This is a genomic window from Vibrio sp. RC586, from assembly GCF_000176715.1.
Lineage (GTDB): Bacteria > Pseudomonadota > Gammaproteobacteria > Enterobacterales > Vibrionaceae > Vibrio.
The window spans coordinates 230,686-288,356 of the sequence record NZ_ADBD01000008.1 but is presented as its reverse complement, the minus strand read 5'-3'; the positions used below and the strand labels follow the sequence as shown (position 1 = coordinate 288,356).

Sequence of the window (57,671 nt, the reverse complement as noted above, 5' to 3'; positions counted from 1 at the left end):
CCGCTGGAATGAAATGGGTTATTGAAAAAGCTCGCGAAGATTTACATGCCCTGCAAGCAGGTGGTGTGGATTCCGTGATGTTTTCCAATGAATTTTCACTGCCTTATCTTACCAAAGTGAAAACGGAAACCGTGGCGGCGATGGCGCGCATCATTGGTGAATTGATGCCAGAAATTGAGGTGCCTTTTGGTGTCAACGTGTTGTGGGACCCTGTGGCTTCGATGGATTTGGCACAAGCCACTGGGGCGAAATTTGTACGCGAAATCTTTACCGGCGTTTATGCCAGTGATTTCGGCGTATGGGACACCAATTGTGGTGAGACGATTCGTCACCAATACCGGATTGGGGCGGATGAAGTAAAAACCCTATTCAACATTGTTCCTGAAGCTGCGCAGTACCTCGCGCATCGAGATATCGCCAGCATTGCAAAAACCACTGTCTTTAACTGTAAGCCAGATGCGGTTTGCGTTTCAGGTATGACAGCCGGTGCCGCAACGGATACCAACATGCTGACCCAAGTTAAACAAGCCATTCCGAATACATTAGTGTTTGCCAATACCGGCGTGCGCGTTAATACCGTACGTGAACAGCTATCGATCGCTGATGGTGCGGTTGTGGGAACAACGTTCAAACAAGAGGGGGACTTCAACAAATTCGTGGATGAACACCGAGTTAGAGAGTTTATGTCAGAAGTGAAGCGTGTACGTAACCAATAAACACAGGTCGATAAGTTCAGCTGAATGACTTAAACGAGAGTTTGTGCTGATTAACTGAAGGATTTACAGGGAGTAAGGGTATGAAACTGTCTACAACAAAAGTGGTAGTGGCGTCGTTGCTTGCAGGATGCTTATCCAGTGTAGCGAACGCTGCCGACAAAGAGTTTGCCACTGTACCTAAAGCGGTGGGGCTAAACTGGTTTAACCGTATGGAAGAAGGGGTTGTACGCTTTGGTGCGGATACACCGGGAATCGCTACCTTTCAACAAGGTCCGTCCAAGTTTGATGCAGCATTACAAGTGCAGGTGATTGAAGATCTGATTGCACGCAAAGTGGATGCGATCAACGTGGTGCCTTTTCAGGCGGAATCGCTTGAGCCTGTGCTGAAGAAAGCTCGTGCACAAGGCATTGTGGTGGTCGCGCATGAAGCATCTAACCTCACCAATATCGACTATGACGTAGAGGCGTTTGACAATCAGGCTTATGGCCGATTCTTGATGGATCAACTGGCGCAAGGCATGAATCAAGAAGGCCAATATGCGGTGTTTGTTGGCAGCCTCACTTCTACAACGCATATGACTTGGGTCAATGCGGCGATCGATTACCAAAAAGCGACCTACCCTAAAATGGAGTTGGTGGGTGGCATCAATGAAAGCAGTGACGACATCAAAAACTCCTACGCCAAAACGCGAGAGTTGTTAAGAACGTACCCGAACTTAAAAGGGATTCAAGGCTCCTCTGCGCTGGATGTGGTGGGAGCAGGCCAAGCGATTGAAGAAGCGGGATTGGAAGATAAAGTCACAGTCGTGGGAACCAGTATTGTTTCTTATGCTGGAGATCTGCTGAAAACTGGTGCCATCGATGTGATCACCGCTTGGGATCCGGCGGTTGCCGGTTATGCGATGAATAAAGTTGCCAGCATGGTGATTAATGGTCAACCGATCACGGATGGAATGGATCTCGGCGTTGAGGGTTACAACAAAATCACCTTGGATGGCAAAGTGATTTATGGCTCGGCTTGGATCCGTGTGACCAAAGACAATATGTCTGACTATAACTTCTAAGTTGGGAGGAAGCGTCAATGCAAGGCCTACCACTCGTTCAAGTGAAAAATGTCAGTAAAAGCTTTGCCGGTGTGCGGGCCTTAAATGACGTCTCATTCAGTATTTATCCAAGTGAGCGTCTGACTCTGGTCGGGGAAAATGGTTCAGGGAAGTCCACCATCATCAAAATCATCGCGGGAGTTCAACCGTGTGATGAGGGGGAAATTCTGATCGCGGGGCATGATTACCCCGCGTTATCCCCTAAAGAAGCGATCAGCGCAGGTATCCAAGTGATTTACCAAGATTTCTCCCTTTTTCCTAATCTCACCGTGGCAGAAAACCTCGCGTTTAATGCTCATGTGGCATCCGGTGATTGGCGGATGGATTGGAAACAAACGGAACAGATTGCCAAACAAGCGTTAGAGCGGATCGGGGTGGAAATCCCACTTGATGAGTTAGCGGGTAACCTTTCCGCAGCGGATCGTCAATTGATTGCGATAGCCAAAGCTCTGCTCAAAAACACGTCATTGATCATCATGGATGAACCCACTACAGCACTGACCAAAAAAGAAGTGAAAAACCTTTTGTGGATCATCGATGAGTTGAAAGCCCAAGGTATTTCTACCGTGTTTGTGAGCCACAAAATGGAAGAGGTGTTAACGGTATCGGATCGAGTTGTTGTTCTGCGTAACGGCGAATTGATTATGGAAAAATCGATCGATGAATTGGATCGTCAAGCCATTGTAGAAGCCATGTCCGGTGTTCGCCTCGAAGAGACCAAAGCGCAAGCGAAACCAAAAACCGGTGTGCCAGCACTCTCAGTGCAAGGTTTATCGCTGCCCCCAGCTTTAGTGGATGCTAGCTTTGATCTCTATCCTGGGCAGGTGTTGGGTATCACGGGCTTGCTTGGATCTGGGCGTGCTGAATTGGCTCGAGCCCTAATGGGAATTACTCCTGCCAGTGCGGGAACACTCCGCATCGAAGGCCTGCCGGTTAGCATTCGAAGCGTGGCAGAGGCTTTGCAGCACCGTATCGCGTTAGTACCGGAAGATCGCCTATCTGAAGGCTTATTCATCGATAGTTCGATTGGTTTCAACATGATGTGCCGAGTTTTGCAGGACTTTGAATCAGATCAGAAGTTACTGAATTGGGGGGCTCTGAAACAGAAAGCGCAAGAGTGGGTTGCGACATTAAAAGTCAAAACGACAGATTGCCAACTGCCCGTCAGTTCACTCTCTGGCGGTAATCAGCAAAAAGTGGTGTTAGCCAAATGGTTGGCTTTTAACCCCCGCATTTTGATTCTGGTCGGCCCAACGGTGGGAGTCGATATTCGCGCCAAAATGGAAATCATCGATAAGATTCATCAATTGGCCGAACAAGGGCTGAGTGTCATCGTGATTACGGATGATATTCCTGAGCTGCTGCAAGTTTCCAATGCCGTGATGGTCATGACCAAAGGCCACTCATCGGAAGTCGTATCGATTGATGATGTGGATGAACAGTGGGTTATCCGTCAGCTTGCTTTTGATGGAGAAGAAGCATGAAAGCATTTTTAAAATCACATGAGTTCATCATTCTGTCGGCCATTGTGCTGTACAGCGCTATGGTTGCAATGATTAATCCGGGAGCTTTTTTTACCTTCTCGACCCTATTTGACCTTTTGAAAGGTGCCTCCATTCACGGCATTTTGGCCTTGGGAGTGCTGCTTGTGATCTTGACGGGGGGCGTCGATCTCTCATTCCCTGCGGTGGGGGCTTTTTCGAGCTATGTAGCGATTTTGCTTTTTAAATCGATGGGTTGGTCATCTTTAGTGGGGATCTTTGCTGTCGCGATCGGCATTTTGCTCGGCATGCTCAATGGGCTGTTGGTACACAAGCTGCGCGCGCCAGCTATGATTGTGACGTTGGGCACTTCCAGTGTGATTTACGGTACGTTGCTGTTTGCTTTTGGCAGTACCGTGATCTTCTCTCTTCCCGCTGCGTTACGGAAATTCTCTAATGCGGCAGTCGTCTCTGCAGAATCGCTTGCGGGTACCACCTCGCTGCATCCCGTTGTGCTGATCTGGTTAACTCTAGCGGCGCTGTGCTTCTTCTTTCTCACTTACACTTTACGCGGGCGCTTTTTGTATGCAGCCGGCGGCAACTACAGCGTATGTGAACGAGCAGGCATCTCTATGCGTGGGCTGCAAATCATGGTGTTCTCCGCTGTCGGAGCATTATCCGCGATTGCGGCGGTGGCTTTTAGCGGTCTGTATCGAATGTCATCCCCAATTACCTTTCTGGGTGAAGAGTTAGACGTCATTGCAGCGGTTGTTCTCGGAGGTACTTCAATCATGGGTGGGCGCGGAACCGTATTGGGAACATTACTCGGGGTTTTACTGATCACGCTGATGAAAAACAGCTTAATTTTGATTGGTATCCCTTCTGAATGGCAGAAGTTTATGGTGGGTGTGCTCCTGTTGATCGGGGTGACTGGCCCAATACTCCACGAACGCTACAAACGAAACCGTGCGGTGAAAGCGGATGCGAAAAAAGCATCACTGACTTTGCACATGGAGGAAAGATAATGTTTGGACGATTTTTATCAGATCACGGCATGCTGAGTCGCCCTCAAGAACGCCTGCATGTGCGCATTCTTGCTATCGCGATTGCCATTGTGTTGGTGGTGTTACTGGCGGTGCAAGGTAGCCAATTTCTATCCGTCACCAACTTCCAGTCTATGGCATTTCAAAGCGCGGAGCTGGGTTTGCTTACCCTTGCCATGACCTTAGCCATTCTATTGGCAGGGATTGATCTCTCGATTCTTGCGATTGCCAATCTCTCCGCTATCGCGGTGGCCAGTTACTTGAAAAGTGTGGATGCCGCTGCGTTTGGGTTACTCGACTTCGGCATCGCCGCCATGATTGCGATTGTAGTTGGGGTCGTGTGTGGTGCAATCAACGGATTACTGATTGGATTTTTCTCCGTTCCGGCGATCTTAGCCACGCTAGCCACAATGACGCTCTATGGTGGATTCGCGATTGGTTTTACCGGCGGTTCCGCCATCTCAGCAATGCCCGAAGGGTTTGCTGTACTCGGTAATGGCACTCTTTTGGGGGTACCGGTGCCGCTGTTGATTTTCTTACTGTTTGGCTTTGTCTTATGGCTAATTTTGGAGAAAACCATCTTTGGCACAGAGATGTATTGTGTAGGCAGTAACCCAAAGGCTTCACTGTACAGCGGTATTGATATTCGTTGGGTCTATTTTAAAACCCACACGCTTATTGGCGTCATAGCAGCGATTGCCGGTTTAGTCATCTTATCTCGCACGAATTCTGCCAACCCTGATTATGGTTCGTCTTACATCCTGAGTACCATTTTGATTGTGGCCCTCGGTGGGATCTCCGTATTGGGAGGAAAAGGCAAAATTTCAGGGGTGATACTGGCCATAGCACTGCTGCAACTTTTCTCCACAGGCTTGAACATGATGCTGTACAAAACCAGTGGCAGTAATTTTCTTAAAGACGTGATTTGGGGGCTGTTATTGCTCTTTGTGATCAGTGTGATGCACTTTTTTCAACGACAAGGACGAAAATAATGAAAGATAAAAGAATCAATGAATTAGCAACATTACTGGTTCACCATTCTCTGGCCATTCAACCGGGTGAGAAAGTGATGATTGCGGCAATGGAAGAGTGCAGCATCCCTTTTGCAAAAGCGCTGAATCGCGAAATTGTGAAAGTGGGTGGCAATGTGCAAGTGCAATTTCTTAGTGAAGAGATGCGCCATGATTTGATGAAATACGGCTCGTCTGAGCAGATGGCGTGGATCCCTGAAATTGAGCGCTACGGCATGGAATGGGCGGATGTGTATATCGCTCTACGAGGTGCTTCAAACCTCTATATGCATTGGGATATAGCTCCAGAACATAAAGCGATTAGCCAGAAAACGCAGGGGATCATCTCAACCGATCGTTGGATGAAAACTCGCTGGTGCTTGCTACGTATTCCTAACCTGAATATGGCGCATCAAGCCAAGATGGATGAAGAAACGTTAACGGAACAGTTTTTTAACGCCTGTTTGCTCGATTGGGATAGCTATACTGCACATTGGCAGTGGTTGTGTGATCAGCTAGAGCAAGGTAGCGAAATTCGTATCGTTGCGAAAGGAACGGATTTGAGCTTCTCAACCAAGGGACGCAAATGGGTGGTGTTTGATGGACGAGCCAATATGCCGGATGGTGAAATTGCTACTGCTCCACTTACCGAAACCATCAACGGCTATATGTCGTTTGAAACTCCGGGCGTGTTAGGTGGACAGCTGATTGAAAACATCTACCTCGAATGGGCTGATGGCAAGTTGGTAAAAGCGGATGCCACATCGAACCTTGATTATTTGCAGAAGATCCTTGCCACCGATGAAGGTGCAGGGTTGATTGGGGAATTTGCTTTCGGACTTAATCCAGAAATGAAGTTTTTTACCAATGACATTTTGATCGATGAAAAAATTGGTGGCAGCTTACATATCGCCCTTGGCCGAGCCTATCCGCAATGCGGCGGAACCAATATGTCCTCGATTCACTGGGATATCATTAAAGATACTCGAGAAGAGGGAGAAGTGTATTTGGATGGCAACGTGGTCGTTTCCCATGACATTGCCCACTCACTGAGCATCCCACACGATGGATGGGCAGAGCACGATGCGAAGCAGGTTTGGTGGGGGGAGTTTGTTGAGATTTGCCAAGCCTTACTGCGCAAATCAGGCATCGCACCTGCGCAAATCAAAGCAGTAGGTCATAGTGCGATGTCTCCCTGCATCCTGTGCGCGGATGAGCAAGGCGAGCCCTTACACCCCGCGATTTTGTATGGCATAGATACCCGTGCGGTCGAGCAGCAGCACAGTATTGAGCTGCAGTTTGGTCAAGCGGCGATTTATCAACTCAGTGGTGTAACACTCTCCGCACAATCGGTCACACCGAAGCTGCGTTGGATTCAAGAGCACTTACCGAAGGTGTGGCAAAAGGCACACTTTCTCTTCTCAGCTTCTGGCTATCTAACTTATCAATTAACGGGGCAGTATTGCCTCAATTACTACGATGCAATTGGTTACCCCGGTCTGTATGACGTACAAAACCGCGCGTGGTCGGCACAATTTCGCCGTGATTTAATTGGAGATAAAGCGCTACCTCACTTGCTTTGGGCGAGTGAGTTTGCAGGGCAGATCACCGCGCAAGCGGCTCAGTTAACCGGCTTAAAAGAAGGTACGCCAGTATTACCTGGTTGCGCGGATGCCGCCTCTGAAGCATTGGCCGCTGGGGTGAAAGCGGTTGGTGACACCATGATGATGTATGGCAGTTCTACCTTTTTCATTAGCCGAACCGAGCGCTTACCGCACTCGCCCGTTTTTTGGGGAAACCACTTTTTGGAGCCAGAAACCTATGTGATTTCAGGCGGGACGGCGACCTGCGGCAGCTTGATTACATGGTATCTAAAACAATTTGGTACGGAGGCTTGTCGTATTGGCGTTGACACTCAGCAAAATCCATATGCCGTTTTAATGCAAGAGTTCTCGATGTCGGCACCGGGAGCGAACGGGCTTATTTGCCTACCATACTTTTCAGGTGAGCGAACGCCAGTATTGGATAACCGAGCACAAGGAATGTTGATGGGGCTATCGCTTCATCATACCCATGCCGATGTTTATCGCTCAGTGTTAGAAGGGATTGCGATGAGTTTGAGGCACAATTTGGATGCATTAGATCAGGAAGGGTTCACCATTGCGAAACTCTATGGGGTGGGAGGAGGAACGCACAATCCTTATTTAATGCAGGCGGTGAGTGATATTGCACAGAAAGAGCAGCAAGTACCACAAGTGGATTTCGGCGCGTGTTACGGAGACTGCTTGATGGCGGCAAAAGCGGCAGGTCAATTTGCTTCATTAGATGAAGCGGTGAGTACGTGGGTGACTCACGCACAGCACTACACACCGCAGGATCTGACGAAAATCTACGACCCGTTATATGCGCTATACCGAGATCTTTATACGCATACCAAACCCTTTATGCACCAACTTCACCAGTTAAAGGGGTGATCTATGCAGGCAACTCAGCGGCGGCAACAAATCCTGCGTTACGTTTGGCAGCACGGAGAAATTCTCACCAATCAAGCCATTGAACTCTTTGGCTTTTCCGCGCCAACCGTGCGGCGAGATTTTCTCAAATTAGTCCAATCGCACCCGTCTATTCACAGAACTCATGGCGGTATTCGATTTAATCAGCAAAAAACCGATTTGGAATTTGAATTCGACATTAAACAGCAGTTACAAACGACCGCGAAGCAGGAGATCGCGGCCAAAGCAATCTTGCAGATTGAACCCAATGATTGCCTGTTTCTTGATTCCGGTTCAACCTGTTATGAACTGGCTAAGTATTTGAAAGAAATGGAAGTAACCGTTATCACAACGGACTTAAATATCGCTCACTTGTTGGCGGGCACCTCGAAAGTAGAGGTTTATGTGGTGGGGGGGAAAGTGCGCAACGGCTTCTTTTCGATCGGTGACAGCATGGCGGTAGAGTCGCTACGCCAGTTCTCTGCCCCGAAGGCATTTATGTCTTGCGATGCCATTTCACTCGATGCTGGCATTACCAACTCTTCCATGTTTGAGGTTGGGGTGAAAAAGAACGTGATCCAACAGTGTCAGGCTGTATACATGTTGGCAGATGACAGCAAATTTGAACGGATAGAACCTTACGCTGTCGCAGCGCTATCGGTAATTTCATACCTTATCACCAACAGTGAGCTTGATAGCCGCTTAAAAAATCAATACCTAGCGCGTGGTATCCAGATGATCTGAGTGCTTTTTTTCCTCAAACCGCAGAGTGTATCGACAAATTCCATACTCACAGAGTGACATAAGCCTGAATTTGCAGGCCACAACATTCAGCAATTCGCTTTCTTCTTATACACTGAATTCATGGATATTCTGTACCGTAAAAGTTGAAGCGTTATGTGGAAAGAAATACTCGAATTCACGTCAGATAGGCAGCAAGTGATCGCGAAATTGGGAGCAAAAACCGCCCCAAAAGAGCTGAATCACAGTGAACTGCCTGCGGTGTTGGCACAAATTGGAGCCGCAAAACTGTTCATCTTGGAAGAGAATGTCACCCGTTTTATCAATAGTGTGAAAGAAGGTAAACGTGCAGCCTTTGACGGCGTCCCCATTGCTGAAGTGCGTAATGCAACAGTGACCATTGAGCTAGGCGAGAAAGAAATGCTCGCCAGTATGATTGTGACTGGGGCATACGGTGGCCGAGGTTTACGTGGTAATGAACTGGTTCATGCTTTAGCGCAAGCGAGTGTGCTAAAAGGCATCAACAAGTTGGCGTTAAAAAAAGTGCTACTGGTGAGCAATCAGTTAAAACCGGGCGAAGTGTTCACTCAGCCTGTAGCGCGAGGTAAAGATCCGATCCAAGGGAAAGACACCCATTTTGTACCCTTGGTTGACGATGTATCCAAACGCGTGTTGCGCCCGCAAAAAAAAGTGGGCGAGAACAAACTTGATATGCGCAATCTAGGAGAAACCATCACGGTCGGCGAAAATGATCCCGTGATGCGTCGTATCCCCGCGACCAAAGGCGAAATGGGCTATACCGTGCAAGGTAAACCCATTCCGCCTAAACCAGGTAAAGAATCTGCTCTCGTAGCGGGCAAAGGCACACATATCTCTCCGAATGATCCCAATTTATTGCTCGCCTCTCAGGCGGGTATGCCTCTGATAAAAAAGAACACTATTGAAGTCGATAGTGCGCTTTGTTTGAACCATGTCAGTGTGGCAACAGGGCACATTCGTTTTAAAGGAAATGTTGTGATCGCGGGAGATATAGAACCAGGGATGATTGTGCGCGCTACGGGGTCGATTACCGTTGGGGGGTTTATTGAATCGGCAAACGTACAAGCGCAGGGTGATATCGAGGTAGGTAAAGGGATCATCGGCTACACCGTTTCTGATAATGAAGAATTGGGTTGTGTGGTGAAGTCGGGGGGCAATATTCGTGCAAACTACGCTCAGAATGCTGAACTACAAGCGGCGGATTCCATTTACCTTGCGGTACATAGCATGGGAAATGCAATCCGTTGTGGGAATGATCTCTTGGTGCTTGATAGTAAGCAGACTCAAGGTACGCTCAGTGCTGGCACGGCCAAAGTCGGGGGAAAAATTATCTGCTTTAATCTCGGTGTAGAAGGTGATACTGCGACACACGTTGAGGCCTTTGCGCGCTACCAAAGTTACAAAGAGCGGATCAATAAACATAAAGATCTCTACAAGCAAGCGCAGGATACGATGATGGAACTGATCCGGCGCGAAATTGAATTTAAAAAACGCCCCAAAGCTGAGCGAAACGAAGAAGAATCCCAAGCGATCGATAAAGCTAAAGTTGAAGCCAATGAGCAGATGGAGAAAATCAAATTAGCGCTCGATATGCTAAGTGAAGAGTTTGAAGTGCAATTAGCGGAAAATACGGTGGAAGCGAAGAACAAAGTGTTTACCCATGTCACGATTCAATTTGGTGATGAACGGGTACTCACTAAGCGTGCTCACGGGGCTTCCATTTTTGCCTTCAACCAATATGAGATTCAATTATCCTCAATGTTGGAAGCCGAAGATATTGGGATTTGATCTCGTGGTTTAACCAGATCAACAAAGGGAACCCTAGGTTCCCTTTGTTTTATCGCTATCAGCTTTTTGGCCGCAGTTTGGCCGCAGTGCTATTGCACAGCGCGTACATTCCCCTGACGGAGGTCGTTTAACACTTCGTGTTTCGGACCATCTGCAATGACGCAGCCTTTTTCCATCACAATGACGCGATCCACCACATCCAACATAGAGGTCTTGTGGGTGATTAAAATCAGCGTTTCGCTAGGTTTGAGTTGGCTCAATTGCTGTTTAATGTGCATTTCTGAGCGGTTATCCATCGCGCTGGTTGGTTCATCCATCAACAATACGGGAGGACGTCCTAATAGAGCGCGCGCAATACTAACCGACTGGCGCTGACCACCAGAGAGCAGCATGCCGCCTTCACCGACCTGACGTTCCAATCCGGCTGGATCTTGCTGAGTAAAAGCGGTCACTCCTGCTCGGTTAGCGGCATCCATCACTTCACGATCATCGGCCAGTGGTCGGCCCAGTGTAATGTTGTCACGAATCGAGCCGTAAAATAGCACACTGTCTTGTGGCACACAGCCTATGTTGCGGCGAATATCAATATGGTGTAGTTGTGAGATGTCCGTATCGTCAATGCGCACGTAGCCTTCCGTGGGCTTATAAAGCCCCATGATCAGGCGTTCTAACGTGGTTTTCCCTGAGCCGATCCGACCGATGATTGCCACTTTTTCCCCAGGGTTAATCGTCAGGCTGAGGTCACGAACCGAGGCGATTGGAGAATTAGGGTAGTGGAAGGTCACGCGATCCAGTTCAATTTTGCCTTGAATAATAGGGCGGTGGATATAGCGCTTGCCTTCTTCCTGCTCATCGGGCATCGACATCACTTGCTCTATGATGGTCATAGAGGACTTCGCTTGGTTATAACGTGTGGAGAGCAGGGAGAGTTGTACTAAAGGTCCAATCGCGCGGCCACTGAGCATGGTGGCAGCAATCAATCCCCCCATGGTCAAATCCCCATTCGAAATCAAATACACACCGACGATGATCATGCCGATGTTGGCCGCTTGTTGAACGAATCCTGCGGTATTTTGAATGCTATCGGTAATTCGGCGGCTGGTGATGTTCCAGTTAGCCATATGGGCTACCGCTTCTTCCCAACGATATTGGAACTGCCCTTGGGCACCAAATAGCTTGACGGTTTCTAAGCCATATAAGCTTTCGATCAAATTCGCGTATTTCTGAGAGGCAAGCCTTGAACCTTCTTCGATGGCACGTCTGAGTCGGCCTTGGATCATGACTGAATAGATCACTAAGATCAGCACGCCGATAATGGGAACCCAAACTAGATGCCCAGCCATTAACCAGATCAACACTAAAAATAGCAGGGCAAATGGCAGATCAATCAGCGCAGAGATGGTAGCGGAAGTGAAAAATTCGCGAATGGATTCAAATTCTTGTAAGTGACGTGCAAAAGCACCCACAGAAGGTGGGCGAGCTTCCATCCGAATGCCCATGACTTTGCTAAACAGTTTTGAAGAGATCAGGATGTCCGATTTTTTGCCTGCCACATCGATAAAGTAGTTGCGCAGCATTTTGAACATGAAGTCGAACAAAAAGATCACCAAGATACCGCTTGAAAGCACCCATAAGGTTTCAAACGCGAGGTTAGGCACGACTTTGTCATACACAATTCGCGAAAACATCGGTGCGGCAATGGCAAACATGTTGATCAAAAGTGAAGCAATCAAGACATCTCGATAAATGTGTTTAGATTTAAAAATAGTGCCCCAAAACCAGTGGCCATCTTTTGGCTTAAGCACTTCAGGTGAGCGTTCATCGAAGCGAAACTGTTTTTTGACCATAAAGTAACGGCCAATGTACAGTGCTTCCAAATCATCGAGTGGGTAGGCAACAGGTACCATTCCCGATTCTGCCGTGACAATTTCTGCTTCTTTGGACTCTGCATTAATGCTGTTGAGTACGCAGGCTTCCCCCCCTTTGAGTAGCAATACCACCGGAAAGACCAAATGAGGGATTTTGTCTAATGGTGCGCGGTTTTCTTTGGCTACTAGTCCAGCTCTTTCTGCTGAACGAGGAAAAAGAAAAGGCGTCAGCTTGCCATCAGCTAAAGGTAAACCGCTGATCAGAGCTTCAGGAGAATTCGCTAAGCCGTAATAACGGCTTACGTACACCAGCGAATTAAGTAATGTATCTTGCATGCCTGTGGCCTTGGTTACTTATCAACAATGAAGCCTTGGAAAACTTCAATAAAATGTTCAGAGAGAAAATCGAGCTGAGTCTGTGTTTCAACTCGTGAGGCGATGGTCGTAATTCCCAAGTTGTGTGCCGTACGCGAGATAGAGGTCAGAGTAAACTTCTGGCGTTCATCATCCAAGTTATGGGTGAACAGATAATCCAATTTCACGTACTTAGGACGGAACTCGTTAATGTAATCGAGGGATTGGAAGTTACGTCCATAGTTGTCCACGCCAAAATCCGCCCCCGCATTACGCACAGCGTTACAAAAAAGCGCGGTGAAATGGGGTTCGTTGACAAAGCAGCCTTCTGGAATTTCAAAATGCAGCAGATGGGCGACGGAGAGGTGCTTACTTAAGGTTTGGCTGATCCAACGGATAAAGCTAGGTTGAGAAATGCTGTTTTGGGTAATGTTGATCGCCAGTGGTTCCGTTTGCGCACCACTTTCAAGTAGACCGATCACTTGCTCAATCACATACTGATCAAAGAGATGACTCGCATTGAGCTGTTCAAGAGCAAACAAGAATTGGTTTGCGCTATAGCGAACACCGTCTTTTTCAAACGCGGAGAAAACTTCGCGGTGGAAGGTTTTTCCCCAACTGCTATTGGCTGCTTGGAAGCGGAAAGTGAACCAATCGTTATGCATAGCTTCTTCAACCAAGGTTTTCCACTGCTGCTTACCTAAAATCACTTTATCAGTATCACTGCTGATAAAGCCGTAGTTGAGCTCTGGATTGGCTTTGGCTTTGGCGACAGCATTATCTAATATCGAAAGCAGTTGTGTTGTCGTGGATTGGCGTTTATTGCTCACCACACCCAGTGATAGGTTGGCTTTCGCCATACCAGTCGGGTCAGGGTTGATGTCTTCCACACACGTTATAATGCTATCAGCAACGATTTTGAGTTCGCTTTCATCGGTGTTTGGCATGATGATGCCAAACTCATAAGTGGAGATACGCGCAATCGAAATATCTTTTGTGGTAATCGAGTTTTTCAGGCGTTCAGCAAGCTCGCGGACCATGCCATCACCCGCTTCATAGCCTTTATCTTCGTACAGTTCTTTAATGAATTCTGCTTGTAGAATGGCTACACCGCCAATGCCACTTTCTGAAAGCCAGCCACTCAATTGACTCATGTAATACGCTCGATTACCCAGATGAGAAACAGGGTCAAGGTAGGCTCTTTCACGCAGCTGTTGTGCTTCTTTCGCCTGAGCTTTAAATGCTTTTTCTACCTGCTCAGACATTTTGTTGATGCCATCCACCACATAGATCAAATCCTGAGTGTTGGGGCGGGGCAGTGGTTCACCAAATTGATTGTTCGCGACTTGCTCCATTTTATTAACGATCAACTGCAATGGCTTGAGTGAGCGTTTCAGAATAAAGGCAACGGCAAACATACCAATCACTAAAATGGCTACGAAAGCACTACTGAGACGAATCAACGCTTCCCATAGTTGGGCGTAGGCAGGCCCTGGGTGGCTAACGATTTCAACTTCGGCTAATTGCATCCAACCACTGGTGACAACTCGTCGGTCATGAATCGGTTCAAAGAGGTTCAATTGGGTAAACCATTTTGGGACATCATTGGGTTGAATAGGGTAGGAGCGAAGAATTTCGGTACCGTCATCAAGGAAAATCAAACGAACAACCGAGTAGCTGCTGCCATCAAACAGAGCGTTGATCACAGATTCTACCGCGACGTTATCCTTTTTTTCCAAATAGGGCGCTAAAGCCAATCCCACCGTATTGATGGTGTTATTGACCTCAGAGCGTTGTTGTTGCTCAAGACTGTCGCGAGTGGTGTTGAATTGGATGGTAAAAACCGAACCCAACAACAAAATAAACACCGCAATCATCCCTGCGACCAGTTGTTTGTATAGCGTCATAGTGCTTGCCTACTCATCATAGCTAACTAGAGGTTTATTTAATTTTAGAGAGCGCTCTCTGGCTCTTAAATCGTTCCACAAACTCAATCTCGAAGAGTCCCCTGCCAATTGTCCGTTATTGGATTTCATTAGCCACAAATTCTTACCGTTAAAGCTGTAGATGGGTAGTAAGTCTTTGCGTGTTGATGCGGGTTTAATTTGTGGATTGATGTTATCCAAAATCACTGGCTCGGAACTCGGGGTGGAGTAATACGCCAAGACCATATGAAATTGGTTTAATTCAATTGCTTTAACATACACGAGACGGAGTTTTTTATCTGATACACCCAGCTCTAACAGCGAGAAATACTTCGCAATTGTGAAATCTTCACAGTCTCCCGCATTACTACCAAGAAACTCTAATGGGGTGGCCCAATAATCGTTGGAACCCCAAAGATAGATATCATTGACGAAATTGAGCTGGTTAAAAAACGCATTCACTTCTTGTAGCTTCACTTTCTCAGATACGGAAGCCAGCTGCGCCATCTTAAGCCGCCAAGTCTCTACGCGTTTGCCTGCTCGCGGGCCATAGGTTGCCTTTACCGCATTCACCCACTGTTGCTCCTTGGTATTGAGCGCCAGTGAAAGAGAGGAGGCACAAATCGCCAGTGAGAGAACGATCCAACGTTTCATAATCAGGATCATTCCCTGAGCGCATTACTTTGCGCACTCAAGATGGGTTTCAGCAGGTAGTCCAACACGGTTCTTTTGCCGGTGATGATATCGACAGATGTCGTCATCCCTGGAATGATCGGCAAGTTCTTGTCATGGCCTAACGTTGTCTCTTTGGTTCGTACCCTAACGAGATAAAAGCTGTTTCCTTCTTCATCTTGAGTGGTATCTGCGCTGATGTGTTCTAGAGTTCCTTCTAAGCCGCCATAGCGTGTGAAATCATAAGCTGTGAATTTGACAATCGCGGGTAAGTCTGGGCGTAGGAAAGCAATATCTTGTGGAGCAATTTGTGCCTCCACCAGTAACGTGTCCTCGGTTGGAACGATTTCGATGATGTTCATCCCAGGTTGAATAACCCCCCCCACCGTATTCACATAGAGGGTTTTTACTGTGCCTGTAACCGGTGAAACCACGACAGTTCGATTTACTTTGTCTTCTAAGCCAACCGCAGATTCGGTCATGGCTGAGAGTTTGTCTTGTGCTTGGTTTAGCTTATCTTGCTGCTCGGTACGAAACTTTTGCGCGGCGTTAATTCGGCTGAGCATCGCTTCACGCACGGCGGCTTTAAGTACCGGAATTTTTAGCTCTGTTGAAGTTAATTCTCGACGAGTATCGTTAAGTTGACGTTGTAATTTAAGCAGTTCAATTTTCGGGACGACACCTTCATTCGCGAGAGGCTCCGTGATATCTAACTCTTTTTTCGCAAAATCATAGCTTTGGCGTAGGTTAATCACCCTAGCTTCCGCTTCAACTCGATCTTGTTGCTTCTGTTTGATTTGTTGGGAAAGAACCGATAACTGGTTGCGTAGGTTGTCCAAATCTTGTCGATATTGGTCACGTTGTCGCTCAACCAATTCCGGTTGTGAGTCACTCAATACGGGAGGAAACGCAAGCTTGCTGTAATCCAAACGTACGCTGTTCGTCCAATTCTTCTCATCAAAATTTTCATCGATAATGACGCTAGAGATTGAGGCAGAAAGCTGCAGTACGTTGGCTGTTAAGTTCGCCACTTGCTGTTCACGTTCACGAAAATCGGAGCGAAAGCGGGTATCGTCAATCAGGATCAACTGTTGACCTTTTTGAACTTGTTCACCTTCGCGCACCAAAATCTGTTTTACTAGCCCACCTTCGAGGTTTTGGATCACTTGCACTTGAGAGGAAGGGACTACTTTACCTTGTCCGACCGTGACTTTATCTATTTCTGCCCAAGATGCCCAAGCAATGGCCAAAACGAAAAATAGCACCATAGCCCAGAGAATAATGCGTGCGCTATGAGGGGTATTCAGTAACAAAGCGGCGGTTTTATCGTCCACATAGTCCAATTCTTCGGCGGTGAGCTTGTTATAACTGCGATTGCTCATGTGTAATTCCTGTTTAACACCATCCCCATTCTCTTTGAAGTTGCTACGGTGTTAACTTAGCATTCCAAGTCGTTTGGGGTTTTTAGTCGGTTGATTTTATTATGCGAGCCAATAATTGTTAAGGATATGCTATCTAGGGCGAAAGGCCTATTCAGCAATTTAATAAATTACGCATTTTTTAGAAATTGTGATCTTATTTTGTCTGGCTGAACATTCCCTAGCTTGCTTGAGTTATCAGCGCGATAGGCGCACAATCGGTCAAAAATAAGTGAGGAGCAGAAATGGATCTTTCCGATATTCGCCGCGAGTACATTCACGGAGGCCTAAGAAGAAAAGACTTACAGGCCAACCCTATTGATCAGTTTAATTTGTGGCTACAGCAGGCGATTGATGCCAATTTGTCTGATCCGACCGCGATGACGGTAGCGACAGTTGATGAAAATGGGCAGCCTTTTCAAAGAATTGTATTACTGAAAAATGTCGATGATGCAGGGTTTGTGTTTTACACCAACCTAGGTAGCCGTAAAGCGCAGCATATTGCTCATAACAACAAAATTAGCCTGCATTTCCCTTGGCATCCACTTGAGCGCCAAGTGCACATTACTGGTGTGGCAGAAAAGCTCACCGCGATGGAAAACATGAAATATTTCATGTCTCGTCCTAAAGAGAGCCAAATTGCGGCTATTGCCAGTCACCAGAGTAGCCGAATTTCGGCTCGTGGTGTGTTGGAAGGAAAGTATCTTGAGCTGAAACAGAAGTTTGCGAATGGCGAAATCCCAGTACCGAGTTTTTGGGGGGGGTATCGTATCAAGCCGGAAAGCATCGAGTTTTGGCAAGGTGGTGAACACCGACTGCATGATCGCTTCCTTTATTCTCGCGAAGGAAACACTTGGCTAGTAGATCGTCTGGCTCCATAAGTTAAGAGATTGATCTTCTAAACTAAAGCTGCAGCAAGGAGTGCTTGCTGCACTTTAAGTGTCGATAACGCCCTCAGATTTAAGTCACGTGATCGCTTAACACGACTGAAAGCTGTTTCTTGAGTAAGGTTTTGGGTATGACCGAACCAAAACCGTGGTCAAGCGCTAAATCAATCAATTGATCTTTACTCAACGCGCCAAACTTACTGCGCAGCTTTGCTTCATATCCCTCAACCGTTTTTATTGAAATTCCCATCACTCGTGCAATGTGCTGTGGTTTTTTGCCATACAGCAGTAGAAACAGCACTTCTGATTCACGTGCCGTAAGTTTTAATGCCGCGCGATCAGCGGCCGACTTAAAGGGGGTGGTATTGGAGAGCCCTGTTGCACGGCATACCCAATGTCCGACTTCTAGGATGGCGGTATCGGTTAAGTCTTGTCCGAAGAAAATGGTACCTTGAATATTACCTTGCCTGTCCCGCCAAGGGGTTTTGGTAAAAATGTGAGCATGCCAGTGACCATCAGGGTAGGGGTGTATGTCTAATACTTTAACGGAATGCCCCGTTTCAATCACATATCGATCCTGTTGCTGAAAATCGGCAGCACAAGCAGCCGTTGGGCTTGGCATTTCAAAATCGGTACGGCCGATACACTCTTCTTCACTATCGACTCCGATCAGTTGACCATAGGCTTGATTGGCATACACAAATACGGAATTGAGGTCTTTACATCCCCAATAGCCGGGCAGTTGTTTAAATAATGAAATTTGCTCTGATGTCAGATGGTTAGGCACGCCATATCCTCCGCTGAGAATGCGGAAATATGATACCAAGGGCATTGCATCTTGTAAGCTAAACTTATCGACTTTACGACTGTTTGAATGAAAAAAAGCCAGCCTGAAGACGGGCTGGCATAAATACAAGAAACATATCTTGTCGACGTGTAGAAGAGGTTCCATGGATTCAGCGAGGGTCTGCCAAAAACACGGAGGTATCATGTTGATACCAGACATCAGTCATGCAACTCATGTCTTGTTAGCTACTTTACCGAATGGGATACAAACGAAAAAGGGGGGAAATCCCCCCCTTTCTGTATGATTTTTCAAGTGAAAATTATAATTCTCGCAACACTCGAAAACCGACATAGTTAGCCGCAGTGGTTGGTCCGACAAACATTTCGCTATGAGCTTTTGCCATTTCAGGGGAGAAGCTCCAAGCCCCACCTTTGGCTAAACCGCGTGAGTCACCAGTCCATTCCCAAACGTTACCCACCATGTCATAGAAACCGAGGGCATTTGGAGTAAAAGCTTTGACTGGAGAAGTGCTCTTGTTTGACCAAGTCGTACCGCCCCAACCGGTGTTGGCTTTACCTGCTCCAAATTTGCTTCCCCACCAATAGTCGGTCTTACTGCCTGCACGCGCGGCAATTTCCCACTCTTCTTTCGTTGGTAAACGGTATTTGAAACCTGTTTGTTTTGAAAGCCAACGCGCATAAGCTTTAGCATCATTTTGGCTTACACAAACGACCGGTGAATCTTTACCTTGTTTAAATCCTGGGTTGCGCCAATAACTGTCGGAAACAGGTGCCACTTCGGATTCATTGACCGAAATACACAGCTTTTTCAGCTCAGCATCGGTTTGGTAGTTTGAAAGATTGATGAATTTTTCGAATTGCTCAACGGTTACTGGCGTTGCGCTCAGTGCGAAAGCATGATCAAGGTTATACTGCTGTGAAGCATTTTCACTTAATAGATATTCCCCTGGCAAAATCGTAATGACTTCTGGTGCATTTACTTTGCCTTTCACCGAATCAGCAAATTTTTGCCCAGCACGAAGTGGGTTGGCTTTTTCGTGTAAATTGACACGTAACGTCTGATCTGACGTGATATTCACTTCTTGCTGGAATGGGCGAAATCCCTCTTTTTCTATCTGCACTAAGTGTTTACCCACGGGGAGCATGACTTCAACGGGAGTGCTGCCGTAGTTAACTCCATCAACCGTTACGCGATCACCGTGTTGATTCGAACGCAGTGATAGACTAATCCAAGCGATCTCTTGCTGCTGTTGATCTATTTGACCTTCACCTGGCGCAAAACAGTACTGTGAGTCGATGTTAAGCAGCTTACAAGGTGCATTTTCCGCAGGACGAGCTTCAAGTTGAGCATTGACAACGCTTCTAAAACGCATGCCATCATAGAAACCAGAATCCACAATCGCATGTTTTAGTACATGGATGTTCAAGGAGACATTGTTAAGCTGTGGTTTGATCGCATTCGACTCGCTGCTTTCATTGATCAACCAGACTTGGAACTGGTTAACTGCTTTTTGCAAAGCCAGATCGTTGGTCTGTTTGCTACATTGAGCAAAAGTCATATCCGCGTTACACACATTGGTGAAACTCACTTTTTGTTCGCCAGAGCGTTGCAACTCCTCGCGCAATCTGTCCACCCGAGCACGCATCTTATCTTGTTGGAGTAAAGTTATGCTCTGCTCTATGGTCTGCTGCTGAGCTTGGTACTGAGCTAAAACCGTTTGCATCTCTTGCAGCTTTTGTTCGGCATCCAAACGAGCGACTTGGTTCTGTTTCACTTCAGCCCATGCAGCTTGATAAGCATTCTGTGTGGGCTGAATATCCAGATCCGGCTCATCAATCATCTTTTGATAATCACGCTCAAGATTGGTTTTGGCATTTTTCAGCGCAGTATCCAAAGCTTTTGCTTGCTGAGTTAAACGATTTAACTCGGACTGTTGGTTATCAACAGCCGCTTTCTGAAGCTTGGCCGCATCCGTAGCGTTTTTCAGCTCGGTATGTTTGCCAAACAGCGCATCGTCAATGGCAAGAACAGAAGAAGCAATTTCTTCTGCTAGCACTGGTGCTGCCATCAAGCAAGGTGAAAGTGCTATTAATAAAGCGGGAATCCCTTGTCGCATGGTGGTCTACTTCAAGTTAGGAAATTAAGTCTAAGTTATGAGCATTCTAAACGAAAACGCCATTCCGTCAGAAGTCATCTTTCAATAACTTAGTGACAAAATGGCGTTTTATCTACAGCTTTGTGAATTCCAACAAAAAATCGTTGAATTTTTGCGCCGTTAACTGTCTTTGCTTGGTCTGAGTTTTACCCATACCGTATCGTGACCGTTGACGGTAATCACACGATTGTAGGTTTCATACCCTTCTTTCGATACGGTCACTTGATGACGACCTGCGGGTAACACCAGTTCAATCGGAGTACTACCATAGTTGATGCCATTAATGGTCACTGAATCATTGTATTGATCAGAACGTACTGTGACATTAGCCCATTGCTTATCTTGTTTTTTCGGTGCTGGCTGCTCCGCCTCACCTTTCAAGCAGTAACGAGTCTCTACATTCAAGAGTTTACAAGCTGCCACTGCTTCTGGTTTGGCTTGTAACTGAGCTTGTACTTGAGTGAAGTATTCGTTGTTACCTTCAAAACCAGAACGGAGCATCTGGCTCTCTTGAACGTGGATATTGAGCTCAACCCCTTTCAAGTTTTGTTTGGCAATCGCAGATTCGGTTAACTCATTGATCAGCTTTTCTCGAAACGCTTTCACCGCTTTTTGCTTGGTAAGATATTGACCTTGGTTAGCACATTCACCTAAAGTCATTGTCGTTGAACAGGTCGTTTTGAAACTGGTTTCAAGTACATCACTTTCGCGTAGTTCAGCCGCTAAGCGTTTCACCCGAGCATCAATTCTGGCTTCTTCCAAATTGGTCATCTCAGTGTTCAAACGAGCTTGCTTTTGTTTGATCTGCGATAGACGCATTTCAATTTCTGTTACCGCTTGCTCATTCTCTAACTTGAGTGATTGATTACCCTTCAGCGCATTCCACGCCTCTTGGTAACGCTTTTGGAAAGTAACTAGGTCAGTGTCAGGATCTTCAAGAAGACGAGTATACTGTTTGTCCAACTCTGACTTAGCACGATTACGCTTGGCATCTAACTCTTCACTTTCACGTTGTAGTCGGTTTTGCTCATTCTTGAGTTGTTGGAGTTTACCGCTTTCCACCTCGTAGTCGGTGAGAATAGCGTTGATTTCGTTCTGTTTGGTATTCATCTTCTCATCGATAGTCACAACGGGGTCAGCTTGTGTGACCTCCTCTGCGAACACCGATGCAGATATCCATAACGGGGATAGCGCAAGCAATAGCGCTGGGATGCGACGTTTAATCATAGGTCCCTGCAACACATTTACGTTTAGCCACAAAAAGTGGGAAAGACAAACTTTTGACAGCTTTGTAGATAGCTGAATTATTAATGCAAACTTTGTTCCGCTTAGTCAGAAATCATCACAAATCTGAACACTTAGGTGACTGATTTTTTGAACTTTAGATCTAAGCATTTTCATTGTGAGCAGATTCGAGAAATATGCAAGCTGAGTTTTCCGATCTACTTTAACGTTTTTTATATTGAGTACACATTGACCGTAATTTATGTGCACTTGATCATTGTTCCGAGATGAGAATCTAACCCAATTGCAGCCAAGTTTTTGCACCAATATGTGTGTAATTGGTTATTAACATTCGCTAAATGGGAGTGATTTCGTTTTGAGACGATTTGGTATACCATGGCCGCGCAAACACCACCTTGTGAGGTCGACATGGCTCAATCGTCTGCTTTTGATGTAGCCAAAGGTTCCCAAATAGCCAAAGTTTTGTCGCCTAAGCCGGCAGAGCTGATCACTCTACCTTCGCACATGGCTTGCCATGATCATAGTTACACGCAAATTGTGATTGGTTTAAAAGGCCAAGCGGAATTTGAAGTGCGTGGCATCGGCAATATTGTTGGCCCATGGCAGGGGTGTGTCGTGACTTCTGGCTCAGATCACGCGTTTGGTGGAGTAGTCGGACAATCGGATATTCTGGTGTTAAATATGCCTATGCCGAGTGACGATGATCCGCTACTGCTGCGCAAACTCAATGAACTCGCGGTTGGTGACGTTTATTTTCAACTGGATGGTCAGATCCAACGTTTGATTCAAATGCTGGTACAAGAGATGCAAGCCAGTCCTGACGATCTGCTGCTTGGTCGAGCTTGTAACGATACGGTCGTTGCGCTTTTGCAGCGCCACATCAGCGCGCTTGCCAGTGCCCACAAAGAATCCCGTTTTGATATGGAAGTGGTGGATCGTTATATCGAGCAGCACTTGGCGCATCGTATTTCCGTTGCGCAGCTGGCGGGCAGCGTGTTTTTAAGCGAAAGCCAATTCCACGCGCTGTTTAAAGAACAGATGGGGCTCACGCCACATCAATATGTATTGAATAAGCGCGTCGATATGGCGAAAAAGCTGATTGAACAAGGGCGACTCAATTTGGGCCAGATTGCGGAGCTGACGGGGTTCTCCAATCAAAGCACTTTCGCTCATACTTTCTCACGACTGCATGGCATTTCGCCTTCACACTATAAGCGGCGCATTTCTTCTTCGCCCTAATTTTGAGTGATCCTTGAATTTCTCATTTATTGAGTTCGCTTGCTAAGACTCAATTCTCCAACCTTTTTCCTCTTGGTGACGAAACCCTAGTAACTACACATCAGCCTGCTTATTGATGCAAGGTAGCTCATTTTTTTCGTTGTTGAGTTGCAATAATTGCAAAATAATTGGCGATGAAACTTGCTCGAATTGGTGTGATCTTGTTTTTGTTTTGTTAAAACTCAGAGTTATTGACAAAATACTAGGACTTTTTGACAAGTTTTCTTCTCACGCTCAAAATACACTGCCAGCCATTGCAGGAAACCTGACTCAATCTGTCAGGTATGAGATGAAGGAAACCACATGTTTACAGCAACCGATGTGTTGAACGCAGAGTTTATCGAGCAGCCGCTGGATAAACTATGGTCGCTGATCTCGCCACTGTATATGGTGGACGAATCCCAATGGCTGACCCAATTATTGCCTCTCGCGACCCCAAGTGACGCTGAAAAAGCGGCGATGGCGGAGAAAACCACACGCTTAATTGAAGCGATCCGCAGCGATAAAAAAGCGGTGCAGATGATTGATGCACTGCTTTTGGAATACAGCTTGGATACCCAAGAAGGTATTTTGCTGATGTGTTTGGCTGAAGCGTTAATGCGCATCCCCGATGCGGAAACGGCAGACGCGTTTATTAAAGACCGCTTGGGTGTTGCGGATTGGAAATCCCACCTGAAAAATTCAGATTCTGTGTTCGTGAACGCTTCAACTTGGGGCTTGATGCTGACAGGTAAAGTGATTGGCCTGGCAGATGGAGATACCGCAAGCCCAGTGCAAGCGGTGAATCGTTTAGTCAATAAGTTGACTGAACCTGTGATCCGCAAAGCCATGCATCAAGCCATGAAAATCATGGGCCATCAATTTGTGCTTGGTCGCACCATTGAAGAAGCGCAGAAAAATGGTCGCCCAATGCGCGACAAAGGTTATACCTATTCGTTTGATATGTTGGGTGAAGCGGCGCTGACTTCTGCCGATGCGCACAAGTATTTCAAAGATTACTTGATGGCGATTGAAGCGGTAGGCCGCGATAAATATGGTCTGGAGACCAGTCCTGCGCCGTCGGTCTCGATCAAGCTTTCTGCTTTGCATCCTCGCTACCAAGTGGCGAATGCCGATCGCGTGATGACCGAGCTGTACAGCACACTTATTCAACTGCTTGAGCGCGCGAAAGAGCTGGATGTGGCGATCACGATTGATGCTGAAGAGGCGGATCGTTTAGAGCTGTCACTGCATCTGTTTGAAAAGCTCTACCGCAGCGACACGCTGCGTGGTTGGGGCAAGTTTGGTTTGGTGGTTCAAGCCTACTCCAAACGTGCGTTACCGGTATTGGTATGGCTGACCGCATTGGCGAAACAGCAGGGCGATTTAATCCCTGTACGTTTAGTCAAAGGTGCGTATTGGGATAGCGAAATCAAGATGTCGCAGCAACGCGGCTTTACTGGCTATCCGGTTTATACGCGCAAAGAAGCGACCGATGTTTCTTACCTAGCTTGTGCTCGTTTCCTACTGAGCGAATCGGTACGCAGCAATTTATTCCCACAATTTGCAAGCCATAACGCGCAAACCGTTACAGCGATTGCGGTGATGGCGCAGCACAAAGATTTTGAATTCCAGCGCCTGCATGGCATGGGGGATGCGCTTTATCACCATGCGAAAGCCGCTTATCAGCAGTCAGTACGGATTTATGCACCCGTGGGTAGCCATAAAGATCTGCTGCCTTATCTGGTACGTCGATTACTGGAAAATGGTGCAAACAGTTCGTTCGTACATCGCTTGGTGGACTCGCGCTGCCCAGTGGGTGCGTTGACTCAGCATCCAGTCGATATGCTGCTTGCGTTTGAAACCTTAAATAACCGTAAGATCCCACTGCCAACGGAGATTTTTACCGAGCGCAAAAACTCATTGGGGATCAATATCGATATTGAGAGTGAAGCGAAGCCGTTTGAAGCTAAGATCCACGCTTGGTTAGATAAGAAGTGGCAAGCAGCGCCGATCATTGGCGGACACTCTTATTACGAAAGCATGATCAAGGTGGATCACAGTGCAGAGCTCGTCACTGCGCCTTATGATCGCCGTATTCAAGTCGGTCAGGTGTTTTACGCTAACCTTGATCATGTTTCCGCTGCGATCGACTCTGCTCAACAAGCTTTTGCAACTTGGAATGCGCTCGATGCCAGTGAGCGTGCGAGTAAATTGGATGCGCTGGCAGATCTGCTTGAACTGCATATGCCTGAGTTGGTGGCCTTGTGTCACCAAGAAGCGGGCAAAACCATTCACGACAGCATTGATGAAGTGCGTGAAGCGGTCGATTTCTGTCGTTATTACGCCAAACAAGTCGATGTGCTGGGCGAGTTCAGTGTTGAAAGCTTTGATGGTTCAACTCGTCGTGTCTGCCGTCAAGGTCGTGGTGTGTTTGTGTGTATTAGCCCGTGGAACTTCCCGCTGGCGATTTTCCTTGGTCAAATCAGTGCCGCCTTGGTGGCCGGAAATACCGTGATTGCTAAACCTGCTGAGCAAACCAGTTTGATCGCGTATCGCGCGGTTGAGCTGATGCAAGAAGCGGGTTTCCCAGCCGGAGCTATCCAGCTTCTACCGGGGCGCGGTGCCGATATCGGCAGCGCACTCACTTCTCATCCGGCCATCGCGGGTGTGGCGTTTACTGGCTCGACCGCCACGGCGCAGCGCATTAACCAAACGTTAGCGCAACGTGAAGCCGCTCCGGTACCATTTATTGCAGAAACTGGCGGTCAAAACGCCATGATTGTCGACAGTACCGCGCTGCCTGAGCAAGTGGTGCGTGATGTGCTGCGTTCCGCTTTTGCCTCTGCTGGCCAACGCTGTTCGGCACTGCGTGTGCTGTTTGTACAGCAGGATATTGCCGATCGCGTGATCACTTTGATTCAGGGCGCGATGCAAGAGCTGAAAGTCGGTGTGCCACATCTGCATCAAACCGATGTCGGGCCAGTGATTGATGAGAAAGCCAAACAGAAACTGTTGGCGCACATTGAACACATGAGCCAAACCCAGAAGAAAATCGCTCAGCTTACTTTGAGTGAAGCTTGCCAGCATGGCGACTTTGTTGCGCCAACCGCCTTTGAAATTGATGACATTGCCGTGCTGAGTGAAGAGCAGTTTGGCCCGATCTTGCACATAGTGCGGTTTAAAGCGCGCGAATTGGCGCAGATCGTCGACAAAATCAACCAAACTGGTTTTGGTTTAACCATGGGCATTCATAGCCGTAACGAAACCTCGTATCGCTGGATTGAAAAACATGCTCGAGTGGGCAACTGCTACATCAACCGCGATCAAGTCGGGGCTGTGGTGGGGGTACAACCGTTTGGCGGACAAGGGCTGTCTGGTACCGGACCGAAAGCGGGCGGGCCTCACTATCTTTACCGCTTTACTCAAGTGCAATACCAATAACCCACAGCAAGGAGACGTATCATGGTGCATCAAGTAACCCGTTTTTCAGACGCCTTTTCTGCTTGGGAAAATTGGAATCTGACCGACTTTGACTCGAAATGTGAGTGTTTACTCGCGTTGAAATCTTTATTGGAAAACAGCATGCCCGGTGTGGCAAAAGTGATTTCCTACCATCTTCAAAAGGCATCAACTTTGTTGGCGCATACGCACCAACTGATTGGGCCTACCGGAGAAACCAATGAGCTTTATACCGCAGGGCGTGGTGTTGCCCTGATCATCCAAGAGGATAACGGTGTTCAAGCGAAACAAGCCGCAGTAGCTCAACTGACCGCTGCCCTCGTGGCCGGTAATAGTGTTGTTTTTTGTAGTGACGATGCTGAATTGAGTTCTGCGTTAGTGACTGCTTACCAGCAGTCATCCCTTCCGGCGAATCTGTTGCAGTTTGCTTCTTTTGACGCGTATCACCAACTGATCGAATCAGACGTGAGATGCGTTGGATATGTCGGAAACCTGTCGGTTGAGGCTACGCTCAACCGCCAACTCGCGAAACGTACAGGCGCGATTGTTAGCCTAGTTTCAGAAACGGATTTGCTCACCTTGCCGGTGGCGCATGATCCACATTTATCACTGCGCTTTATTACTGAGCGCACACGCACAATAAATATAACAGCAGTGGGTGGAAACGCGACGCTCTTGGAGCTGGGTGTGGATACTCATTAGTCCTTTCAGCGTTTCCCCCCTTTGGATAAAAGGGGGGATGAAGGGCGATCTTGAAAAAGAGGACAAAACACAATGGAAAATAGCTTCGCTATTACAACCACCTTTATCGTCTACCTCATTTTGATGTTGGCGATTGGGGTTTACGCTTATCAGCGAACGAAAAACTCTGCCGACTACTTTCTGGGTGGCCGTTCATTAGGGCCATGGCCTGCGGCACTTTCCGCTGGTGCATCCGACATGAGTGGCTGGTTACTGCTCGGTCTGCCGGGTTATGCGTATGCCGCCGGCATTGAATCATTCTGGTTGGCTGGCGGCTTGCTCGTTGGTACTTGGGCTAACTGGTTAGTGAATGCTAAGCGTCTGCGTACCTACAGTATCACCACGGATTCTCTGACTTTACCTGAGTTTTTGTCACGCCGTTTTAACGACAACTCAAAACTGATCCAAACCATTTCTGCATTTTTCATTCTGCTGTTCTTCCTTTTCTATACTAGTTCAGGTTTGGTTGCCGGCGGTAAACTGTTTGAAACCGTATTCGGCTTGGATTACTCCACTGCGGTGATTGTGGGTACGGTTTGTGTGGTGTCGTACACCTTGTTTGGTGGCTTCTTAGCGGTATCCTGGACTGACTTGGTGCAAGGTCTGCTGATGGCTGCGGCGCTGATGATTGTGCCGATTGCTGCGATGGAAGGGGGCTTTACTCAGCTTGATCACGATTTGGCGGCGATTAACCCAGAGTTACTGACTTTGTGGAATGATGCAAAAGGTGAACCTCTGTCCGCGATTGCGCTTATCTCGCTGGTGGCTTGGGGCTTGGGCTATTTTGGTCAGCCGCACATTCTGGCGCGTTTCAAAGCATCACGTTCCAATAAAGATCTGACTACGGCGCGCCGTATCGCTGTGGTATGGACTGGCCTTTCAATGATGGGGGCGATCCTAGTGGGTTTAACCGGTCTGATTTTCGTTACCCAATCCGGTACGATTGGTCTGGATGATGGCGAAAAAATCTTCATGTTGTTGGTGAACTCGCTGTTCCATCCTGTCATCGCAGGCATGCTGCTGGCTGCAATTCTGGCAGCAATTATGAGTACTGCCGATTCGCAACTGCTAGTGTCTTCATCTGCGCTCGCGGAAGATTTCTACAAGCAAGTATTTAAAACCGATGCCAGCTCAGAAGAGATTGTGCGCGTTGGTCGTGCCGCGGTTGTGATCATTTCTCTGATTGCGTTGTTCTTAGCCATGACGCCGGATAGCTCAGTACTTGGTTTGGTGTCCTACGCTTGGGCTGGCTTTGGTGCGGCGTTTGGTCCTGCGCTGGTGTTGAGCCTCTATTGGTCACGTATGAACCGTAATGGTGCTTTAACGGGCATCATTGTGGGTGGTGTGACTATCGTGGTTTGGAAGCAGCTTTCAGGCGGTTGGTTTGATGTGTATGAAATCGTACCGGGAATCATTTTGTCGACACTGTCGATTGTTGTGGTCAGCCTGCTCACTGGTGAACCAGATGAGAAAGTAAAAGCACAGCACCTAACGTTCAAAAAACACCTGATTGAACTTGAGTAAGACAGTTTCACTCTATGTAACAAGCCTCGCTTTGCGAGGCTTTCTTTTTGCCCTACCTCTCTGTTATTGAGTAATTTTTTAATACAGGTCACGAAATTTGCACAACAAATTATGTCTGAGGAACCTATCGCTGCAAAATGCGTCAACTGTCAATAGTGACCAATCGGATAGGAGATCTCCGTCATGCCTAAAGCGTATTGTCGTAGTTGTGGTAAACACACCGCACACAAAATGGTGATGAAACGTGTGCAGTCACAACCTGAAGGCTGGCAAGGTTTCCAACAATTTCTCACCATGCTGATGCAAGGCCAACACTATTATCAGATGGAGCAACGCTATTTCTGCCGAGTCTGTAACCAGCAGAATGAACGCATCAACAAAACTATTTTAGAGGGTATACATGCATCATAGTTAGGTAATCTATCCCTCTTTTACTAAACCGTTTCTGTTTTCTTGATGAAAAACTCCTACAGAGTTTCTAGCTTCAAGAAGTTGTATAAACTAATTATCCCGCCAAACGATATTTTCATTCTTGTCAGGCTTTCTCTGTACCGTATATCGAATAACTCACTGATTTTGCAACATAACCGTGGATTGATCACATTTCTATGATCCCCCAAGATCATGCTTTCCATAGTGGGAGCTTTCGCAAAGTAATTACTGGTGATTTTGATGCTTTGCTCACAAATTTATGCGGTTAGATGTTGGGTGGGTATTATTTATGAGATTAAGTCTAAAGAGAAAAATGGTTTTCTCTGTGGTCATGGTAATTGCAGTGACTGCTGCAGCTTTGGTGGTTGCAGGTTATCAAACGTTTAAAAAAGACAGCTGGCGTGCTATTGAAAGTGAAAGTCGTAACACTTTGCAAGCTCATGCAAAAGGAGTTGGTGATTGGTTTTTTACTAAACAGCTTGCTCTTAAAGGTGTAAGAGAGGAGATTGAGCGCAACCCACAACTCGATGTTGTGCCTCATCTAAGACAAACTCTACAGTCGGGAGCATTTGCTTTAAGCTTCTATGGTAATGAGCTAGGGGAAATGTTTCGCCAAGATCCTTCACTAAATAGGGCTGGCTATGATCCTCGGACACGAGGGTGGTATAAAGAAGCTAAGGCTGCGGGTAAGCCTATTACCACAGCACCTTATGTAAGTGCCACAATGAAAACCTTAGTGGTTACCTTAGCAGAGCCTGTGCGCCAAAACGGTCAGTTTATTGGTGTTACGGCCTCTGACTTACTGTTGGATAAGCTCATTCAAGATGTACTCGCCATTCAAGTACCAGGGGAAGGGTATGCGATGTTGGTGAATCAACAAGGTCAAATAGTTGCGCATCCAAAGCAAGATTTGATTTTAAAACCTACGGAAGAGATTTCCTCACAGCTCACTATTTCTCAGCTCAATGCTACTGCTCAAAAACATGCACCACTCCACTTAAGCCTTGATGGGGGAGCAAAAGTTTTAATGGCAGAAGAGGTGGCCAATACCGACTGGCTATTGGTCATGGTGATGGACAAAGCGGTACTTGAACAGCCACTAAACGATATGTTGATGGTGCAAATTGGTATCGGTCTGGGCATCCTATTGGTGATGGCTCTATTGACCTCTTGGTTTGTGGCTCGTCAGCTTAATGAGTTGGGTAACATTGCCAATGCACTGGCGGATATTGCCGAAGGGGATGGCGATTTGACTCGTCGGTTGGAGGTCCGCAGCCAAGATGAAGTGGGTCTACTGGCCGATAAGTTCAATAAGTTTGTCGATCGTATCCATCACATGGTGAAAAATGTCGGCGAAGTTTCGGCTGCGCTTAATCAAGGGGCGGATCATGCTGCCGCATCGGCAACCCAAGCGAGCAAGCGGATCCGTACTCAGCAAGATGAAATCACCATGGTCGCGACTGCTGTGACCGAAATGGCATCGGCGACCGCAGAAATTGCCGGAAACGCCGAAAATACCGCGAAGAATGCGACTCAATCGGTGCAGTTGGGCGAAGACGGCTTTGTTCAAATGCAGCAAAGTAAGCAGTCGATTGACCAATTGGCGAAAGAGTTAACTGGCGCGGTGAGCATCATCAGTGAGCTAGAAGTGCATGCCAATGAAATTTCCACCATCTTGTCGACCATTCGTGGCATTGCGGAACAGACCAATTTGCTGGCACTGAATGCGGCGATTGAAGCGGCGCGTGCCGGTGAACAAGGGCGTGGATTTGCGGTGGTGGCGGATGAAGTCCGTGTGCTGTCGCAGCGTACCCATGCTTCAACGGAGGAAATCCAAGCCAAGATTGCTGGCTTGCAGAAAGTGACCACTACAGCGGTTTCGGTGATGACCGAAAGCCATAAGCTGGTGGAAACGAGCGTAACGGATGTCAACCAAACGGGTGAAAGCTTGCAAGCGATCAGTGAAGCGATTCAGCAGATCAGTGATATGGCCACGCAAATCGCCTCTGCGGCGGAAGAGCAATCACTGGTGACTGCGGATATCAATATGAACACGGAATCGGTGCGCGAAGTGTGTGATCAGCTAGCCGAAGAAGCGCAACATTCGGTGCAGCAAGCCAAATCGTTACACTCGATGGCGCAAGAGCTGAATAAAGAGATCTCCCGCTTTAAGTTATAAAAGCGAACGAAAAGAGTGAGAGGGCATCGTCAGATGCCCTTTTTTTCGCGTGATGTTTATCACAGCTTATCGCATGACATTTCGGCACGCTTGCAGATGCCAGTATTTTATTGGCGATGAATCATTACAGGATGCAATGTTATGAATCTGGATCGGGTGGATGTGCAAATTCTGCGGATTCTGCACAACAAAGGTCGTTTGCCAGTGGTCGAATTGGCAAAACTTGTCAACTTAACCACTTCGCCTTGCTCTGAGCGAGTAAAACGGCTGGAAAAAGAAGGGTACATCAAAGGCTATCACGCTGAATTGAATCCTGAGAAGTTAGGGCTTGATGTGCAGGTCTTCATCCATATTCGGCTCGACCAGAGCAGTTTCTCGATTTTCGATCGCTTTGCGAAAGCGGTTGCCGATATGCCAGAAATTGAAGCCTGTTATTCACTCTCTGGTGATTTTGACACCATGATTAAAGTTCGGGTGAAGGACATGAAAGCTTACCAAGCCTTTATGTCTGGGAAGCTGGGCACTTTGCCGGGTGTGATTCAAACGCGCAGTGAGTTTGTGATAGAAGAACACAAAACCAGCTTTGGGATAAATCCTGATCTGATTACGCATTTTTAACGGGAGGTTTTATGACTCAACTCTCAGTGGTTTCCTCTAAACCCGATCTTGTCAGCGATGAGATTAAAGCGATGCAGGCCGAGTTTGCTCGCCTGCAAACGCAATACAACAATGAACCTTATCCCAATTTAACGCGCCGTGAGCAGCGTTTGGTGCAGTTAAAACGCGCTTTGCTGGAAGAGCAAGAAGCCTTGATTGCGGCGATGAATGAGGACTATGGTTTTCGCAGCCGCTTTGATACTTCATTGTGCGATTTACTGCCCTCCGTCAACCACCTCAACTATACCCTCAAGCACCTGAAAGGTTGGATGAAACCGAAAAGCCGTCATGCGGGGTTGATGATTCTGCCCTCGCGCGTTGAAGTGCAGTACCAACCCGTGGGTGTGGTAGGCATTATTGTGCCGTGGAATTTTCCTATTCTGCTTAGCTTAGCGCCACTGATCACCGCCATCGCGGCGGGCAACCAAGTGATGATCAAATTCAGTGAATACACACCGAAAACCAACCAAGTGCTTGAGCGAATCATACGTTCTTTGGGGGATGCGGCGGTGTGTGTGGAAGGGGAAGCCAAAATGGCTTCGGCATTCAGTGCACTACCTTTCAATCACCTTCTTTTTACTGGCTCTACCGCCGTAGGGAAGTTGGTGGCACAAGCGGCGGCGAAAAACCTGACCCCAGTGACCTTGGAGCTTGGCGGTAAATCTCCGGTGATCATCGCTGACGATGCGGATCTCGCGCGCAGTGTAGATAGCATTATGCTTGGCAAAACCACCAATGCAGGGCAAATCTGTGTTGCACCGGATTACGTCATGCTGCCGCAAGAGAAAATTGCGACGTTTGTAGAGCTTTATTTGCAGCGTTTTGCGCGCCGCTTTATCCGTAATGGCCGCTTGGATGTCACGCAAATTATTAACCAAGCACAGTTTGAGCGTTTGCAGCATTATCTGGATGATGCGCAGCAAAAAGGTGCCAAAGTTAATACCGTTGTGGGTAAAACGGTTGAGTTAGAAGCAAGACAGATGCTGCCTCAATTACTGACTGAGGTGAGTGGCGACATGCTGGCGATGCAGCAAGAGATCTTTGGCCCGATCCTGCCGGTGATCGGCTATCGCACCATTGAGGAAGCGATTGAGCGAGTCAATCAAGGCCAGCGGCCATTGGCACTGTACGTGATGACCAAAGATAAGCATCTGGCGAATCACATCTTACAGCGCACTCACAGCGGTGGTGCGTGTGTGAACGATACCTTGATGCATGTTGCTGCGGATGATGCGCCATTTGGTGGCATCGGTGAATCAGGACAGGGGCATTATCACGGAATCGAAGGGTTTAAGACCTTCTCACACAGCAAAACGGTGCTTCATTCGGCCGCTTGGTTGCCACGTAATGGCTGGCTGCTGACTTATCGTAAATCCGTGCTGCGTCTGCTAACACGGTTTTTCTTACGTTAATTCACGATGATTAATATTTACCTCAAGCCGAGTTTCAATTCAGCTTGAGGTTTTTAACTTCCTGATTATTAAACCCAAGAGGTATACCCAACCTACAGCTTCAAGTAGGAAGGGTATAGGTTAAAAGTAGAATTCAGCTTTAATAGAGAGATAACTTTCACTGCTCAGGTAAGCAATCGGCTCATTATTGGCCATGGCAGATAAATAGTAACTCTCAGCCACCCAGCGCCAGTGATGGTTAATCCGACCGGAGGCAGTGAGTTTATAAATCTGCGAAGCATCATCTAAATCAAACAGACCGGAGAGCAACAGTTCGGTATCACTCACATCGTTGGCTTGCCAACGTAGCCCTAAAAATAGGTCGTTGTCATAAATGGTTGCCGGGGCAGAAGTATCTCGGTTATCCCAAGTGTATTCCGCAATCAGTCCCAATTGCCCTTGAGAAAAACTAAAACCATACAGGGAATATTCAAAGCCAGCGACGAGCGTTCCGTAGGTACTGCCTTCTCCCGATTTCAGTGTTCCTTCCCCTTTGACTAAAAGATCATCCTTTGTCCATTGCAGCTCAGTGCCGAACTGAAAAATTTTGGCGTAACTTTGTTGCCATTCACTCGCTGTTTCAATCAGCAAGGGCTCACGACTATTGCCATAGAAAGCGCTCAAGGCAATATCCAATTCATCCTGCCAGAAACTAACACGGCTCGCCAAATCGAGTGGTTGTTCGCCGTCAGGATAAAGTGCATCGCTGCTTACGGGTTTAGCTAAAACTCGCCTTTGATTGGGTTCACGCCACGTTCTGGTTTGATGAAAGGGCAGTAAAAGAAACTGTGTTTCTCCCCACTCTGGCAACCAGCGCATTTGCAGCATAGGTTGCCCCATTTTTTCCTCGTAACCCAATGCGATGCGTCCATCATACTGATTCACAATATTGACGGGTTGGTAGACTTCCGTAACGCCCCAATACACCAATCCATAGCCAATAAGCCACTCGGTGGTTTCCGCCGCATAGGTCAGGTTTGCTTCCCGCAAATTGATGAACCCTTGTTCGGATGGTGCTTCGTATTCCATATAAGGGGTGACGTTGACGGCCCATCCTTGTTCATTCCACCAAGACATTCTGGGTGCGAGGATCATGGTTGCTGCAAAATGATCACAACACACCGAGCTGGGAGAGGATTCTTTATAAAAGTCGGCAGCAAGGCCGATATACCCTTCAACTTTCTCCTCGGCTCCGGAGAATGACGCCCAAAAAGAGAACGGCAATAGGGCGTAAATCAGTTTGTTCGCCATCAGTTATGCCTGTATGCATTGCGAAGTTGATTCGGTTCAAAATATGAAGCGGGAACGTCAACACCCAACTGCATGTTTTGCCAAATCAGTGTTGAGCTGCGCTGGTTTTGAAGATTGTCCATTTGCGCGAATTTGGGTCGCCAGTAACGCTGGTTAAACTGCTGATACTCCGTTAAAGAAAGCTGCTTAAATAAGCTGCCTTTACGGTCGTAATACTCAATCTTTCTGGGTTGGTAGATGGATTGGTCGATCCAGGCGACCAGTTTGGAATAGCCAGAGTTTTCATATTGTGGGTAGCACGCCAATAGCCAGAATTGCTGGCCGTTTTCCGTCTTTTCCCCAATGAGCTCGTAACGATATTTATCCAGCTCCCAAGAACTCATGTCTTCGTAAGCGAATTCACTGCCCATAAATGGACCTGAACGGTTATTGGATGAAATGCGTTTAACCCGTTTGACCGAAGGCAGGTAGAGCCATTGATCATCCGCCTCAATCGCGTGGCTGAACGTGAGTAACGCGGTTCCCGCAATGTCCAAAGGTGCTTGAAAATAGGTCACGATTTTGTCGCCATCGTTCTCTTGTTCAATTCCTTTGATCATCAATTGGCGCGTCACGGTATCACCATTCAATGCACTGATTTTCATTTGAACATCCGCAGTATAAGAGAGATAGCCACTATCTCGATTGACCATTTCCGTTGCGATATCTAACCCTGACAGAGTTTGTTGTGCCATCACACTACTGGAAAGTGTTAGCAACATGGCTGACCACATTCTCATCTTCATTTCCTTATCAAAATCCCAATCTCGCCAGCAAAGTACCGGAGTTCGGAGAAAGTGGAACCTGTCCAAGTGGACAGTCGTTCGATGCGCAAACAACAGGTAAAAAGGCAAGGTGAGAATGGCCATCCAACAATGGATGGCTGAAATGGAGAGGAAATTCCCAAAATGGAAAAATGGACAACGCCCAGAGCTTGGCTAGTCATAATCGCGTGGCTCGCAGTTATGGTTATGGCTTTTATGGGGCTAGGTAAACTCAGCCTAAATAATGATTACAAAGTCTTTTTTAGTCAGGACAACCCAGACTTAGTGGCTTTCGAAGCCATTGAAAATAAATACAACAGCAATGACAGCGTGCTGATTGTGGTACATCCAAAATTGGGTGATGTATTTCAGCCTGAAGTATTGCAAGCGGTATTGGAACTGACTGATTACGCATGGCAAACCCCGCACTCCTATCGTGTGGATTCGATAAGCAATTATCAGTACACCTATGCGAAAAATGATGTTCTGATCGTTGAAGACTTCATCACTCAGGCCAACTTGAATCAGCCTCAAGGCTTACAAGAGAAGAAAGCGTATGCGTTAAAGCAGCCGGAGTTAGTGAACCGCTACTTGGCTCAGGATGCACACTCGACAGCGATCAATGTACTCGTCAGTTTGACCACCGAAGGGCAATCTGAAGAAGTACGTGAAATTGCTCAATTTTGGCAAGACAAGAAGCAAGAGATGGAAGCTCGGTATCCAAACCTTTCTTTCTACTTGACTGGGCAAGTGATGCAGAACGATGCGTTTGGTGAGGCCGCCCAACGTGATATGGGGAGTTTGGTTCCAGCAGCATTACTGCTGATCATTGTTGGAACGGGCATTTACCTGCGTAGTGTCTGGAGCTCAGTCGTGATGACACTCACGATCGTTTCATCCATCTTTATCGCTTTAGGATCAGCCGGGTGGCTTGGTATGGCCATTACCTCGCCATCGGCTTCTGCGCCTTTGATCATCTTAACGATGGCGGTAGCGGATTGTATCCATTTCCTGCAAGGATACCGACAAGGGATTCAAAATGGGCTGGTGAAAAAAGACGCGCTTCAGTACTCCATGCGTAAACACCGCTTACCGATCATTTTGACCAGCTTGACCACCGCGGTGGGCTTCCTTTCGATGAACTTCAGTGATTCTCCACCGTTTAACGATCTGGGTAATATCACGGCTATGGGCGTGTTCGCTGCCATGCTGTTGACCTTATTCTTGGTGCCCGCATTGCTTGCTGTGCTGCCGGTAGGCCGTCAGCGCAAAGTGAAACCGCTGCCCGTTTCAAACCCACAAGGTTCAGCAAAGCCACTAGAGCGTATTGCTCAGTGGTCAATGGTCAAACCGGGGTTGAAAATCGCGGTTGTTGTGGTGTGCAGTCTCGTTGTCGCCGCGAATATGGTTCGCAACGATATTGATGACACTCTATTCGAGTACTTCGCGGTGCGCCAAGCGAATGATTTTACCTATGCGAATCTCACTGGTGTAGCGAGTATTCAATACGCGATCAGACCGGAAAAAGGGGAGTTGGTGACATCTCCTGATTTCCTAAACAAACTCGATAGCTTTGTGGCAACCGCGCGTGAAACACAGGGTGTTTATCATGTGCAGTCACTCACTGACATCATGAAGCGTTTGAATAGCAGCTTGCACAACAATGATCCGGCTTTCTACCAATTGCCAACGGATCCCGATTTGTCTGCGCAAACCTTGCTGCTTTATGACATGTCTCTGCCTTATGGCTTAACCCTCAGCAATCAAGTTGCATTGGATAAACAAGAGCTGCGAGTGGTTGTGACGGCGAAGAAGATGTCTTCCAACGATTTGGTGAGCCTTGAAGCAAACTTACGCCAACAATTGTTAGCTCTATTTCCTGAATCCAGCATAAGCCCTGGAGTGAGTGCTGACATCATGTTTGCTCATATTGGTTACCGTAATAACGTCAGCATGTTAACGGCATCCGCGGGAGCTTTGCTGGTAATTTCATTGTTGATTGGGCTTATCTTGCGTTCAGTACGTTTAGGCTTAATTAGTCTGTTGCCTAACGTGCTACCCGCTTCCATCGCATTTGGTTTGTGGGGCATTTTGGTGGGCGAAGTTGGGCTTAGTCTGTCCGTCATTGCGAGTATGACGTTAGGTATTGTGGTCGATGACACTATCCATTTGCTCTATCGTTTCCATACTGCGCGTAAAGAAGGGCAATCAGAAAATGAGGCGATTGTGACTGCTGTCAGAGAAACAGGCGTTGCCATTATCGGTACCACTTTGGTACTCAGTGCTGGTTTCTTAGTGCTAGCAAGCAGCAGCTTTAAGATGAACGCCGATATGGGCTTGATGACGGCCATTACAATAATGATTGCACTTATATTGGATCTCTTGTTGGTTCCTGCGTTGCTCAAAGTCACAGGACAGTCGAAGAAAGCGCTGAGACAGCAAACGCAGACTGCATAACTGGGAGTTAGTGTCTCGATGATAGGCTTAGGAATTTCTAAGCCTATCCATTTTGCCACTTATTCTTTGTACCAACCGAGTTCAATCGCTTTCGCAATTGCATGGGTACGATTATGTGTTTCCAGTTTCCGATAAATGTTTTGCAGGTGGTACTTCACTGTGCGTTCACTGATGTTCAATAAGCGACTGATTTCCCAGTTGCTTTTCCCCAGTTTTAGCCATGGGAGCAGCTCGCATTCTCGATCGGTTAATGGATTGAGAGGGGGCGGCAGATGTAACTGCTGTGATTGGTGTGCGATAGAGTCTGACGCCATATATAAATGAGGAGTGAGTAAATAGAGCGTATCGATCTCATCATTGGATGGGTGTCTATTGCCAAAAGAGGTCAGAAAAATCGCTTTTTTTTCACCATGTTGGCCGGCTAGAAGCAACCTTTTACCGTAATCAGGATGATTATAGTGATCCATTAAAGCCATTATTCCTCTTCCCGATTGCAGCACAGCCTGTAGCGCGCCAAGATAAAGCACTTAAAATTTCAAGATAAATAAATTACAGAGAATCCCATAGCATGGGATGACGATTTCATTTTATCGACAATTTTCACCTAGTTGATACCTGTATCTGGATCTACAGAAAATCCTTTTGGAAGGTAAGTAGGAGTCACTTTTACCCTATCGTCCGAGACCTCTACTTTTAGTCTCATCTCTCCTGCTTGAGCTGCAAGATACGAACTAGGGGTTGATATCGGACTCCGATTATACCCGCCTATCATGTATTCGGGGGGAGACATTGGCTTGACTTCATACTTTGCAGGGTCAGCTCCATAATATTGAACATCTTGAGATTGAGCCTCCTTGTCTCCCAAAAACGCTTTCATTTTTGTTGTAAACTCTTTATCTGCCTCTCGATATCCATCGAAAATAGATGCAAAAACAGAATCAACAATGTCTGCCCCCATACTACTTGCCTCATAAGCCAAATAAGTAGGCACAATGCTACCAACAACAGATGAGGGAGAAAGAAGCCTTGGTGCTTTTGATGTTGCCTTCCCTTTCTTTACGCTACCATCAACAGATGTAGCACCACTCATGCCTCCACTTGGCATGTTCACAACATATACAGGCATCGTGCCTAAATCAGAGAAACCACCAGTAGAACCAGCAGTACTAGAACCACCCTTAACCCACCGATACGCATCAACAGACCTTTTAAATGCCATAGCTCCACCTACAGCCCATAGTGCCGTCTCACCCCACTTGAGCCAATTCTGAATGGTTTCATCATCGACAGAGTTGATCGCGTCCGCGAGTTCTTTAATCGGCTCGGCTAAGCGTTCGTTGGAAAACTTATTGAAGCTGTTATTCAAGGATGCCATAGCCGCATTCATGGTCGCGGCGTTCTTGGCGGCGGCTTCTTGGGTTGCCCCCATCTCTGCGGTGCCGCTAATCATCGAGCGCAGCAAATCTTTATTCTCTTGAGAGTAGAGAGAGGCCAAACCTTGCAAGCTGGTTTGGTCAAACACATCACCCAATTTCAATGGGTCATTCTTGGCCTTATCCAAAATTTCTAAGAGCAGTTCGACTGGCTCGCGCAGCTCTTTGGTGCCTTTTTTGAATACTTCGATGCCCTGACGGTTCAGGAACTCCACTTTCTTTTTATCGCTGAACGTGGCGAACACGGCCTGAATTGATGTCAACGATTGATCAGCGGTTCCTTTTGTCTTATTAAAAAGCTGAACAAGTGCAGACATTTGGGTAATCGCTTCTGGCCCTTTGCCTTGGTATGTAGCAAAGAGCTGTTCAGAAATATCGGCCAAGTCTTTGACGTTGACACTACCGATCGCGAACTGACCATACAGCTCATCGATGGTGTTCATCACGTCTTTGGCATCTCGGATACCTTTCTCACGGAACTGGGCAAACAGCGCACCCGTTGAACGCGCATCAGCCCCGAAGGCTTGCATGAACAAACCCATGTTCTCAAGGTTCTCTTGCACGAATTCAAAGTCACCCGTTTTCCCTAGCAGCTCGTCCACGCCTGCGGCCAACTGGTCAGTACCAATGCGGATATCCTTTTGCACTGACATCGCTTCAAGCTGCTTGGTGAGCAGGGCAACTTGATCACTAGAGAGCTTGGCGTTAGTACCAATGCGCACCATTTGCGCTTCCAGTGCCGCCACATTGCGCACGGTTGCGCCTGTCGCAAAAGCGGTAGCAAGGCCAATATAGCGGTTGCCGAGTGAGTCAATGCCACGACCTGCGGCATCTGCTGAGGTTTTGAGCAGAGTCATGGCACGATCATTCTTGCGTGCGAAGTCGCTCATTGATGCGCCATATTGCTTGGCTTTGGCCGCGAGGTTGCCTGCGAGGTTGATTGAGATGTCAGTTTTTAGCTGCTGAGCCATTGGGCATATCCTTCAGCTTGTTGTACATGTGCAGCCACCTGCAAAGTGGCATGATTTGATACGCTCTCGCGTAGCCGCTCGCCAGTGATAAGAAGAGGTCGATTACAGAACACGCCAATACCACTGCTAGACGCAATTACAGATGATCTGAAGATGTTCTAGACTGCTTTTAAATTTATTAGCGTTGCCGTTTTTTTTGCTATACGCCCACTCTTTCTGGTAAAAATCACAAACTTTAAAACCATCTTCTAAGTTAAATTTTATTACTTCCATTTCGCATACTCCTCTTTAGATTAGAGGGTTATACCAAACCATTACTTTTGTTAGGCAAGCATCGATCCCTGACTTGCGTAGTATTCCGATATTGCAAGGTTTGCAGTGAGGATCACATTCCAATCTTGAGCACTGACGTTTAGCTGACATAAGTCGAGGAACATCAAATCGACATTCTCATCACCGATTTTTGATATTGAACTCGCCGCGCTCTCGTTTAAAAGCATATAGCCTTTAAGCCCTTGGAGGTGACTATCATTAACCAAGACAACATCTGCTTGATTTTGTATATGTTGCAGTTGTTCTTCGACTAGTTGTTCAACTAAGTCGTAGGACACACTATCAATTGGGTGAAGCGTGACTTGTTTCTGTAATTTACCCTTAAAAACAATGCCATCGACTAATTGATACACATGTTCCATTTTCATTCCTTTCGCAGTCTCAGTGGCAGTGAGCCACTGAGATAATAAATCGACTGACGACTATCCAATGGACGATTCTGCATCGTACTTTTTCAGCATCTTTTCTTTATGGCTAGTAAAGTCAGAGCCTTTTAATTGACCGTATAATTCATCGAAAACGCATCCTAGGAAATAACTTTGGCGTACGCTATCTGACAATTCACTACGAATCAGTTTTTCGATCACAACAAAATCTTTCATCAACTCTACTTGCTCATCAGTTAAGACTTTGAGTTCTGATTTGATGCTGTTGTAGATGAAATTGAGTAAATTTTTTTGCGCACGTTCCACAAGTTCAGAGGCATTCTTTTTATCCAATCCAGCCTTAACTGTTAGATAATTGGAGATGTTATTGATCAAGGTTTGACATGCTTGATGCTGAGATTCCAATGATTGCAGCTCACTGGTTAGAGTTTCAGCAGAAGATTGCGATAAAGCATTCGATAACTCTTTACGCTTAGCCGCGACTTGAGCAACTAGTGTTTGTAGGCGGCGTTCTTGAGTGTTTTTTTCAGAAAATAGGTTTCTGATCTCTAGCTCTTTAGCTTCATACTCTGTTTTTGCTGAAGCCAATTCTGCTTGTAAGGTACTTAATGACATGGTTAATTTCCTATCTAGTTATGATTTTTTGAATTTGCGAATGACAGTAAAAATCGTGTTGAAACCTAACTTATATTTTTTTGAAAGTTCTCTTACCGACATACCTGACTCGTAGTCTGCAAAGATATCAATGTTTCGTTGAGTAATTCGCGCCACGCCGCCCAAAGGAAAGTAGAAAGTTCTTCCTCCTAATTGCTCACTAAGATCGAAAATAATCTTTAGAGCATCAGGTTTACCAGTACTTTGATGAATAGCTTCATCTAATGCACGGTAGAGCACTTGAGCGCTAGGAGTGAGTTTTGAAATAACAAGCAACCTTTGATTATCAGTAGGTGTCATTGATAACTCTCCTTACATGATTCGTTGAACACTGATAACGCTTAGCTAATTCAACGTAGTTGCTGCCGTTGAAGTCATTTTTCATCATTTTCTTGATAATGGTTTTTACAATAGAGTCAGGCTTAGGTAGGTAAAACTGCACACCATTGCCGTATTCCATCAATTTAAAAACCAGATGTAATGCCAACCCGTTATCTTCAATTCCTGAGTCTTCAATGACACTAAGAAAAATGTCATGAACATCGCTTAGCAGCTCTGGATATAAAGCATCACCGCTTTCAATATCATCAAAGCTAAAAAGCCCCTTGCTTAAAGCGTCAACAACTAATGGGATTGCTTTTTCTACAGCTAACATCGTTATCCTCTATTTTTAGACATCAAAGAACCTAGCGTAACCCTATCCAAATTTGCAGATAGGGCTACGCCAAGTTGATGGCAAGTGTATTGCCATTTAATGGAGAACCGACTTATCTCCATATGTCCCAACCGCAATACAAGAATAATCCTCGTTGCAGTAATAACTAAATTAACGGAAGTTGCTATTGGCAAATGGGAGTCTGGATATTGTGGGAGTCATATATAAGCGCTGATATGTGTAGGAACCATGTTTAAACCCTGTTTAAATCGCACCAGATTGATTTAAACTTTTTTAGACAAGTGAATGCTCGCATCACGGCTAGAAATTGATTTGAGGGCGTTTCAGAAAGAAATGCCTTTTCTAATGAAAAGGCATTTAAAGATTGGCTTGTTTGAAGGCGGTTTAATCTACTGGCACTTCCAGAACGCCTTCGGCTTTTAACTTCTGGTATTCATATTTCGATACCTGTCGGATACTACACCGACAAGCCGAAGTCTCTCGCATTGGAAACTCTGTCCAGTAGCGGTCATCAACAGGTAACACTAGGCCTTTGTTCTTTGTATGCACAGGACATTGCTCTTTAGTGGGGCCGAGTATGATGGTCAAGTACGGCATGACCGATTTTTGCCGTAGAGCCTGCTTCAGTTTTTGTTCGTAATGCTCGTTCATAGATAAGGCCTCTGTTTTTCATGGACGAATCCAACGACTGATCCTGAATTTGGCGGAGAATAAGCAAAACCTGTTTTGCACCTAACGCTGATACTCGTGTTGCTAGCTCATGGCTTTCAGCAGCACTCAAGTGATGATTATTCATACCAAACTTCCTTTTTGATGTCTTAGTAACTGTAACAGCTCAATTGGGTGTAATCCATCCAACAATGCTTTCAACTCCGAACACTCTAAGGGTGTTAATCCTTTTGATAGATCTGGTATGCCACCATTTAACAAAGGATTATAAACCATCCCATTTCGATCATTTCGGCACATCTGTGAAATCGTTTTGAATTGTCCACTGACAACTTGCGTTCTGAGTGTCAACTCACTGACAGCAGACCAATTACAAGATAACTGGCCTTGTTTCCACTGATTGTAAATAGACAAAATGCTATTCAAGTTACTTACCGCACAACCGAGTTTATCGTGTAAGTCTTGGCGGAACTGGACACTGGGGATGTAGTCAGCCGTATCAAAATCATTGCAATCGAAATGAACTGCACTGACTAACTCTCCAACGTTAAAGGGCAAAAGGCCATTATCATTCTGATTGTTCATGGCTACAGCTCCTTAATGATTTCTTCATTTACTTTGTCTTCGCCTAAAGAAGCACAAAGATTCATAGCTTTGGTTACCAGGTTATTGATGACCTGAGGATAAACCAAGCTTCCTGACTGGTTGCGGCGAGTTTGTAAACGCAGTTTCAAGGCAGGAACCGCACTATCATCCATGATGCGCTCATACTCACATCCTGCACGTTCAAACTTATGCTTGAGGTAAGCTTCAATATCGTTATCAAGTGGTGGAACCTCTATAACCATACAACGTCGAATAAACTCACGAAGTTCGTAATGACGACGCTCATCGAGGCGGTGAAACAACTCTGTCTGTCCAACCAATAAAATACCCAGCAGCTTTGAAAAACCATCTTCAAGTTCCCAAAAGCGCTTAAGGTACTTCATGACAGGAATCGTCAAATCATGAGCCTCTTCAATGATCAGAACGTGGCGCTGTCCTCCTTTGAATGCTGTCATAAGTAGACGTTCCACTTGTCTTGCTTTAGCTTCCATACTGCGCTTAGGTGCTTCACTACTGATATCGCTGATGATTGCATCACAAATACCTGCTGCGGTGGCGCGCGTCTTGTCGATGATTTTGGGTTGGATCACTGAAATATCGCCATCGTTATGTAGCTCATCTAGTAGCAATCGACGCAGCACGCTTTTACCTGCGCCAGAATCTCCCACAACAGCCAAAATACCTTGATTCCTTGCAACATCTTTCATCGCAGCTAAAACATATCGACTATCTTCATTCATATAGATGTCGCGAACAGCGCGAATGTCATTAATAAAAGGGTTGCGAAATAGCTTAAAGTGCTTCATAGCTTCTTGTGTTAACATAGGATTCTCCAGTTCTAACTCTCGATTTGTTTCAGTCTGGGGATCAGGTTGGTCATTGGTTGCCGCCTTTGACCAACCGCTTACTCCTTCCAGGCCGTGCGAAGCAAAAAACGCTTCGACTTTTTCTTTAAATTCTTCTGCACGTCTCTTAGGCGGTTCGTTCATTTTCACCGCTCTCTGCACTGTGCTGTAGTTCATCGCTAAATAGTCAGCCAATGCTTGTATGCTTGTGCCTGCCTTATCTAGTCGCGCTCTGAGCGTGTTCATTGCCTTTTTGCTCCCATTGTTCGGTAAAGACTTGTAGTTCATTGTCGGTCATGCCATCTGGGTATTGCTGTTTGAGCACCTTTCTCATGACAGCAAGTTCCTCTTTGGTTGGGTTCAAACGTCTTTGAAGACGGTTTAAAGCCCCAATAAACGACATTTTTTGCTCGGTTAACGGCTGTCCCTCCATACTCATTACGGTGCCACGTCTTGGCATAAATGAGGGAACAACTTGCTGCTCAATGTCTGCCATAGGATTAATTCGGCCATCGAATGCTGCTACTTTTCCTTTGCGGAGCTTCTTAATATCGCGTGGGTTGTCCGTTCCCCAAGCTTGTATGTCTAATCGCTTGCGGTTGTGATCAGCATCTGTTTCACGTACCGATTTGTGTTCAGCACCAATGATGGGCGCAAGCAAGTTGAATCCCGCAGCATCGCGCTCGATTGGCGTTGCTTCATGAGTGTGCTCTTGTCCTGAGTCGTCCACACTTATCACACGAATAGCTGGCGCTTTGTATGGATTTGCAAACACTTTCACTTCATCACCCGCAATAAGGTGCGGAATGTGAGCCAGCGAGTAATCCATTGATGCATAGCCTTTTGGTGCAAAGCTGATGCTTAGTTCGTTAGGACGCACTTTGCGAACTTCTGGCTTAGTTTGTTGCATCATGCTTTTCACCAGATTCACGTCTTTGATCAGCCGCAACTGCTCAGCCCGTATCGTTTGCCACAGCCCAAAGCGGCTATTCTTATGTCGGCTGTGCTCTTTAAGAGACTGAAAACCAATAGACCATTGCACCGCGTGTCGATTCAGCTCCTCAATAGACTGCACTGTCATAAAGGCTAGTCGCCCCTCAAAACGGCGCTCTACGAGGTTATGCGTCGATTCCACTTGACCTTTCGCCCAAGGACGACCTGGTGTGTGAGCGATATGTTTCACTTCCAGCATGTCCAACATGTGTCGCGTTTGGTGGGCGATGTTTGCAGACCCTGCGTCCCAAATTAAGATCTGAGGAACGCCGTACATCAATTCACCAGTATCACGCTCGCAGAACGCTTCCAATAGGAACTGAGTAATGGTTTCTGTGTTTTCACCTGGAGCAAGGTAGTAGCGTAAAAAGAAAGCGCCGCTGTAATGGTCTGTGGCTAAATAGCGCAATACTCGCTCATTGACGATACGGTCTAAGTTCTTTGGCTTGTTTTTGTAAAACTCATCCTTAGACATCACTTGCAATCCCTTACCGCCACGCAGGTAGTAGAGTACGCAAATCGACACGTCAAACTGCCAAGCATGATTGGGAAAAAGCGAGCGCTGACTCATGGTTGTCTCCATCATATCGAGCTGGTCAGGATGAACACGAAAGCGTTTAAAAGCGCGTAATACTGTCGATTCAGATACGTGTCTCGTGAGTTCCCCATTGGCTAATGCAATATCAACGGCATCACGAACCGTCATCAGTGCCTTGCCGCTCTCTCGCTTACTTTGGCGGATCATGTTCGAAAGCAGCTCGGTCTCTTCTTTCGTGAGAGCTAAGTCTCCGTTATCCGCTCGTGTTTTTCGCCCAGATGTCCAACCTAAATCCGTTAGCTCTTGATACAGCTTGCTTTTTGAAATACACAAGTGATCCATTGCAGCTTGAACAATAACCCCTTTTTGGCCACGCCCAGAGCGGTCAAGATCCGACATCAGACGTTTAAGATATTGTGCGCGTTCTAATTCAAGTGCATTCATCGTGGATCAGCCCTCGTTACCCAAGAACAGGCCATTTTCTGCATGCCATTGCTCTAAATGACTAAGCACGTGCGCACTAATCCCTAGGTCTGCTGATAAGGCGAGGAATCGCTCTAGGGTATGGAACAACGCATTTTCACAAGCAGCATCAATATCGGTCGGATGTGGGTTGTCATGAATCGTTTGAATCGCATCAAACAGGCGAGCCAAACCACTATCGACGGCCAGAGTTGCCACGTTCAATTGATCGAGTAACTTGCTGTTGAGTTCTTCTTCTTTCTGGCGCGCTTGTGCTGGTGAAAGCGGCGTATCGAGCTTCTTAGATAAGTCATTAATCTTCTTATCTTTATCCGCTAGCAGCCTTTCATTAGATTGTTTTTCTTGTGTCAACTTAGTGACTTCGGATTGCAGAGCTTGTTTTTCTTGGCGATGTTTTGCCGACAGCTCTTCAATGATTTCCAAGGCTTCATCGCGGTCTTGAACTTTAACCACTTCACCCTCAACAATAACGGTCAAATCTTCTTGAGGCAGTTGGCGAAGTCGGCGTAAGTCTCGGGTAGTCATACCTATTGCGCTCATTGACTCTAGAGCCTGAGCACCAAATACGTCTAAATTTTTTAGTCGTTCATCAACGGTTGATTTTGAACTGCCATAGATTTCACAAAACTCTTCCCAAGTGCCTTTTAGAACAACTAAATTACTGCCGACAGTCGAGCTTTTTGAAAAGGTGATTCCTTTTAACGCCTTGTATTTCTTAGACTCTTTGATCTCTTTCAATGCACTCAAACTCACGGCGTCGGTAATTTTTGACAGTCTTTCGGCCATCTGAGCACGCCCCAAAAGAGCACCCAAATCTACGGCTTCACCAAGTTTTGTTCCTTCACTTTGAGAAATCGTTAATGCTTCAGCGGCATTCAGTTCTTGCGCATCGCTCAATGCTTGTTGAGCTGTCATTAATTGCTTCAGTTCATCGGACATCTTATAAATCCTCTCCTGTTAACTCTCTAAATTCAGCTCCAATGCGATCAACTTCTGCGCGAACGGCGTTACGGTAGTTGAATGCCAATTGGATAAAGTGTTTTGATGGCTTCCATAACATGGAGTTTTTTTCGCCGATTGTTTCTACCCAACCGCTATCAACCAAAATTTGCAAATAGCGGTGAACGCTAGCTCTCGGGAGACCAGAAAGATCACCGAGACTCTTTAAACTCAGACCTTCAACACCATTCTCTACTAGGGTTTCAAGAAGCTTTAGAGTCAAACGAGTCGGTTTCAAATTACAACCTGAGATAGAGTGCTTATATTGGCTCATAGGCATTCACCCTTCTTATGGAGAAGCTTTTTCCATGCCCTATTCAAAGATGTTCTTGAAGGCGCTCTTTTTTTTCCAAACTTATCGATACAAGCTAGCAGGACATCTTTTTGATGAAGGAACTCAAGATCCAGACTCATGATGAAATCATGTAACTCTCTGTCCGAATCTATTTTGCTTTTGTAGTTGTTTGGAATGCGAGTTGGCTCTGGTGTTACAAACGATACCGAGCGATAAACTGAGTCCAATACATTTTTTGCCTGATAGACGTTCAACGAAGACAAGATCTTAACAATCTGTTCGTAGGCTCTTTTTTCTTTGCAACTTTTCATTAGAGCAATTTCCTTTCTAAATCAATTCGTTGTAAATACCAGAAGCAATAATTGCTTTGGTTCTTAGCTCACAAGCTTTAGGTCCATTCCAGCTTCCTAAAATCGCCGATTTAGTGTTTGCACGGTTGAAACCATGCTCTAAACACCAGCGGCTAAAAGATGTTCCTTGCTTTACAAAACCGCTTTTTAGAGCATTAAACTGTTCAACTGACAATGGTGATGTGACTTTTTTCACTTTAAACCTCCTTCGGTTTGAATTAGACTAATCCGACTAACTAGTCACAAATAATAGGCGGATAAATCTATATGTCAACAGAAATAAAGGCGGATGAGTCTACTTTTGGTGGAAGGCTTAAATCGGTTCGCACTCAACTTGGCCTTAATCAGTCTCAAATGGCAGGTCAAATAGGAGTAAGTAAAGATACGTTGAGTCGATATGAGAGAGGAGAACTGACGCCATCAATTGATGTGCTGAAAAGAATTATAGAAAGCTACTCATCGGAGGGAGTAACCGCTGACGCGTTGCTACTTGATACAAAACCATCAATTCCTACATATTGTGTAGAAAACATTGGATGGGCTACAGGTTTTAACTTTCAAAATGGTGGCGCATTTGAAATAGCTATAGGTTTTAATGACTTAGCAAGGCTTTGTGAGGCAATGATTGTTTTTACTGAAATGAATGTTCCACTTACTGAAGCTTTACTTGGAGCTGCGGATGCTCTAAAGGATGTCAATAATGGCTTTGAACCTTCTGATGATCTTTTCTTAGAAGATGTGCATGAAATAAACACAATGAGTTACCTTAAAGTGACCACCCCTATAGCTCAGCAGGCCGCAAGTTTAATACCAACCTTTATTGAGGGCGATACCAAGAAGGATAAATTGGTGGCTAAATACATGAAAGAAGTTGGTAAGGTTGAGCAGCTTAAGAGTGAAATAGCGGAACTAAAGAAAAGGCTAAAGGCACCACATTAAAATAGTATCGTTACGATGAGATTGTTTGACGGTTGTAAGTTAAACCTTATTGGAGATGGTTTAGCTTACAACTATGCAAGAAATACACTCGCCAACAGATGGGACGACCGTCTCAAAACCAATCCCCTTTAACACCTAGGTTTCCAATATAATCCCGCGACATTAGTTTATTATCTTGACGCCGATCCATTATTATCTTGGTTCTATACAACAGCCGCAACGAAAGGATCGTTTTCTGATCTTTTATGGCCAAAGCAAGTCGAAAATTGGGTTGGAGAGAATCCATAGCAGAGTGGTTCTAGAGATGAATACTCTCCAAATGTACCTAATATGCTGAATTCAAATGAAATATCTTTTTTAAGCTCATCGAACCAATGGTGTATCGATGCTGAGTTTTCTGCGCACCTAAGTTGGTTGGCTAATTCAAAAATCCGATGCTTATCCATAAGCTATTGTGTGTCCTAGCGAGTGGGTGTTGATACCAAAGATGGGTCAAACGAAGAGGTTATCTCTTTCTTATTGTGCCGTTTATCTGCAACTCCAAGTCGTTTTGGGGTATGGATTTTGAAATTTAAGTACTTGAAGCCCAATCAGTGGAGCCATTGTGATCCAATTTCTGCCAAGTGGGCAAGAGTCAAATGTCGGTTTCCTTTGCTTACACGCATTTTGGGGTGATACGAATGTTGTACAGTTCTTTTGAAGGGGAGTAGTAGGATCTCACGTCAAATTGAAAAACAGCAGTGTTATTGAATGTCATTAAATATGTGGTATTTGTTGTTAATGTTGCATTTTATCCGGTTGGATTACGAGTGTTTGATAGTGCGTTGTTCTGTTTATTTTGTTCTCCGCTATATTATTTTCTTATAGTTTTGCTCAATTCCTAGGATATATATGGCAATACCTATTCTTGTTGGTAAATAAATCTAAAATATATATCTATGCGTATTAAGGTGTGATGATGGTCAAATTTTAATTTTTCCGTGGGGTATAGAATGCGCCTGCTTTCTAAGCAAAACGACGTAGACTGGTTTCTTGATTATTTGTAACGGAGTTGTATATGAAAAAGAAATCAAAAATCATGGCACACATTCGCAGGACTCGGCACATCATGATGCCGTCTCACCGTGACTACTTTGACTACTCTTTCTTTACCCAATCGACATCTCATCTGTAACGAGTGCTTTAGACTGCTTGTCAGCTAAAGATTCGTCCTATACCTGCTTTCCTCATGTCGAGGCATTAAGGCATATCAACTGATCTTCCTTTGCGCGCTTTTGCGTGATGTTAAATCATGTTGATTTTGCCAGCTATTACCGTGACTGAGCGAATCTCTAGGTATGCCCAAGAAAAATATCATTATTAAGCAAAAGAATATTCACCCGTTCTTAGGCTGGGGCTCTCAATTATTTTTATCTCAGCCTTTGTGACTGCAATATTTATTTTGCTGAGCGAGTTCTTGCACGCTAAAAATAATTTGGCTCGGAATTCGTTTATTAAAAAATAAGAAAGGCTAAATATGAATTCATTAAAAATTGCTACGAGTTTATCGGTTCGCGCTTGCTTCGCCACTCAACGTGAAGTGGTGGATGTACTGAAAACCGACTTCTGTGACATTGGTGCAGCGGTGGTTTCCGTCGAAGACGTACAAAACGGCATCATAGATAAAATGAATGCGACCGGTTTGAAACTGCCGATCTTTGTTGCTGTGTGCTGCGAAGACCAATTTCCAGATGATTTTTGCGCAGACATTACCGGGGTATTTGAGCTGTGTGATGCCAAAGTCGAGTTCTATGGTAAGCAAGTCGAAACTGCCGTACGTCGTTATCAAGAAAGCCTGTTGCCACCTTTCTTTGGCACATTGAAAAAATACGTGGACATGGGTAACTCGACCTTTGCTTGCCCAGGCCATCAAGGCGGTCAGTTCTTCCGTAAGCACCCGGTTGGTCGCCAGTTCTTTGATTTCTTTGGTGAAACCTTGTTCCGCTCTGATATGTGTAACGCGGACGTACGTTTGGGCGACTTGCTGATCCATGAAGGCGCACCGCATGATGCACAGGCTTACGCCGCGAAAGTGTACAACGCGGATAAAACCTACTTTGTACTCAACGGCACGTCGGCCTCCAACAAAGTAGTGTGTAACGCACTGCTGACACCGGGGGATCTGGTGCTGTTTGACCGCAACAACCATAAATCCAACCACCACGGTGCGTTAATTCAAGCAGGCGCGACACCTGTTTACTTAGAAACGGCGCGTAACCCATTCGGTTTTATCGGCGGGATTGATGCGCACTGCTTTAACGAATCTTATCTGCGTGATGCGGTACGTAATGTCGACCCAAGCCGCGCGGAAGCGAAACGCCCATTCCGTCTTGCCATTATTCAGCTCGGTACTTACGACGGCACGATTTACAACGCGCGTCAGGTGGTGGATCGCATCGGTCATCTGTGTGACTACATCCTGTTTGATTCAGCGTGGGTGGGCTATGAACAGTTCATTCCAATGATGAAAGACTGCTCGCCACTTCTTCTCGATCTGAAGCCTGAAGATCCGGGCATCATCGTCACTCAGTCCGTGCATAAACAGCAGGCGAGTTTCTCACAAACTTCGCAAATCCACAAGAAAGATCACCACATCAAAGGTCAAGAGCGTTACTGCAACCATAAACGCTTTAACAACGCCTTTATGCTGCATGCTTCAACCAGCCCATTCTACCCGCTGTTTGCGGCGCTCGATGTGAACGCCAAGATGCACGAAGGGGACAGTGGCCGCTACCTATGGCGCGAAGCGGTGAAAACCGGTATTGAAGCCCGTAAGCTTCTGATGAAAAAATGCAAATACATCAAGCCGTTCATCCCACCGATGATCGAAGGTAAACCTTGGCAGTCTCACCCCACCGAGCACATTGCCGATGATTTGCGTTTCTTTGAATTTGAACCGGGTCAGAAATGGCATGCGTTTGAAGGTTACGAACATGGTCAGTATTTCGTTGACCCTTGTAAGTTCCTGCTGACCACACCGGGGATTGACCCTGAAACCGGCGAATACGAGCACTTTGGTATTCCGGCCACCATACTGGCCAACTTCCTGCGTGAGAACAACATCATCCCAGAGAAGTGCGATTTGAACTCGATCCTCTTCCTGCTCACCCCAGCAGAAGATATGGCGAAGATGCAGCATTTAGTGGCGCAAATTGCGCGTTTTGAACGCTTAATTGAAGAAGATGCACCACTGAGCGAAGTGTTACCTAACGTGTACCGCGCGAATCGCGAACGCTACAAAGGCTACACCATCCGTCAGTTGTGTCAGGAAATGCACGATCTGTATGTCAGCCGTGATGTAAAACAGCTGCAAAAAGAGATGTTCCGCGCGCGTTACTTCCCACGCGCGGTGATGAACCCACAAGAAGCAAACTTGGCCTTTGTTCGTGGTCAGGTTGAGCTAGTCCCACTGCGTGAAGTGGAAGGCCGTATCGCCGCTGAAGGCGCACTGCCTTACCCTCCGGGCGTGTTGTGTGTGGTTCCGGGAGAAATATGGGGCGGTTCAGTACAGCGTTACTTCCTCGCTCTAGAAGAAGGGATCAACTTGCTACCGGGCTTTGCGCCTGAATTGCAAGGGGTGTATCTGGAGCCGACAGGTGAGGGACGAGTACAGGCAATGGGCTATGTACTGAAACGTTAATCGGGGCATCGGGGCAGAGGTTTCTGCCCCGATGACAAGACGAAAAGACCCATAGAAGGGGAATATCATGAGTAAATCCAATAACAAAATTGGTGTAGTGCAACTCACCATTCTGACTATCGTTAACATGATGGGGTCGGGCATCATTATGCTCCCGACTCAGCTTGCCCAAGTCGGTACCATTTCTATCTTATCTTGGTTAGTCACTGCCGCAGGCTCAACTGCCTTGGCGTTTGCCTTTGCAAAATGCGGTATGTTCAGTAAAAAATCCGGCGGTATGGGTGGTTACGCCGAATACGCGTTTGGCCGCAGCGGCAACTTTATGGCTAACTATACCTACGCGGTTTCTTTGTTGATTGCCAACGTGGCGATAGCCATTTCCGCTGTCGGCTATGCCGATGTACTGTTTAACTTCCACCTCACCCCGATTGAAACTTGTATTGCCACAATTTTGGTATTGTGGGTGGCAACTGTGGCCAACTTTGGCGGTGCACGAATTACTGGCCAAGTATCGAGTGTGACTGTTTGGGGCATCATCATTCCCGTGATTGGGGTATCAATCATCGGTTGGTACTGGTTTGATTTTGATCTGTACCGTGAAGCATGGAACCCACATGGCTTGCCATTCTTCCAAGCGCTAGGTGGCTCAATTGCGATGACTTTGTGGGCATTCTTGGGTTTGGAATCGGCTTGTGCTAACGCAGAAGCGGTGGAAAACCCAGAGAAAAACGTACCGATTGCGGTCATGGGCGGCACCTTGGGGGCTGCGGTGATTTACATCATCTCAACCAACGTGATTGCCGGGATTGTACCAAACGCCGATCTGGCTAACTCGAACGCACCCTTTGGTCTGGCTTTTGCGCAGATGTTTAACCCAACCATGGGTGCGATTGTCATGGCGTGTGCGATCGTGTCTTGCACTGGCTCACTGCTTGGCTGGCAATTTACCATCGCGCAAGTGTTTAAAGCCTCGGCCGATGAAGGTTTCTTCCCTAAATTGTTCTCTAAAGTGACCAAAGCCGATGCTCCAGTGGTGGGTATGCTGACCATCGTGTGTATTCAAACTGTGTTGAGTTTGATGACCATCAGCCCATCACTTAATAAGCAGTTTGAGGCGTTAGTGAATTTGGCGGTAGTGACCAACATCATTCCGTACATCCTCTCTATGGCCGCGCTAGGCGTGATGCAAAAGCAGCTCAATGTGCCTGTCAGCCAAGCGAAAGTAGCCAACGTGATGGCCTTTATTGGTGCCATGTACAGCTTCTATGCGTTGTACAGTTCAGGTGAAACCGCGGTCATGCTAGGCTCGATTGCCACCTTCTTCGGTTGGGTGCTGTACGGTGCGATCTCTCGCTCACAGCAAAATACCCCATTGAAACACGCCTGATCGGGTTTAAAGCTTAAGCTATCAGGTCAACAGCGCAGCGAGTCTGCGCTGTTTTTCTATCCGCGCTGTTTTCTCTCTGATGTTCTTTTTATCGACTTTTCTTGCTCAAAAACGGTGATATTCAAAACAAGTTTATCCATAACGCTTTTCACCGCCTGTTGAACTGACTACACTAAGCGGCGTTTCAGAATCGTCTGAAGCGCAACAATATTCTCAGGGCGGGGCGAAATTCCCCACCGGTGGTATGCCGCAAGGCGAGCCCACGAGCGCTCGATTCGTCGAGGTCAGCAGATCTGGTGAGAAGCCAGAGCCGACGGTTACAGTCCGGATGAGAGAGAATGACAAACACACTGAATCTCAAGGTGCGGTGTTGCTACATCTTTCGGTTTTCAGTGCTTTTCGTTTTGGATTTTGATCCCTCATAAGCCCTGATTCTGGTCATTTTTTGGAGTATTACCATGAATCAGTCCTCATTACTTGCCGAATTCGGCGACCCAATGACTCGTGTAGAAAACGCACTGCAAGCCTTACGTGAAGGGCGTGGTGTGCTGCTGCTCGATGATGAAGATCGCGAAAACGAAGGCGATATTATCTACGCAGTAGAATCTCTTACTACAGCGCAAATGGCGCTGATGATCCGTGAATGCAGCGGCATCGTCTGTTTGTGTCTGACTGAAGCGCAAGCCGATCGCTTAGCCCTACCGCCTATGGTGGTGAACAACAACAGTGCGAACCAAACGGCGTTCACCGTATCGATTGAAGCCAAACACGGTGTGACCACGGGGGTTTCGGCGCAAGATCGCGTCACCACCATCAAAACTGCCGCCAACCCACAAGCGAAGCCGGAAGATTTGGCACGCCCCGGCCATGTATTCCCACTGCGTGCTCGTGCGGGCGGGGTATTGGCGCGTCGTGGTCATACCGAAGGTACGGTTGATTTGATGCAGATGGCGGGCTTACAGCCAGCCGGTGTATTGTGTGAACTGACCAACCCAGATGGCAGCATGGCAAAAACGCCAGAAATCATCGAGTTTGGCAAACTGCACAATATGCCCGTGTTGACCATTGAAGATATGGTGCAATACCGCCTTCAGTTTGATCTAAAACTGGCTTAAGCGAAGAAAAACAGCCCTGACGAACAGATTCATCAGGGCTGTTGGTTATTGATGAGGGCAGGGATTACCACCCTGCTTCTTGGTGATCAATCTCGTTATGGATCAGCGTGACACACTGTGAAGCAAACAGCATTTTTGGCCCAAGGCTGATTTTTTCTACCCCGAGACGCTTCATCGAGTTACCGCTCTTTTTCGGCATCGGGATATGGTCGGTCAGAATAAAACACGGGTTCGGGCCAATCTTAATATCACGAATGGAATCGCCTTTTTTATCCATCATGTACAGCGAATGATGCTCTGCCAACTCACCGAGTAGCGCTTCAAAACTGATAGTGCGCACGGTCAATCCCGGCTGAACCACACGAGTTTGTTCTTTGCCCATACCAACAGAGGCATCCAGCGCTTTCACCAATAGGGCAATCAACGCCGCTTCATGGAACCCGCCCACATCACTGATTTCATTGGCTTCGACGGTGATGGTGCGTGAATAATCGCGCGTACTTTCCAATACCAGGTGAATCACCACATCTTCACGATGCGACTGCGCGGTAAACAGGCTGTTCATCATGCAGTGTGCCAAAATTTCGGTATGGCATTTGCCACCAATTTCGTCCAGTAGGCGTTGGCTATCGGTCGGTGCGGAGCGAGCTCGAAGGATAAAACTGCGCATGGTATTTCTCATTCGTTGTCATTTAAAGTGCGGTATTGTCGCTAAGCGCGCTGAACTTGACCAGTCTTTTATGCTGCCGTTTTGCGAGAGCCGTGACTCGCCGATTTATTCGATGACGCCCTGCTCAAAATAACGCTTACTGAACTCAATAAACCGCTTTAAGCGCACCGGTTGATATTTGTCTTTATGGTAGATAAGGGAAAACCCAACGCTTGGGATATGCCAATCCTGAAACACTTCGACCAATTCACCGCGGGCGATCTCTTGGTGGCAGTAGAAAGTGGGTACGCGAATGATGCCGTTATGCGCCAATGCCGCTCGAACTAACACTCGGCCGTTTTTACACTGTAAATCTCCATCGACAGGCACATCGAGAGTTTGCTTCGTTTCTTGGTGTTGGTAGCTCCAACGTTTTACCGAACCGGTTAAGCAGCGATGCTCGGCGAGCTGCTTGGGATGTTGAGGTTGACCACACTGCGTAAAGTACACGGGGCTCGCGAGCGTGCTCATACGGATTTCGGTAAGTTTACGCGCCACAAAGCTGGCATCTTCTAATTTGCCCATTCGAAATGCCACGTCAAATCCTTCTTCAATCAAATCAACACGATGACTACTGAAATCAAGGTGAATACGCACATCGGGGTTTTCCTGCATAAAAGCACTGCAAATGTCGGCAATTAACTCTTCCCCAATATGCCCGCCCACACTGTTGATGCGTAGCTCCCCGCGCGCTTCTTGCACATCATCCACAGCCGCTAATACGGCTTGTTCAATACTGCTCAGGGCTTGCTCGCATTGACGATAGAAGATCTCTCCTGCATCCGTGAGCGAAAGGCTGCGTGTGGTTCGCGTGACAAGGGTGACGCCCATGCTGTTTTCTAACTGGCTCAGTTGGCGTGAAACATGTGAGCGAGAAACCTCCAGCTCTTCCGCGGCCTTAGTGAAATTGCCGAGTTTGGCAATCAGTACAAAGGCGCGAATGTCGGCCAGATTGAGTTGGTTAAGTTGCATTGAGAGCCCTTTTATTTGTCATTGTATGGCAACAGTTTGTGAACCTGTCGACTATATATCAACAATCGGCTTTCGCCTAGACTGCACGCATTGCAACGAACTCCTGTGTTCAGGAGACTTTTCTCAGAATCAATGAGGTAATCCTATGAAATCATTAGTCGTTATTACAGGTGCAAGTTCTGGTATTGGTGAAGCTATCGCACGCCGTTTCAGTGAAGCGGGTCATCCATTGCTGTTGGTGGCACGCCGTGTGGAACGTTTAGAGGCGCTGAATCTGCCCAATACACTGTGTGAAAAAGTGGATGTGACGGAGGCCGCGACCTTAGTGGCTGCGATTGCGAAAGCCGAAGCGCTGTATGGCCCTGCGGATCTGCTGGTGAACAATGCCGGTGTCATGCTGCTTGGGCAGATTGATACTCAAGAAGCGAATGAATGGAAGCGCATGTTTGATGTGAATGTGCTAGGCCTGCTCAATGGTATGCACGCCGTGTTGGCCGATATGAAAGATCGCAACCACGGTACGATCGTGAACATCAGTTCTATTGCGGGTAAGAAAACTTTCCCGAATCATGCGGCTTACTGTGGAACTAAGTTTGCGGTACATGCGATTTCTGAAAACGTGCGTGAGGAAGTGGCCGCCAGCAATGTGCGCGTGACCACGATTGCACCAGGAGCGGTAG

At 46.7% G+C, this 57,671-nt stretch carries 49 protein-coding genes, 1 pseudogene and 1 riboswitch (2 of these 51 only partly in view); of the genes and pseudogenes, 24 read left to right on the top strand and 26 right to left on the bottom strand.

The window, feature by feature from the left end:
* The 8 genes from VOA_RS09110 to VOA_RS09140 form a co-directional block, all read left to right on the top strand.
* Nucleotides 1–716: the 3' portion of a BtpA/SgcQ family protein gene (locus VOA_RS09110; protein WP_001104652.1), read on the top strand. 94 nt of this gene lie to the left of the window's left edge; only the last 716 of its 810 coding nucleotides appear in the window; its start codon lies beyond the left edge, outside the window; it ends in the stop codon at nucleotides 714–716.
* An 80-nt stretch (nucleotides 717–796) separates the two neighbouring features.
* Nucleotides 797–1,780, top strand: a complete 984-nt coding sequence (locus VOA_RS09115; RefSeq protein WP_000778185.1) for an autoinducer 2 ABC transporter substrate-binding protein — start codon at nucleotides 797–799, stop codon at nucleotides 1,778–1,780.
* A 17-nt stretch (nucleotides 1,781–1,797) separates the two neighbouring features.
* Nucleotides 1,798–3,303, top strand: a complete 1,506-nt coding sequence (locus VOA_RS09120; RefSeq protein ID WP_001161772.1) for a sugar ABC transporter ATP-binding protein — start codon at nucleotides 1,798–1,800, stop codon at nucleotides 3,301–3,303.
* Nucleotides 3,300–4,325 carry an ABC transporter permease gene (locus VOA_RS09125; protein WP_000643159.1) on the top strand — a complete coding sequence of 342 codons (1,026 nt, stop codon included), beginning with the start codon at nucleotides 3,300–3,302 and terminating at the stop codon, nucleotides 4,323–4,325. Before VOA_RS09120 ends, VOA_RS09125 begins: the two co-directional genes overlap by 4 nt.
* Nucleotides 4,325–5,335, top strand: coding sequence for an ABC transporter permease (locus tag VOA_RS09130; protein WP_000467911.1), 1,011 nt, complete (start codon nucleotides 4,325–4,327; stop codon nucleotides 5,333–5,335). Before VOA_RS09125 ends, VOA_RS09130 begins: the two co-directional genes overlap by 1 nt.
* Entirely contained in the window at nucleotides 5,335–7,827 is a 2,493-nt protein-coding gene (locus VOA_RS19145; RefSeq protein WP_000653472.1) for an aminopeptidase, read from the top strand. The genes VOA_RS09130 and VOA_RS19145 overlap by 1 nt, the downstream gene beginning before the upstream one ends.
* A gap of 3 nt (nucleotides 7,828–7,830) precedes the next feature.
* Complete coding sequence (locus VOA_RS09135) at nucleotides 7,831–8,589, top strand: DeoR/GlpR family DNA-binding transcription regulator (protein ID WP_001149043.1); 759 nt, start codon at nucleotides 7,831–7,833, stop codon at nucleotides 8,587–8,589.
* 153 nt (nucleotides 8,590–8,742) lie between these two features.
* On the top strand, nucleotides 8,743–10,413 hold the full coding sequence (locus tag VOA_RS09140) for a DUF342 domain-containing protein (protein WP_000265350.1): 1,671 nt from the start codon (nucleotides 8,743–8,745) through the stop codon (nucleotides 10,411–10,413).
* An 89-nt stretch (nucleotides 10,414–10,502) separates the two neighbouring features.
* On the opposite strand, the gene VOA_RS09145 is transcribed toward VOA_RS09140, so the two are convergent.
* Genes VOA_RS09145 through VOA_RS09160 form a run of 4 tightly spaced genes read right to left on the bottom strand, consistent with a single transcriptional unit; the run spans nucleotide 10,503 to nucleotide 16,614 of the window.
* Nucleotides 10,503–12,617, bottom strand: coding sequence for a type I secretion system permease/ATPase (locus VOA_RS09145; protein WP_001154362.1), 2,115 nt, complete (start codon nucleotides 12,615–12,617; stop codon nucleotides 10,503–10,505).
* Nucleotides 12,618–12,631: 14 nt separating this feature from the next.
* Nucleotides 12,632–14,542 (bottom strand): bifunctional diguanylate cyclase/phosphodiesterase, encoded by a 1,911-nt coding sequence (locus tag VOA_RS09150; RefSeq protein WP_000177433.1) that lies wholly within the window; start codon nucleotides 14,540–14,542, stop codon nucleotides 12,632–12,634.
* Nucleotides 14,543–14,551: 9 nt separating this feature from the next.
* Nucleotides 14,552–15,214: a transglutaminase-like cysteine peptidase gene (locus VOA_RS09155; protein WP_009355928.1), complete on the bottom strand. Its 663-nt coding sequence runs from the start codon at nucleotides 15,212–15,214 to the stop codon at nucleotides 14,552–14,554.
* Between the two features lie 8 nt (nucleotides 15,215–15,222).
* A complete protein-coding gene (locus tag VOA_RS09160) occupies nucleotides 15,223–16,614 on the bottom strand; it encodes an HlyD family type I secretion periplasmic adaptor subunit (protein WP_000071259.1) in 1,392 nt (463 codons plus the stop codon).
* Nucleotides 16,615–16,895: 281 nt separating this feature from the next.
* Here VOA_RS09160 and pdxH point away from each other — a divergent pair, with 281 nt between their 5' ends.
* Entirely contained in the window at nucleotides 16,896–17,531 is a 636-nt protein-coding gene (gene pdxH, locus VOA_RS09165; RefSeq protein ID WP_000365914.1) for a pyridoxamine 5'-phosphate oxidase, read from the top strand.
* Between the two features lie 79 nt (nucleotides 17,532–17,610).
* Here the strand turns inward: pdxH and VOA_RS09170 are convergent, their stop codons facing one another.
* From VOA_RS09170 to VOA_RS09180, 3 genes are all read right to left on the bottom strand, one after another.
* Nucleotides 17,611–18,543, bottom strand: a complete 933-nt coding sequence (locus VOA_RS09170) for a helix-turn-helix transcriptional regulator (protein ID WP_198006577.1) — start codon at nucleotides 18,541–18,543, stop codon at nucleotides 17,611–17,613.
* A 100-nt stretch (nucleotides 18,544–18,643) separates the two neighbouring features.
* Nucleotides 18,644–20,461 carry an SUMF1/EgtB/PvdO family nonheme iron enzyme gene (locus VOA_RS09175; RefSeq protein ID WP_032468233.1) on the bottom strand — a complete coding sequence of 606 codons (1,818 nt, stop codon included), beginning with the start codon at nucleotides 20,459–20,461 and terminating at the stop codon, nucleotides 18,644–18,646.
* 159 nt (nucleotides 20,462–20,620) lie between these two features.
* Nucleotides 20,621–21,727 carry a PEGA domain-containing protein gene (locus VOA_RS09180; protein ID WP_000596053.1) on the bottom strand — a complete coding sequence of 369 codons (1,107 nt, stop codon included), beginning with the start codon at nucleotides 21,725–21,727 and terminating at the stop codon, nucleotides 20,621–20,623.
* A gap of 393 nt (nucleotides 21,728–22,120) precedes the next feature.
* On the opposite strand from VOA_RS09180, the gene VOA_RS09185 reads away from it, so the two are divergent.
* The 8 genes from VOA_RS09185 to VOA_RS09220 all read left to right on the top strand — a co-directional run bounded on the left by VOA_RS09185 (nucleotide 22,121) and on the right by VOA_RS09220 (nucleotide 33,409).
* On the top strand, nucleotides 22,121–22,984 hold the full coding sequence (locus VOA_RS09185) for an AraC family transcriptional regulator (protein ID WP_000741227.1): 864 nt from the start codon (nucleotides 22,121–22,123) through the stop codon (nucleotides 22,982–22,984).
* A 342-nt stretch (nucleotides 22,985–23,326) separates the two neighbouring features.
* Nucleotides 23,327–26,446 carry a bifunctional proline dehydrogenase/L-glutamate gamma-semialdehyde dehydrogenase PutA gene (gene putA, locus VOA_RS09190; protein ID WP_000493433.1) on the top strand — a complete coding sequence of 1,040 codons (3,120 nt, stop codon included), beginning with the start codon at nucleotides 23,327–23,329 and terminating at the stop codon, nucleotides 26,444–26,446.
* 21 nt (nucleotides 26,447–26,467) lie between these two features.
* Nucleotides 26,468–27,166 carry a 1-pyrroline-5-carboxylate dehydrogenase gene (locus VOA_RS09195; protein WP_000233683.1) on the top strand — a complete coding sequence of 233 codons (699 nt, stop codon included), beginning with the start codon at nucleotides 26,468–26,470 and terminating at the stop codon, nucleotides 27,164–27,166.
* Between the two features lie 72 nt (nucleotides 27,167–27,238).
* Nucleotides 27,239–28,729, top strand: coding sequence for a sodium/proline symporter PutP (gene putP / locus VOA_RS09200; RefSeq protein ID WP_000431685.1), 1,491 nt, complete (start codon nucleotides 27,239–27,241; stop codon nucleotides 28,727–28,729).
* 183 nt (nucleotides 28,730–28,912) lie between these two features.
* Nucleotides 28,913–29,140 (top strand): hypothetical protein, encoded by a 228-nt coding sequence (locus VOA_RS09205; RefSeq protein WP_001123611.1) that lies wholly within the window; start codon nucleotides 28,913–28,915, stop codon nucleotides 29,138–29,140.
* 310 nt (nucleotides 29,141–29,450) lie between these two features.
* On the top strand, nucleotides 29,451–31,340 hold the full coding sequence (locus tag VOA_RS09210; protein WP_032468232.1) for a methyl-accepting chemotaxis protein: 1,890 nt from the start codon (nucleotides 29,451–29,453) through the stop codon (nucleotides 31,338–31,340).
* Between the two features lie 141 nt (nucleotides 31,341–31,481).
* Complete coding sequence (locus VOA_RS09215) at nucleotides 31,482–31,958, top strand: Lrp/AsnC family transcriptional regulator (RefSeq protein ID WP_001047034.1); 477 nt, start codon at nucleotides 31,482–31,484, stop codon at nucleotides 31,956–31,958.
* A gap of 11 nt (nucleotides 31,959–31,969) precedes the next feature.
* The gene (locus VOA_RS09220) at nucleotides 31,970–33,409 is read left to right on the top strand and encodes a coniferyl aldehyde dehydrogenase (RefSeq protein ID WP_000192829.1); all 1,440 of its coding nucleotides are present in this window, start codon (nucleotides 31,970–31,972) and stop codon (nucleotides 33,407–33,409) included.
* Nucleotides 33,410–33,529: 120 nt separating this feature from the next.
* On the opposite strand, the gene VOA_RS09225 is transcribed toward VOA_RS09220, so the two are convergent.
* Complete coding sequence (locus tag VOA_RS09225) at nucleotides 33,530–34,699, bottom strand: hypothetical protein (RefSeq protein ID WP_001284554.1); 1,170 nt, start codon at nucleotides 34,697–34,699, stop codon at nucleotides 33,530–33,532.
* Complete coding sequence (locus VOA_RS09230) at nucleotides 34,699–35,472, bottom strand: outer membrane lipoprotein-sorting protein (protein ID WP_000269389.1); 774 nt, start codon at nucleotides 35,470–35,472, stop codon at nucleotides 34,699–34,701. The genes VOA_RS09225 and VOA_RS09230 overlap by 1 nt, the downstream gene beginning before the upstream one ends.
* Nucleotides 35,473–35,646: 174 nt before the next feature.
* Between VOA_RS09230 and VOA_RS09235 the strand changes: the two genes are divergently transcribed.
* Nucleotides 35,647–37,959: an efflux RND transporter permease subunit gene (locus VOA_RS09235; RefSeq protein WP_000417051.1), complete on the top strand. Its 2,313-nt coding sequence runs from the start codon at nucleotides 35,647–35,649 to the stop codon at nucleotides 37,957–37,959.
* 59 nt (nucleotides 37,960–38,018) lie between these two features.
* Here VOA_RS09235 and VOA_RS0117830 read toward each other — a convergent pair whose 3' ends face one another.
* The 14 genes from VOA_RS0117830 to VOA_RS09270 all read right to left on the bottom strand — a co-directional run bounded on the left by VOA_RS0117830 (nucleotide 38,019) and on the right by VOA_RS09270 (nucleotide 48,386).
* On the bottom strand, nucleotides 38,019–38,426 hold the full coding sequence (locus tag VOA_RS0117830) for a response regulator transcription factor (protein WP_232202787.1): 408 nt from the start codon (nucleotides 38,424–38,426) through the stop codon (nucleotides 38,019–38,021).
* A 137-nt stretch (nucleotides 38,427–38,563) separates the two neighbouring features.
* A complete protein-coding gene (locus VOA_RS09240) occupies nucleotides 38,564–40,363 on the bottom strand; it encodes a hypothetical protein (protein WP_000068602.1) in 1,800 nt (599 codons plus the stop codon).
* Between the two features lie 323 nt (nucleotides 40,364–40,686).
* Nucleotides 40,687–41,058, bottom strand: a complete 372-nt coding sequence (locus VOA_RS0117825) for a hypothetical protein (RefSeq protein WP_000401422.1) — start codon at nucleotides 41,056–41,058, stop codon at nucleotides 40,687–40,689.
* A 60-nt stretch (nucleotides 41,059–41,118) separates the two neighbouring features.
* On the bottom strand, nucleotides 41,119–41,697 hold the full coding sequence (locus VOA_RS09245) for a hypothetical protein (protein WP_000059472.1): 579 nt from the start codon (nucleotides 41,695–41,697) through the stop codon (nucleotides 41,119–41,121).
* 18 nt (nucleotides 41,698–41,715) lie between these two features.
* Nucleotides 41,716–42,036: a Mor transcription activator family protein gene (locus VOA_RS0117820; RefSeq protein WP_000189109.1), complete on the bottom strand. Its 321-nt coding sequence runs from the start codon at nucleotides 42,034–42,036 to the stop codon at nucleotides 41,716–41,718.
* A complete protein-coding gene (locus VOA_RS09250; RefSeq protein ID WP_000881595.1) occupies nucleotides 42,023–42,391 on the bottom strand; it encodes a Mor transcription activator family protein in 369 nt (122 codons plus the stop codon). The genes VOA_RS0117820 and VOA_RS09250 overlap by 14 nt, the downstream gene beginning before the upstream one ends.
* A 405-nt stretch (nucleotides 42,392–42,796) precedes the next feature.
* On the bottom strand, nucleotides 42,797–43,063 hold the full coding sequence (locus tag VOA_RS19135) for a hypothetical protein (RefSeq protein WP_001881557.1): 267 nt from the start codon (nucleotides 43,061–43,063) through the stop codon (nucleotides 42,797–42,799).
* 141 nt (nucleotides 43,064–43,204) lie between these two features.
* The gene (locus VOA_RS09255) at nucleotides 43,205–43,666 is read right to left on the bottom strand and encodes a hypothetical protein (RefSeq protein WP_001064710.1); all 462 of its coding nucleotides are present in this window, start codon (nucleotides 43,664–43,666) and stop codon (nucleotides 43,205–43,207) included.
* A 2-nt stretch (nucleotides 43,667–43,668) separates the two neighbouring features.
* Complete coding sequence (locus tag VOA_RS0117810) at nucleotides 43,669–44,778, bottom strand: ExeA family protein (RefSeq protein ID WP_001094672.1); 1,110 nt, start codon at nucleotides 44,776–44,778, stop codon at nucleotides 43,669–43,671.
* Nucleotides 44,750–46,507 (bottom strand): DDE-type integrase/transposase/recombinase, encoded by a 1,758-nt coding sequence (locus VOA_RS09260; RefSeq protein WP_000992438.1) that lies wholly within the window; start codon nucleotides 46,505–46,507, stop codon nucleotides 44,750–44,752. The genes VOA_RS0117810 and VOA_RS09260 overlap by 29 nt, the downstream gene beginning before the upstream one ends.
* A gap of 6 nt (nucleotides 46,508–46,513) precedes the next feature.
* A complete protein-coding gene (locus VOA_RS09265; protein WP_001278802.1) occupies nucleotides 46,514–47,485 on the bottom strand; it encodes a hypothetical protein in 972 nt (323 codons plus the stop codon).
* 1 nt (nucleotide 47,486) lies between these two features.
* Complete coding sequence (locus VOA_RS20390; RefSeq protein ID WP_000084978.1) at nucleotides 47,487–47,819, bottom strand: helix-turn-helix domain-containing protein; 333 nt, start codon at nucleotides 47,817–47,819, stop codon at nucleotides 47,487–47,489.
* A complete protein-coding gene (locus tag VOA_RS0117800; protein WP_000833776.1) occupies nucleotides 47,816–48,151 on the bottom strand; it encodes a hypothetical protein in 336 nt (111 codons plus the stop codon). Before VOA_RS0117800 ends, VOA_RS20390 begins: the two co-directional genes overlap by 4 nt.
* Nucleotides 48,152–48,167: 16 nt before the next feature.
* Complete coding sequence (locus VOA_RS09270; protein ID WP_000758146.1) at nucleotides 48,168–48,386, bottom strand: hypothetical protein; 219 nt, start codon at nucleotides 48,384–48,386, stop codon at nucleotides 48,168–48,170.
* A 71-nt stretch (nucleotides 48,387–48,457) separates the two neighbouring features.
* On the opposite strand from VOA_RS09270, the gene VOA_RS09275 reads away from it, so the two are divergent.
* The 4 genes from VOA_RS09275 (at nucleotide 48,458) to potE (ending at nucleotide 54,195) form a co-directional block, all read left to right on the top strand.
* Nucleotides 48,458–49,129 carry a helix-turn-helix domain-containing protein gene (locus VOA_RS09275; protein ID WP_000102477.1) on the top strand — a complete coding sequence of 224 codons (672 nt, stop codon included), beginning with the start codon at nucleotides 48,458–48,460 and terminating at the stop codon, nucleotides 49,127–49,129.
* A 1,057-nt stretch (nucleotides 49,130–50,186) separates the two neighbouring features.
* Complete coding sequence (speFL, locus tag VOA_RS19130) at nucleotides 50,187–50,303, top strand: leader peptide SpeFL (protein WP_001893294.1); 117 nt, start codon at nucleotides 50,187–50,189, stop codon at nucleotides 50,301–50,303.
* A gap of 342 nt (nucleotides 50,304–50,645) precedes the next feature.
* Nucleotides 50,646–52,808, top strand: coding sequence for an ornithine decarboxylase SpeF (speF, locus tag VOA_RS09280; protein WP_001086675.1), 2,163 nt, complete (start codon nucleotides 50,646–50,648; stop codon nucleotides 52,806–52,808).
* Between the two features lie 67 nt (nucleotides 52,809–52,875).
* Complete coding sequence (gene potE / locus VOA_RS09285; RefSeq protein WP_000045957.1) at nucleotides 52,876–54,195, top strand: putrescine-ornithine antiporter; 1,320 nt, start codon at nucleotides 52,876–52,878, stop codon at nucleotides 54,193–54,195.
* Between the two features lie 21 nt (nucleotides 54,196–54,216).
* On the opposite strand, the pseudogene VOA_RS19770 reads toward potE, so the two are convergent.
* A pseudogene (locus tag VOA_RS19770) lies at nucleotides 54,217–54,347 on the bottom strand (histidine kinase).
* Between the two features lie 53 nt (nucleotides 54,348–54,400).
* Nucleotides 54,401–54,539: riboswitch (FMN riboswitch) on the top strand.
* Between the two features lie 114 nt (nucleotides 54,540–54,653).
* Here VOA_RS19770 and ribB point away from each other — a divergent pair.
* Nucleotides 54,654–55,310, top strand: coding sequence for a 3,4-dihydroxy-2-butanone-4-phosphate synthase (ribB, locus tag VOA_RS09290; protein WP_001076653.1), 657 nt, complete (start codon nucleotides 54,654–54,656; stop codon nucleotides 55,308–55,310).
* Between the two features lie 64 nt (nucleotides 55,311–55,374).
* On the opposite strand, the gene trmY is transcribed toward ribB, so the two are convergent.
* Nucleotides 55,375–55,980, bottom strand: a complete 606-nt coding sequence (trmY, locus tag VOA_RS09295) for a tRNA (pseudouridine(54)-N(1))-methyltransferase TrmY (RefSeq protein ID WP_001256106.1) — start codon at nucleotides 55,978–55,980, stop codon at nucleotides 55,375–55,377.
* Nucleotides 55,981–56,085: 105 nt separating this feature from the next.
* Nucleotides 56,086–56,991, bottom strand: coding sequence for a LysR family transcriptional regulator (locus VOA_RS09300; protein WP_001176688.1), 906 nt, complete (start codon nucleotides 56,989–56,991; stop codon nucleotides 56,086–56,088).
* Nucleotides 56,992–57,136: 145 nt separating this feature from the next.
* Here VOA_RS09300 and VOA_RS09305 point away from each other — a divergent pair, with 145 nt between their 5' ends.
* A protein-coding gene (locus VOA_RS09305; protein ID WP_000839392.1) for an SDR family oxidoreductase crosses the window boundary here: on the top strand, nucleotides 57,137–57,671 show its 5' portion. It continues 185 nt past the right edge of the window; only the first 535 of its 720 coding nucleotides appear in the window; its start codon is at nucleotides 57,137–57,139; its stop codon lies beyond the right edge, outside the window.

What these genes read in the sequence shown, in the direction of transcription:
- VOA_RS09265 (WP_001278802.1), bottom strand. Translation starts at nt 47,485, where the DNA reads ATGTCCGATGAACTGAAGCAATTAATGACAGCTCAACAAGCATTGAGC.
- VOA_RS09195 (WP_000233683.1), top strand. Translation starts at nt 26,468, where the DNA reads ATGGTGCATCAAGTAACCCGTTTTTCAGACGCCTTTTCTGCTTGGGAA.
- VOA_RS09155 (WP_009355928.1), bottom strand. Translation starts at nt 15,214, where the DNA reads ATGAAACGTTGGATCGTTCTCTCACTGGCGATTTGTGCCTCCTCTCTT.
- speFL (WP_001893294.1), top strand. Translation starts at nt 50,187, where the DNA reads ATGAAAAAGAAATCAAAAATCATGGCACACATTCGCAGGACTCGGCAC.
- VOA_RS09185 (WP_000741227.1), top strand. Translation starts at nt 22,121, where the DNA reads ATGGCCGCGCAAACACCACCTTGTGAGGTCGACATGGCTCAATCGTCT.
- VOA_RS09210 (WP_032468232.1), top strand. Translation starts at nt 29,451, where the DNA reads ATGAGATTAAGTCTAAAGAGAAAAATGGTTTTCTCTGTGGTCATGGTA.
- VOA_RS09180 (WP_000596053.1), bottom strand. Translation starts at nt 21,727, where the DNA reads ATGATTAAACGTCGCATCCCAGCGCTATTGCTTGCGCTATCCCCGTTA.
- VOA_RS09225 (WP_001284554.1), bottom strand. Translation starts at nt 34,699, where the DNA reads ATGGCGAACAAACTGATTTACGCCCTATTGCCGTTCTCTTTTTGGGCG.
- VOA_RS09135 (WP_001149043.1), top strand. Translation starts at nt 7,831, where the DNA reads ATGCAGGCAACTCAGCGGCGGCAACAAATCCTGCGTTACGTTTGGCAG.
- VOA_RS09245 (WP_000059472.1), bottom strand. Translation starts at nt 41,697, where the DNA reads ATGTCATTAAGTACCTTACAAGCAGAATTGGCTTCAGCAAAAACAGAG.
- VOA_RS09145 (WP_001154362.1), bottom strand. Translation starts at nt 12,617, where the DNA reads ATGCAAGATACATTACTTAATTCGCTGGTGTACGTAAGCCGTTATTAC.
- pdxH (WP_000365914.1), top strand. Translation starts at nt 16,896, where the DNA reads ATGGATCTTTCCGATATTCGCCGCGAGTACATTCACGGAGGCCTAAGA.
- VOA_RS09160 (WP_000071259.1), bottom strand. Translation starts at nt 16,614, where the DNA reads ATGAGCAATCGCAGTTATAACAAGCTCACCGCCGAAGAATTGGACTAT.
- ribB (WP_001076653.1), top strand. Translation starts at nt 54,654, where the DNA reads ATGAATCAGTCCTCATTACTTGCCGAATTCGGCGACCCAATGACTCGT.
- VOA_RS20390 (WP_000084978.1), bottom strand. Translation starts at nt 47,819, where the DNA reads ATGAGCCAATATAAGCACTCTATCTCAGGTTGTAATTTGAAACCGACT.
- speF (WP_001086675.1), top strand. Translation starts at nt 50,646, where the DNA reads ATGAATTCATTAAAAATTGCTACGAGTTTATCGGTTCGCGCTTGCTTC.
- VOA_RS09300 (WP_001176688.1), bottom strand. Translation starts at nt 56,991, where the DNA reads ATGCAACTTAACCAACTCAATCTGGCCGACATTCGCGCCTTTGTACTG.
- VOA_RS19135 (WP_001881557.1), bottom strand. Translation starts at nt 43,063, where the DNA reads ATGAACGAGCATTACGAACAAAAACTGAAGCAGGCTCTACGGCAAAAA.
- VOA_RS09125 (WP_000643159.1), top strand. Translation starts at nt 3,300, where the DNA reads ATGAAAGCATTTTTAAAATCACATGAGTTCATCATTCTGTCGGCCATT.
- VOA_RS09115 (WP_000778185.1), top strand. Translation starts at nt 797, where the DNA reads ATGAAACTGTCTACAACAAAAGTGGTAGTGGCGTCGTTGCTTGCAGGA.
- VOA_RS09175 (WP_032468233.1), bottom strand. Translation starts at nt 20,461, where the DNA reads ATGCGACAAGGGATTCCCGCTTTATTAATAGCACTTTCACCTTGCTTG.
- VOA_RS09140 (WP_000265350.1), top strand. Translation starts at nt 8,743, where the DNA reads ATGTGGAAAGAAATACTCGAATTCACGTCAGATAGGCAGCAAGTGATC.
- putP (WP_000431685.1), top strand. Translation starts at nt 27,239, where the DNA reads ATGGAAAATAGCTTCGCTATTACAACCACCTTTATCGTCTACCTCATT.
- VOA_RS09235 (WP_000417051.1), top strand. Translation starts at nt 35,647, where the DNA reads ATGGAAAAATGGACAACGCCCAGAGCTTGGCTAGTCATAATCGCGTGG.
- VOA_RS09230 (WP_000269389.1), bottom strand. Translation starts at nt 35,472, where the DNA reads ATGTGGTCAGCCATGTTGCTAACACTTTCCAGTAGTGTGATGGCACAA.
- VOA_RS0117830 (WP_232202787.1), bottom strand. Translation starts at nt 38,426, where the DNA reads ATGGATCACTATAATCATCCTGATTACGGTAAAAGGTTGCTTCTAGCC.
- VOA_RS09260 (WP_000992438.1), bottom strand. Translation starts at nt 46,507, where the DNA reads ATGAATGCACTTGAATTAGAACGCGCACAATATCTTAAACGTCTGATG.
- VOA_RS09250 (WP_000881595.1), bottom strand. Translation starts at nt 42,391, where the DNA reads ATGTTAGCTGTAGAAAAAGCAATCCCATTAGTTGTTGACGCTTTAAGC.
- VOA_RS09240 (WP_000068602.1), bottom strand. Translation starts at nt 40,363, where the DNA reads ATGGCTCAGCAGCTAAAAACTGACATCTCAATCAACCTCGCAGGCAAC.
- VOA_RS09215 (WP_001047034.1), top strand. Translation starts at nt 31,482, where the DNA reads ATGAATCTGGATCGGGTGGATGTGCAAATTCTGCGGATTCTGCACAAC.
- putA (WP_000493433.1), top strand. Translation starts at nt 23,327, where the DNA reads ATGTTTACAGCAACCGATGTGTTGAACGCAGAGTTTATCGAGCAGCCG.
- potE (WP_000045957.1), top strand. Translation starts at nt 52,876, where the DNA reads ATGAGTAAATCCAATAACAAAATTGGTGTAGTGCAACTCACCATTCTG.
- VOA_RS09255 (WP_001064710.1), bottom strand. Translation starts at nt 43,666, where the DNA reads ATGAACAATCAGAATGATAATGGCCTTTTGCCCTTTAACGTTGGAGAG.
- VOA_RS0117810 (WP_001094672.1), bottom strand. Translation starts at nt 44,778, where the DNA reads ATGAACACGCTCAGAGCGCGACTAGATAAGGCAGGCACAAGCATACAA.
- VOA_RS09275 (WP_000102477.1), top strand. Translation starts at nt 48,458, where the DNA reads ATGTCAACAGAAATAAAGGCGGATGAGTCTACTTTTGGTGGAAGGCTT.
- trmY (WP_001256106.1), bottom strand. Translation starts at nt 55,980, where the DNA reads ATGCGCAGTTTTATCCTTCGAGCTCGCTCCGCACCGACCGATAGCCAA.
- VOA_RS19145 (WP_000653472.1), top strand. Translation starts at nt 5,335, where the DNA reads ATGAAAGATAAAAGAATCAATGAATTAGCAACATTACTGGTTCACCAT.
- VOA_RS0117825 (WP_000401422.1), bottom strand. Translation starts at nt 41,058, where the DNA reads ATGGAACATGTGTATCAATTAGTCGATGGCATTGTTTTTAAGGGTAAA.
- VOA_RS0117800 (WP_000833776.1), bottom strand. Translation starts at nt 48,151, where the DNA reads ATGAAAAGTTGCAAAGAAAAAAGAGCCTACGAACAGATTGTTAAGATC.
- VOA_RS09170 (WP_198006577.1), bottom strand. Translation starts at nt 18,543, where the DNA reads ATGTCTGGTATCAACATGATACCTCCGTGTTTTTGGCAGACCCTCGCT.
- VOA_RS09120 (WP_001161772.1), top strand. Translation starts at nt 1,798, where the DNA reads ATGCAAGGCCTACCACTCGTTCAAGTGAAAAATGTCAGTAAAAGCTTT.
- VOA_RS09130 (WP_000467911.1), top strand. Translation starts at nt 4,325, where the DNA reads ATGTTTGGACGATTTTTATCAGATCACGGCATGCTGAGTCGCCCTCAA.
- VOA_RS09220 (WP_000192829.1), top strand. Translation starts at nt 31,970, where the DNA reads ATGACTCAACTCTCAGTGGTTTCCTCTAAACCCGATCTTGTCAGCGAT.
- VOA_RS09150 (WP_000177433.1), bottom strand. Translation starts at nt 14,542, where the DNA reads ATGACGCTATACAAACAACTGGTCGCAGGGATGATTGCGGTGTTTATT.
- VOA_RS0117820 (WP_000189109.1), bottom strand. Translation starts at nt 42,036, where the DNA reads ATGACACCTACTGATAATCAAAGGTTGCTTGTTATTTCAAAACTCACT.
- VOA_RS09205 (WP_001123611.1), top strand. Translation starts at nt 28,913, where the DNA reads ATGCCTAAAGCGTATTGTCGTAGTTGTGGTAAACACACCGCACACAAA.